This is a genomic window from Pseudonocardia sp. ICBG601 (genome assembly GCF_020496245.1).
Genome location: NZ_JAHLJA010000148.1, coordinates 511497 through 566956, shown reverse-complemented (window position 1 = coordinate 566956; position 55460 = coordinate 511497). Strand labels below are relative to the sequence as shown.

Genomic DNA, 55460 nt, shown 5'->3' with positions numbered 1-55460 from the left:
CGCAGCGTGAGGCGCTCGTGGCGGGTCGGGTCGTCGAGCTCGACGTACCAGCTCTCGTCGAGCAGCTGTGCGACCTGCGACCACCGTCCCCGGTCGGTCAGCAGGTAGTTGCCCTCGGTGAGCACGAGCGGGACGTCGTGCGGCACCGGGATCGCGGACCCGATCGACTCGTCGTGCGCGCGGTCGAAGTCGGGGGCGTGCACCACGTCCTCGTCGTGCGCGCGCAGCCGGTGCAGCAGCGCGAGGTAGCCCCCGACGTCGAAGGTGTCGGGGGCGCCCTTGCGGTCGCGCCGGTCCCAGGCCCGCAGGGTCGCGTTGGACAGGTGGAACCCGTCCATCGGCACGAGCGCGCACAGCTGCGGGCCGAGGGCCGCGGCGACGGCCCGGGCCAGGGTGGTCTTGCCCGCGCCGGGCGGTCCGGTGACGCCGAGGACCGCGCGTCCGCCCGGCGCCGCGAGGGCACGGGCCCGGTCGACGAGCGCCGCGACGGTCAGCGCGACGGCGTCCATCTCACGCCGTGGTGGCCAGGCGGACCGGACGCAGCGACGGCAGCCGCGCCCCGGCCCCGGTCCGGCCCCGCTCGACGTCGAACGGCGACAGCCGGAAACGGCGGGTCCGCAGCTGGTACTCCGCGGTGTTGGCCGGCCACATGACGACGTTGACACCCTCGTCGTTCTGGTAGTAGCTCGCGCAGCCGCCGGTCTCGTAGACGGTGCGGGCCGAGCGGCGGCGGATCCGCCGCGTCCAGCGCTCCTCGACGGCGGGTTTCACGTCGAGCGCGCGGATGCCCTCGGCCGCCATCCGGCACACGGCGTCGGCGACGTAGCGGGCCTGGGCCTCGGAGAACAGCAGCGTCGAGCTGGCCCCGCTGGTCGCGTTCGGACCCTGCATGAGGAACAGGTTCGGGAAGCCGGGGTAGCTCATCCCCAGGTAGGCGCGCGGGTAGGCGCCCCAGTGGTCGTGCAGCGACCGGCCGTGGGCGTCGTGGATGCGGCGCGCGATCGGGGCGGTCGCGCCGACCTCGAACCCGGTGGTCAGCACGATCGCGTCGACCTCGGCGCGGCTGCCGTCGCCGGAGACGACGGTCCGCCCCTCGACCCGGGCGAGCCCACCGGTGTGCAGCGTCGTGTTCGGCGCGCTCATCGCGGGCAGGTAGTCGTTCGAGACCAGCGGCCGCTTGCAGGCGTAGTCGAAGTCGGGGGTGAGCCGCGCGCGCAGCTGCGGGTCGGGCGTCTGGGCGGCGAGGTGCCTGCGGCCGACCCGGGTGAGCGCCTCGCGCAGCAGCCGCGAGCGCCGGGTGGCGGCGAGCAGCTCGGCGCCGACGTAGATGACGTCGAACTGCATCCGGCACAGCAGCGGGTTCGCCGCCAGCGTGCGACGGGTGCGCTCGCCGACGGGCCGCTCGGGCTTGGGCAGGATCCAGGCCGGGGTGCGCTGGAGGACGTGCAGCTCGGTGACGCGCGGCTGCAGCTCGGGGACGAGCTGGATCGCCGTCGCCCCCGTCCCGACGACCGCGACGCGCGAGCCGGTGAGGTCGGTGTCGTGGTCCCAGCGGGCCGAGTGGAACACCGGGCCGGGGAACTCGGCGAGGCCCTCGACGTCGGGCAGCTTCGGGTCCGCGACCAGCCCGGCCGCGCTGACCAGCACGTCCGCGGTGAACTCCCCGGACGGCGTCGCGATCCGCCAGCGGGCGTCCGCGGCGTCCCAGCGGGCGGAGAGCACGTCGGCGTCGAAGCGGACGTGGTCGAGCAGGCCGGTCGAGCGAGCCAGGCGCCGTGCGTAGTCCTGCACCTCGTGGCCGGGCGCGTAGAGGTCGCTCCAGTCCGGGTTGGTCATGGCACGCAGCTGGTACAGCGGCGACGGCGTGTCGACGCCGACCCCCGGGTAGGTGTTGTCGCGCCACACCCCGCCGACGTCGTCGGCCCGCTCCAGCAGGACGAAGTCGTGCACACCCCGCCGCAGCAGGGCCAGGCCCACGGCGAGTCCGGTGAACCCCGCACCCACGACGGCGACCCTCGAATGACGGGGCGACGGGCCGCTCGGCACGTCGGAGGTGCCGGGGGAAGCGGGATCGACCGGCCGCTGGATCGGCAGCGCCTCGGACGTCATGGTCTCGACGGTAAAGGCTTCATGGTGCACCGGCACGCGAGAGCGGCCCGTCTCACGAGGTCGCCGGACACCCCTGTCGCACGGGTCACACCCGACCCGTCGGTAACCGTCGCGCCTGCACCGGTCGGGTGCGGACGCACTACGCTCCCCGCGTGCCCTCCGTCATGATCACGGGCGCGTCGTCGGGGATCGGGGCCGCGTTCGCCGATCGGCTCGCCGCCGACGGCCGCGACCTCGTGCTCGTGGCGCGCGACGCCGACCGCCTCCAGGCCGCCGCGCAGCGCTACCGCGACCTCGGCGTCGCCGTCGAGGTGCTGCCCGCCGACCTGTCGGACCCGGACCAGCGGGCCCGGGTCGTGCGCCGCCTCGCCGACCCCGACGTCGCGCCGGTCGACCTGCTCGTCAACAACGCCGGGCTCGCGCTGGGCGCCTCGTTCCTGGAGAACGACGCCGCCGACCTGGCCCGCCAGCTGCAGGTCAACGTGGCCGCCGTGCTGGAGCTGACCCGGGCCGCGCTGCCCGGGATGGTCGACCGCGGCACCGGCGCGGTGCTGAACGTCGCCAGCGTCGCGGGCTTCCTGGCCGGGCGCGGCTCCACCTACCCGGCCGACAAGGCGTGGGTCATCTCCTTCACCGAGGGCGTCGCGGCGTCGCTGCAGGGCACCGGGGTGCGAGCGATGGTGCTGTGCCCCGGCTACGTGCGCACCGAGTTCCACGAGCGGGCCGGCATCGACGTCGGCGCCCGCCGCGGCCCGCTGTGGCTGGAGGCCTCCCAGGTCGTCGACGAGGCCCTCACCGACCTCGACCGGGGCCGGGTCGTCTCCGTGCCCTCCAGGCAGTACAAGGCGATCGTGGGGGTGACCGGAGTGCTGCCCCGGAGCCTGCTGCGACGCATCACGGCGACGTTCGACAGGGATCGCACATGAGCTCCGCACACACCGACCGCTCCCGCCTCGCCGCGCTCGTCCGGGAGATCGCCGTCGTCCACGAGCGGGTCACGCTCTCCTCCGGCGCGGAGGCCGACTACTACATCGACCTGCGCCGCGTCACGCTGCACCACGAGGCGTCCCCGCTGATCGGACGGCTGCTGCGCGAGCTCACCGCGGACTGGACCTACCGGTCGGTCGGCGGGCTGACGCTCGGCGCGGACCCGGTCGCGACGGCGGTGCTGCACGCGGCGGCGGCCGAGCCGGACACCGATCCGGTCGACGCCTTCGTCGTCCGCAAGGAGACCAAGAAGCACGGCATGCAGCGGCTCATCGAGGGCCCGGACATCACCGGCCTGCCGGTGCTGGTCGTCGAGGACACCTCCACCACCGGCGGCTCGGTCCTGACCGCGGTCCGGTCGGTGCTCCAGGCCGGCGCCGACGTGGTCGGGGTGTGCACCGTCGTCGACCGCGACACCGGCGCCCGGCAGGCCGTCGAGGCCGAGGGCGTGCCGTACCGCGCGCTGCTGGGGCTGGCGGACCTGCAGCTGGGATGAGCGAGCCCGGGCCCAGCGAGTGGTCGGTCCCCGGCCAGGTCGGGGTCGGCCCGTGGGCCGGGCCGTGGCCGCAGGGCGACCAGTGGGACCCGGAGCTGCTGGAGCAGGGGGACCGGCGCAACGTCGTCGACCGCTACCGCTACTGGCGCCGTGAGGCCGTCGCGGCGGACCTGGCGCGGCGGGCGCACCCGTTCCACGTGGCGATCGAGAACCTCGGCCACGACCACAACATCGGCACGGTGGTGCGCACGGCGAACGCCTTCGGCGTCGCCGGCGTGCACATCGTCGGGCGACGCCGGTGGAACCGTCGCGGCGCGATGGTCACCGACCGCTACCTGCGGCTGCACCACCACGCCGAGGCCGGCGGGCTCGTCGCGTTCGCCCGGGAGCACGGTCTGGCCGTGGTCGCGGTGGACAACATCGCGGGCGCGGTCCGGCTGGAGGCCACGTCGCTGCCGCGGGACTGCGTGCTCGTGTTCGGCGCCGAGGGCCCCGGGCTGTCGCCGGAGCTGTGCGACGCCGCGGACCTGGTCGTGTCGATCGCCCAGTTCGGCTCGACGCGCTCGGTCAACGCCGGGGTGGCCTCGGGGATCGTGATGCACGCATGGATCCGCGAGCACGCGGACCTGTCCGACGCCTGGTGACCAGCACGTTTCCGCCCCGGGCAGGGCGGAGACGTGCCGATCGACGCTCAGTTGCCGTGCCGGGGCGGCATGGCGGGGCGGCCGGTGGTGTGGCGGTACGGCGGCTCCGTGCCGTCCTGCGGGCGGGGGCCGGGGCCGTGCGGCGGCACGGCGCCACCGTGCTGGGGCGCGGCCCCGCCGTGCTGCGGGGCACGACCGGGCTGCGGGGCCTGTCCGGGGCGGGGACGACCGTGCTGCGGCGCCGGGCCGTTCCCGACGGCCGGCATCTGCATGGTGACCGCGGCCGGGTCGTCGTCGGCGGTGTGGCCGGTGACGGTGGCGGCGGCCGCACCGGTCGCGGCACCCGCGACGCCGTCGACCGGGCCGGCGGGGCCCCCGCGCCTGGACGCGGCCCGCGCCCGCAGCACCTCGAACACGATCGGCAGCACCGAGATCAGCACGATCGCGATGAGGATCAGGTCGATGTGCTCACGGACGAACGCGAACTGGCCGAGGAAGTAGCCCAGCACCGTCACGCCCGCCGCCCACGCGACGCCGCCGATCAGCGAGTACGTCAGGTAGCGCTTCGGGTCCATCCGCGCGACGCCCGCGCTCACGGTGATGAAGGTCCGCACGATCGGCACGAAGCGGCCCAGGACGATGGCCCGGTTGCCGTACTTCTCGAAGAACTCGTGGGTCTTCTCGACGTGCTTGGGGTTGAACAGCTTCGACTTCGGCTTGTCGAAGATCGCCGGGCCGGCGCGATAGCCGATGCCGTAGCCGACGGCGTTGCCGGCGAAGGCGGACACCACCAGCACCAGGCAGACCAACCACAGCGGCACGTCGATCGCGCCCTGCGCGACGAACAGGCCCGCGGTGAACAGCAGCGAGTCGCCCGGGAGGAAGAACCCGAGCAGCAGCCCGCACTCCGCGAAGATGATCGCAGCGACGCCCACCAGGGCCCACGGACCCAGGGACTCGATGATCACCGCCGGGTCGAGCCAGTCGGGACCGAGGGCGAGCGTCTGCGTCGCGGCGAGAACCGTCACGTCGAGAAACGGTACCGGCCGGGTGATGTGGATCGACGTGGCCGTCGCTGTGGGGGTGCTGTGAGCGGCTCAGCCGAGGGCGGGCAGCGCACCCGGCAGGAGCACCGACACCAGCGCGAGACCCCCGCCGAGCAGGGCGCCGAGGAGCAGCGCGATCACCGCGGCCCAGACGATCTGGCCGGTCGCCGACCGGGCGGGCTCCGGCGCCGGGGCCTGCTGCGGCCGGCGCTGCGGGGGCGGCCCGGGACGCGGGACCGGCGGCGGGATCCGGCCGGGGACGCGTGGCGGCACGGGGGCCGGGCCCGCCGCGGGACGCGGCGGCATCGGGCGCCCGCGGGCCTGCGCCTGCAGCGCCTCGCCGATCCGGCGGGCGGCGTCGTCGCGGCCGGGCTGCGGCGGCTGGGGGCCGGTCATCGCAGCTCCCCCGGACGCCGGACGGCCTCGGTCCCGGCGCGCTCGGCCATGATCCGGGCGACGGCGTCGAGCGCGCGGCTGGCGGTCGACTTCACCGTACCTCGGCTCATCCCGGCGGCCTCGGAGATCTCGGACTCGGTCAGCCCGCCGTAGTAGCGCAGGACGAGCACCTCGCGCTGGCGCGGCGGGAGCTGGCCCAGCGCGTCGACGACCGACTGGTGCTCGGCCGACAGCATGGCCAGCGACTCCGCGGAGCGGGCGTTCGCCGCGTGCGGCGGCACGTACTCGCGTGCCGTGCGACGGCGCCGCAGCACCGACCGGGACCCGTTCACCACGGCCGCACGCAGGTAGGCGACGGCGGCCGTCTCGTCCCGCAGACCGGTCCAGTGCCGGTGCAGGCCGGTGAACGCCTCCTGCACCACGTCCTCCGCGGTGGCCGGGATGTCCACCAGCAGCATCGCGAGGCGCATGAGCCGCAGGCGGTGGTCGCGGTAGAGATCGGCCAACGTCAGCGGTGTGTCCGGGCCCTGCCGGGCCCCGGAACCACCCGGCCCGTCGACCGGGGCCTGCGCCGTGCCCGGGGCGAACGGGTGCGGCCCGGTGCCCGCGGGCGCCGGTCGGCTGTCGATGGCGCGCAACCGGCCCAGCGTCCGGTCGACGGCGTTCTCGGCGCGCTCCTCCTCCACGCCCACCACACTAGCGACCACCACCGACAGGCTTCGCAGCATTACCCGGTGCAGCGGTCGGCGGCGTCGCCCGCGGTGAGACCAGGCCCATTCCGACGATGGCTCCCCCTTCCCCGCGGGTACGTGATACTCACCCGGAGACAAGGAGCGCTGCGCGGAGCAGCGACCGCCGACGACGAGGAGGCAGGCCCCGTGCCCATCGCCACGCCCGAGATCTACAACCAGATGCTGGACAACGCCAAGAGCGGCGAGTTCGCCTACCCGGCGATCAACGTGACCAGCACCGAGACCCTCAACGCGGCGCTGCGCGGGTTCGCGGAGGCAGGCTCCGACGGCATCGTGCAGGTCTCGACCGGTGGCGCGGAGTTCCTGTCCGGCACCCGGGTCAAGGACATGGTCACCGGCTCGGTCGGCCTCGCCGAGTTCGCGCACGTCGTCGCGGACAAGTACCCGGTCAACATCGCGCTGCACACCGACCACTGCCCCAAGGACAAGCTGGACTCGTTCGTGCGTCCGCTGATCGCGATCAGCCAGGAGCGCGTGGACAAGGGGCAGAACCCGCTGTTCCAGTCGCACATGTGGGACGGCTCCGCGGTCGAGCTCGAGGAGAACCTGAAGATCGCGGCCGAGCTGCTGGAGCAGGCGGCCAAGGCGAAGATCATCCTCGAGGTCGAGATCGGCGTCGTCGGCGGCGAGGAGGACGGTGTCGCGAACGACATCAACGACAAGCTCTACACCGCCCCCGGCGACTACGAGCGCACCGTCGAGGTCCTCGGGTCCGGCGACAAGGGCCGCTACCTGCTGGCCGCGACCTTCGGCAACGTGCACGGCGTCTACAAGCCGGGCAACGTGAAGCTCCGCCCGGAGATCCTCAAGCAGGGCCAGGAGGTGGCCGTGCAGAAGCTGGGCCTCGACCCCGGCGCCAAGCCGTTCGACCTGGTCTTCCACGGCGGGTCCGGCTCGCTGCTCGAGGAGATCCACGAGTCGCTGACCTACGGCGTCGTGAAGATGAACGTCGACACCGACACCCAGTACGCCTTCACCCGGCCGATCGTGTCGCACATGTTCGCCAACTACGACGGCGTGCTCAAGATCGACGGCGAGGTCGGCAACAAGAAGGTCTACGACCCGCGCTCGTACCTGAAGAAGGCCGAGGTCGGGATGAGCGAGCGCGTCATCGAGGCGTGCGAGTCGCTGAAGTCCGCCGGCAGGGCACTGTCCTGATCCGCGGCGCCCGGCCACCCGCTGGCGACGGCGGGTGGCCGGGCGCGAGGATGGCGGCATGAGTCTGCACGGCAACCTGCTCGAGCCCGACGACACGCGCCTCCCGGTCGACCCCGCCGCGGCGGACCTGACCGCGGGGAAGGACCCGTCGGAGGTGGCGGCGGGGTCGCCGTCGTCGTCGATCGCCTGGGCGGTGCTCGCCGAGCGCGCCCTCGACGCCGGGGAGTCCGTCGCCGCCTACGCCTACGCCCGCACCGGCTACCACCGCGGCCTGGACCAGCTGCGTCGCAACGGCTGGAAGGGCTTCGGCCCGGTGCCGTGGTCGCACGAGCCGAACCAGGGCTTCCTGCGGTCGTGCGGGGCGCTGCTGCGCGCCGCCACGGCGATCGGGGAGGCCCCCGAGGTCGAGCGCCTGCGCACGCTGATCAACGACTCGGACCCGGAGGCGCTCGCCGCCCTCGGCGTGTCCTGACGCCGGTGGCCGCGTGGGACCGGGTCCGCTCACGCGGCCGGGCCGGTGCCCGGCGCGTCCGCGCGTCGTGGCTGCCGATCCTGCAGTGCTCCATGGCCGCCGGCCTCGCCCTCTGGGTGGCCGGCGACCTGGTCGGTCATACGCGGCCGTTCTTCGCGCCGATCGCGGCGGTGCTCAGCCTGGGCATGTCGCTGAACTCGCGGCTGCGCCGCACCGCCGAGCTCGTCGTCGGGGTGAGCATCGGTGTCCTGATCGGCGACCTGCTGATCGCGCAGATCGGCGGCGGCCTCTGGCAGCTGGTGCTCGTCGTCGCGCTCGCGCTGGTCATCGCGGTGTTCACCGACGGCGGGACCCTGTTCGTCAACCAGGCCGCGGTGTCCGCGGTGCTGGTGACGACGCTGCTCCCGCCCACCGAGACCGGTGGGATCGACCGCTGCATCGACGCCCTGATCGGCGGCCTCGCCGGGATCCTGGTCGCCGCGGTCATCCCCGCGCACCCGGTCCGGATCGTGCGCCGGGTCGCCCGCCGGGTGCTCGACGACCTCGTCACCGTGCTCACCGAGATCGCGACGGCGCTGCGCGAGGGTGACCGGGAGAGCGCGTCGCGGGCGCTGACCCGGGCCCGCGACACCCAGGCCGTCATCGACGAGCTGCGCACCGCCGTCAGCTCCGCGGGCGAGGTCGTGACGGTCTCGCCGATGCACCGGCCGCGCCGGGCCATGCTGCGCCGCTACCGGACGCTCGCCGAGCGGGCCGACTACGCCCACCGCAACGCCCGGGTGCTCGCCCGGCGCGCGATGACCGCGATCGAGGACGGCGAACCGGTCCCGCCCGGTCTGCCGGACGCCATCACCGAGCTCGCCGTCTCCGTCGAGGCGCTGATCGGGGAGCTCGGGCAGGACGGCGACCGCGAGAAGGCCCGCGGCCCGATCCTGGAGGCCGTGCAGCACGCACCGGTCCTCGCCGACCCCGGTGCGGTCGTCGCCCGGCCGGTCGAGGGGCAGCCCGCCACTGCGCCCGCGGTCTCGGCGCCGGTGCTGGTCGCGCAGGTCCGCTCGATCGCCGTCGACCTGCTGCAGGCGACCGGGATGACCCGCAGCGAGGCGCTGCGTGCGTTGCGCGGGCAGCTCATCGATCCTCACCTGGACTGAACGGGCGGAAGGGCTTCCGTCACGGGCCGGTCACGGAGCAGAATCGGGCCTCGTTCGGCGCCGGGACGTCGGTCCCCCCTGCACGGAGTTGTGGACGTCGCTCACTGATCGGGGTTCACGGTGCAGCTGTTCATCCGCTACGTCCTCGCACCACTCGTCCGGCTCGTGTGGCGGCCCCGCGTGCGCGGCGCGGACCGCATCCCCGCCACCGGGCCGGTGATCCTCGCGGCGAACCACCGCGCGGCCGTCGACACGGCGTTCATCCCGCTCGTCGCCCCGCGCAAGGTCGCCTTCCTCGGCAAGGCCGAGTACTTCACCGGCCGTGGCCTGCGCGGACGCCTGATGGCCGCCTTCCTGGGGGCGCTCGGCTACATCCCGGTCGACCGGTCCAACGCCCGTGCCGGCCTCGCCGCGCTCGCCGCGGGACGCAAGGTCCTGGAGTGCGGCGGTGCGTTCGGCATCTACCCGGAGGGCACCCGCTCCCTCGACGGCAAGCTGCACCGCGGGCACACCGGCGTCGCGTCGCTGGCGCTGTCGACGGGGGCGGTCGTCGTGCCCGTCGGCCTGATCGGGACCGAGCGCGTGCAGCCGATCGGACGGCTGTTCCCGCGCCTGGCCCGGGTCGAGATCCGCTTCGGGCGGCCGCTGGAGTTCAGCCGCTACGAGGGCCTGGAGGGCGCTCCGGCGATCCGGCGCGCGGTCACCGACGAGATCATGGACGCCATCGCGGACCTGTCCGGGCAGACCTATGTGGACAGCTACCACCGGCGCCCGGACGACTCGGCCGCCGCGGCCTGATCGGAACGGGCCCGGGGGTGACGGCGGCGGGCTAGCCTGCTGCCGTCCTGTTGCTGTCCCGGGGGAGCGTCGCCGGTGGTCCGACTCGTTGTCGTCCTGCTGCTCGTGTGCGGGGTGGTCGTGGGGTGTGGGGCTGGGGAGCCGCAGGGGCCGTTTCCGGCTCGGCCGGCGGAGATCGACGTGGCGAACGTCGACCCATGCGTCGCGATGACCCCTGAACTGCGCCAGCGTTTCGGCGTCGAGGGCGACGAGCCCTCGGTCGTCACGCTCGCTGATGGTCCCAGTCGTGTGTGCGGGTGGGGCAACAACGACACCGTCGAGAACTACTCCGTGCAGACGATCCAGACGCCTGCTGTAAGAGTCGCGACCGCGCGAGGCGCCACAATCACCATCATCGATGGGTTCGGAGCTGTCCGGATGGTCGAGAGCAAAGATTCGGCGCCGTTGTGCACGTTGTATCTCGACGCAGCCGAGGTTGCCAGCGTGCGGGTTCAGATCCAGGACTTCGGATATGACGAGCTGACGCGCGGATCGCCGGACGAGGTGTGTGGACGGGCTGAGCTGCTCGCGCAGAGCTACCTGACGAAGGCTCGTCTCCAGTGATCGTGTTCGCAGCTGCGAACGCGAGCAGTCAATCTGACGTCGTAGTCCGCCGGTCGACATAGCCTCGTCGAGATGCGGACGCCTGCCCACGAGCCACGAGGTTCGGCCAGCGATTCACTCATGACCCAGGTGGATGTCGGAAACGTCATGGCTGTTTATCGGCGACTTGACGAGCAGGTTCAAGCAATGAGAACGAGGCGACATGGGGCTCTGAATCTCAAGAACGTTCCTCCGTGCGGAGACGACCCAGTATCGATAGATGCGGTTACCGTCTTCCAGCCGAAAATCGACTCCATTACGAAGACACACGATGACTACGTCGCCGAGGTAGCAGAGGCGCGCGACCGGCTCAAGAGGGCTGCGCAGGAGTACGGACTGATCGAGGACGAGAACGCGGCAACCCTGAAGCCCACCACTCCGCCGTACAACGGCCCGTTGCTCGAGCGTTAGGGATCCGAGGATGCCCCTCCCGCGCTGCTGCAACTACGAAGCGTTCGACATCGCGACCAAGGCGGCCTGGATCATCGGCAAGCCCGGCGCCGAGGCCATGCGGCAGACGTCTGACGGCCTCCGCAAGCTCGTCGACGACATGGCGACCACCAAGCAGACCCTCGACCGCGGCATGGCCGACCTCGGCATCGTGTGACGTGGACAGTTGCCACCGGCGTCCGGACGACTCGGCAGCCGCGGCCTGATCGGAACGGGCCCGGGGGTGGCGACGGCGGGCTAGCCTGCTGCCGTTCTGTTCGTATCCGGGGGAGCGTCGCTGGTGGTCCGACTCGTTCTCATTCTGCTGGTCGTGTGCGGGGTGGTCGTGGGGTGTGGGGCTGCGGAGCGGGAGGGGCCGTTTCCGGCGCGGCCGGCGGAGATCGACGTGGCGAACGTCGACCCCTGTCTCGCGATGACCCCTGAACTGCGCCAGCAGTGGGGAGTCGAAGGGGACGAGCCTTCGACTGTCACGCTCGCGGACGGTCCGAGCCGAGTGTGTGGATGGGGGAACTACGAGACCGTCGACAACTACTCGGTGCAGACGATCCAGACGCCGGCGGCGAAGATCGCGACAGCGAGCGGCGCCGTCATCACCGCTGTCGATGGATTCGGTGCCGTGCGGATGGTCGAGCGCAGAAGTAGCTCTGACCTCTGTGAACTCTACTTGGACGTTGCTGACGCCGCGAGTGTCCGTGTCCAGGTCGATGATTTCGGTGGGGCGAGGCAGGCTGGCAGACCTTCGGATGCCGCCTGCGGTCGGGCCGAGACCTTGGCACGAGCGTTCCTGTCGAGCGCTCGCGAGAACTGACAGATTCGCAGACGTGAACAAGCATGCCCGATCCGAGATCGGTCACGGTTCTTCCTGTCTAGTCTGCGCCGCATGTCGACGTCGGCGCACACGCCTCGGGGATCCGTCAGCGACGCCCTCATGCTGCAGGTCAATGTCGATAACATCATGGTCGTCTATCAGCAGATGGACGACCACCTTCGGCAGATGCAGGCGGGTCGTCGAGTCAGGGGCAACCTTCGGAATGTCCCCGCATGCGCCGACGATCCAGTGTCTCTCGACGCAGTCGTCGTCTTCCAGCCGAAGATCAATAGCCTGGTCGACGTGCACGAGCGTTATGTGGACGAGGTGCGAGACGCGCGTGACCGATTGAAACAAGCGGCGCAGGAGTACGGGCTCATCGAGGACGAGAACGCGGCAACCCTGAAACCCACCACTCCGCCGTACAACGGCCCGCTGCTCGAGCGTTAGGGATCCGAGGATGCCCCTCCCTCGCTGCTACAACTACGAAGCGTTCGACATCGCGACCAAGGCTGCCTGGATCATCGGCAAACCCGGCGCCGAGGCCATGCGGCAGACGTCTGACGGCCTCCGCAAGCTCGTCGACGACATGGCGACCACCAAGCAGACCCTCGACCGCGGCATGGCCGATCTCGGCATCTCGTGGCAGGGCCCCGCCGCCCGGGCCGCCCAGGAGTCCCTCGACCGCACCGCGACCGGCGTCGACGGCACCGCGACCGTCGCCCGGAACGGCGCCGACCGCATGCTCGACCACGGCAGCGCGTTCGAGCGCATGCGCAACCAGGTCCGGTTCATGGACCCGGCCGAGTTCTCCTGGATCCAGCGCGCGGGCGACAACATCAGCGAGGCCTGGCAGTCCCTCCGGGGCAGGGGCGCCGACCACGTCACCATCGCCGAGCACAACCAGATCAACGACGAGGTCGCGAACCGCGCGCTCCAGAAGTACGAGTCCGAGACCTCCGCGATCGACGACCGCTTCACCACCGAGGCGGCCGCCGCGCCCCCGCCCGCGACATCTCCGGGCGCGACGCCGGGTCCCGGCGGTTCGCCGGGACCGCAGCCCGGCATCTCCGTCGCTCCGGGTGGCGGCGGAGTCTCCGGCCCGACACCGGGACCGGCCGGAGTCGGGCTCCCCCCGGTCGGGTCGGCCTCGCAGCCGGGGTCGGCGCCGGCCGGCCCGTCGGGCGGCGGCGGTGCAGGCGGCGGCCCCGGTGGTGGTGTGGGTGGTGGCGCCGGAGGCGGTGGCGGGCCCTCGCCTGTCGTCCCCCTGCCGAGCGGACCGGCGTCCTCGTCGGGCGCCGGTGGAGGCGGTACCGGGGCGCCGGGCTCCCGCGTACCGCCCGCTCCGGACCGCACGCGGACCCCGACCCGGAGCCCGGCCCCGACGTCGGACGCCGCCCGTACCCGCGAGGACCTCGCGCGCCGCTTCGGCGACCAGGTACGTCGGCAGCAGCTCGTCCGCCCCCTCACGGAGACCCGCCCCGGCAGCGGGACCGGGTCGTTCGGAGTCGGAGCCGGATCAGGAGCAGGCCGCGGCGGCGTCGGCTCCCCGTTCGGCGAGTCCCGCGGCACTACGCGGCTGCCGGGCGCGGGGACCGAACCGCACGGACCCGGCGGCCGCGGCGGGGCCGGGACGGCGTGGGGCACCGAGCCCCGCACACCCGGGCCGCGGAGCGGCGGCGCGGCCGAGCCGTGGACCGGCGCCAAGGGGGCGGAGGCTCGCGGCGGGGCCGGCTACGGCCCGATGGCCGGCGGCGTCCCGGGCGGTCGCGGCGAGGGCCGGGACCACCGCAACCGCTACGTCGTCCCCACCGACGAGGTGTTCGACGTCGGGATCACCGCGACCGACGCCGTGCTCGCCCCCGAGGACCCCGGCCGCTGATCAGCCCGGCAGCACCGGCCGCCACGGCTCGGTGTGCCGGTACCAGGCCCACCGCTTGATCTCCCGCGGGTGCGCGACGCCGTCGCGGAGGGGCGTCGCACCCGTTGTCCCGATCTGGATCGCCCGCCCGGTCGTGCCGGTCACCCCGCGGCCCGGCCGCACGTGCACGCCCTCGGGCCCCGCGTCGACGACGAGCATCTTCACGCGGCCGTGCAGCACGCGCGTCGCGTCGCAGTAGGCCTCGCCGTAGAGGTCGGGGATCTCCCCGCGGCCGGCGAGGACGCCGCCGTTGTCGTCGCGCACCAGCGGCATCTCGCGTGCGGTGCCGGACCGGGCGAGGGCGACGGCGTCGTCGAACCGGGTCGGGAGGCCCCAGTTCGCGGCGGCCCGCGACCGCCGGGACACCGGCAGGTAGGCGACCTCGGTCGCGAGCGCGTCCCGGCGGAGCAGCCGGAGGAGCACCGCGGCGAGGTCGGCGTCGTCACCGTGGACGATCAGCCGCGGCACCGGGAGCAGGGCGTCGACCTCCGCCTTCCCGGGGCGCGGACCCACGGTGACCGAACGCACCGCGGGATCGGACACCAGCGACGACGGTGGGCGTTCACGTCGCGCGCCGGGCCGGATACCGTGGAAGGGAAGCCGGTGACGCCGCTGCGGCAGGCAGTCGAGGAGAACCGCTTCGGGATCGGTCGGAACCACTGATCGAGTACCCTCCTCGCCGCGGAAACCGGAAATCACGCCCGGTCCCGCGACCGTGACGAGCGTGTGTGAACTGGAGTCTCTTACATGCCCGCAATCGTGTTGATCGGCGCCCAGTGGGGCGACGAGGGCAAGGGCAAGGCGACCGACCTGCTGGGCGGGCAGTTCGGCTGGGTCGTGCGCTACCAGGGCGGCAACAACGCCGGGCACACCGTCGTCACGCCGGACGGCCGCGACTTCGCGCTGAAGCTCATCCCGTCCGGGATCCTGTCCCCGGGCGTGAAGAACGTGATCGGCAACGGGGTCGTCGTGAACCCCGAGGCGCTGATCGAGGAGAAGGCGGGCCTGGAGCGGCGCGGCGTCGACACCTCCGGCCTGCTGATCTCGGCCGACTCGCACCTGATCATGCCGTACCACGTGGCGATCGACCGCGTCACCGAGCGCTACCTGGGCAAGGCCAAGATCGGCACCACCGGTCGCGGCATCGGCCCGGCCTACCAGGACAAGGTCGCCCGGGTCGGCGTCCGCGCCGCGGACCTGCTCGACGAGAAGATCCTGCACCAGAAGGTCGAGGCCGCCCTCGAGCTGAAGAACCAGGTCCTGGTCAAGGTCTACAACCGGCGCGCGCTGGACTTCAACGAGGTCGTCGACACCGTCCTGGAGCAGTCGAAGGAGTTCGCCGACAAGATCGTCGACACCCGGCTGCTGCTGAACCAGGCCCTGGAGCGCGGCGAGACGCTGCTGCTGGAGGGCTCGCAGGGCACCCTGCTCGACGTCGACCACGGCACCTACCCCTTCGTGACCAGCTCGAACCCGACCGCGGGCGGCGCGTCGGTCGGTTCCGGCATCGGCCCGAACAAGATCACCCGCGTGATCGGGATCCTGAAGGCCTACACGACCCGCGTCGGGTCCGGCCCGTTCCCGACCGAGCTCCTCGACGAGATGGGCGAGTGGCTGCGCAAGACCGGCGGTGAGGTCGGCGTCAACACCGGCCGGAACCGTCGCTGCGGCTGGTTCGACGCCGTCATCGGCCGGTACGCGGTCCGCGTCAACGGCATCACCGACGTCTTCCTGACCAAGCTGGACGTGCTGTCCGGGCTGGAGTCGGTGCCGATCTGCGTGGGCTACGAGGTCGACGGCCACCGCGTCGACGAGATGCCGATGACCCAGACCGGCTTCCACCACGCCGTCCCGGTCTACGAGGAGATGCCCGGCTGGGTCGAGGACCTCTCCGGCGCCCGCACCTGGGAGGACCTGCCCCCCGCCGCGCAGGCCTACGTGCAGCGGATCGAGGAGCTCACCGGCGCGCCGGTGTCCGCGATCGGCGTCGGCCCCGGGCGGGACCAGACGATCACCCGCTGACCGGCTGCGCCGGCGGCGTCACGACGACCGCCGGCGCTCGTCGCGGACCGGTGTCACCAGGATCGCGGCCAGCGGTGCCGCGGCGGCGATCGCGAACGCCGCCGCGTAGCCGGTCGCGCCGACCAGGGCGCCGAGCGCGGCCGGCACCACCGACGCGACGGCGTTCTGGCCGGTGTTCTGCACCCCCAGCGCCCGCCCGGACCACGCCGGCCCGGCGATCTCGGCGGTGCTGGTGAACGCCAGCCCGTTCGGGGCGACCGTCACCACCGCCCCGACGGCGAGCATGGTCACCGCGAGCCACCCGGCGACGGCGTCGCCGAGCGCGAACAGCAGCAGCACCGCGGCCGCGGCGGCCGCGACCTGGCGCATCGGGCGCAGCCGGGACCCGACCCGGTCCGACCAGACCCCGGTCGCGATCCGGCCGACCGCCCCGGCGATCTGCCCACCGGCGACGAACGCGCCCGCCGCCGCCACGTGCCACCCCTGCTCGCGGACCAGGTACTCGGTCGCGAACGACGCCACCGCGAACTGTGAGACCACCAGCAGCGCGCTCGCGCCGTGCACCCGCCACAGCACCGACGTCCCGTAGGGGGAGCGCTCCGGCACGGCCCCCGCGGGCCGCGGGGCCCGGGGCGGGTCCGGCGCCAGCGTCGCGACCAGCACCGACGCGACGACGCACAGCACCGCGGGCAGCAGCAGCGCCCGGAACGGCCCGACGGCCGCGGCCAGGGTCGGCAGCGTCAGCCCGGCCACGGCGACGCCCAGCGGCTGGGACGTCTGCCGGATCCCCATCGCGGTGCCGCGCTCGTGCGCGGCGAACCAGCCCATCACCATCCGGCCGCTGGCGGCGAACACCGACGCCGCGCCCGCGCCGCCCAGGCCGAGCAGCACCAGCAGCAGCGGTCCGGGCCCGATCGGCAGCAGCGCCGCACCCGCGACGGCCGCCGCGCACAATGCGAGCCCGACCGTCATCACCCCGCGTTCGCCGGACCGGTCGGCGGCGGCGCCCCACAGCACCAGGGTGCACAGCAGGCCGACCGTCGGGGCGCCGACGTAGGCGCCGACCTGGGCCAGTGACAGCCCCTCCGTGTCCCGCAGCAGCGGCACCACGAACGGCAGTCCGTAGACGAACGAGCAGGCCGCGGTCTGGGCGAACACCCCGACGGCCAGCACCAGCCAGCGACGGCGGGTACGGGTCACGTCGACGGAGGTCATGTACCCACGCTAAGCATCCGTCCCACGATCCGGCCATTCGTTCCCGGATCGTGGGACAGGGTGCGGTGGGTCAGGAGGCGCAGTTCCCGGTGTCGGCGGGGGACGACGCGCCGCTCGCGGCCACGTTCAGCGCCTGGCCGACCTGCTCGGCCGTCAGCACGAAACCGGTCTCGGTGTCGTCCAGCGCGGCGCCGAACACGACGCCGACCACCCGTCCGTCGGGGGCGATCATCGGGCCGCCGGAGTTGCCGGAGCGCACCACTGCGCGGACGGTGTAGACGTCGCGCAGCACGCTGCCCTGCTCGTAGATGTCCGGGCCGCGCAGCCGGATCCGTTCGCGGATCTTGCCCGGGGTGACCGTGTACGGGCCGTCCAGCGGGTAGCCCAGGATGATCACGTCGTCGCCGACGCGGGCCGGGTCCGGGCTGAACTGCAGCGGCTGCTCCTCGAGGTCGGGCACGTCGAGCACGGCCACGTCGACCTCGGGGTCGTAGTAGACGACCTGGGCGTCGAGCTGGCGGGCCCGTCCGCTGGACGTCGTCACCTCGACCGTGGTGCTCGACGTCCCGGCGACGACGTGGGCGTTGGTCATCACCCGCTGCGGGGCGACGACGAACCCGGTCCCCTCCAGGGCGCGACGGCAGGACGGGGCGCGCCCGCGGACCTTCAGGACCCGGTCGCGGACCTCGGTGACCACCGGGGACTGCGCGAGCGCGGAGTCCGGCGGGCCGACCGCGGCGACCGGCGTCCGCGAGAACGGGCTGACGACGTCGGGGAAGCCGGAGTCGTCGAGGAGCTGGCGCAGCTCGGCGGGGAGCTTGCGCGCCGCGTCCGGCATCACGTCGTCCACACCGGCGAGCACCCGCGAGTCGCGCAGGCCGCTGGTCAGGGTGGAGAAGCTCGTCGAGGACAGCGGCAGCGCGATCAGCCAGGCCGCCACCACCACCGCGATCGCCTGCACGCCGGCGCCCAGCGTCGAGTCGACCTTGAGGGTGCCCTCGCCGCGGATCCGGTCGCGGATGAACCGTCCGAGGTAGACGCCCGTCGCCTCACCGAGCGCGACGAGCAGCACCACCACGCCGATCCCGAGCAGCACCTTCCCCTGCTGGGACTCCACCTGCCCGGCCAGCAACGGGGCGAGCCGCAGCCCGAGCACCGCGCCGGTCAGCACGCCGGCGAACGACAGCAGCGCCACCGCGACCCCGTGCCGCCAGCCGGACGCCGCGGCCAGCAGGGCGAGGATCACGACGACGACGTCGACCCAGCTGATGCTCACCGGTCCACCACGCCGTGGTCGTCCACCCGGACTCCTTCCGGTTCGTGCCGCCGGGCGCGGGCCCAGGCGTCGTCGAGATCGAGGACCCGGCCGGCGTCCCAGGGACGCTCCCAGCCGGACCGTTGCAGCAGCGCGGACAGCAGGCCCGCGGTGAAACCCCAGACCATCAGGCCCGCGGCGTCGAAGGCGGGGCCGGTGTGGCCACTGGGGCCGCGCACGGTGAACCGGTTCGCCGGGTCGGTCAGGACCGCCACCGGGACCCGGACGACCCGGGCGACCTCGGCGGTGTCGACCACCCGCACCGGCGACGGCGACGCCCAGTGCGCCAGCACCGGGCTCACCAGGAACCCGGTGGGCGGGATGAACAGGTCCGGCAGGAGGGTCAGCGGTACGACGCCGGACGGGTCCAGCCCGGTCTCCTCCCGGGCCTCCCGCAGCGCGGCGTGCACCGGGCCGGTGTCGGTCGGGTCGAGCCGTCCACCGGGGAAGGCGACCTGCCCGGCGTGCGAGCGCAGCGTCGCCGCGCGCTCGGTGAGCAGCACGTCCGGCCCGCCGGACTCCCCGTCGGTGAACAGCATCAGCACCGAGGCCCGGCGGGGCTCGCCGCTGTCGGGCTGCAGGCGTCGCCAGCCGAACCAGGCCGGGTCCAGGCCCAGCGCCCCGTCGACGAGCGGGCGCAGCGACGCCGGTGCCGCCGCGGGGTCGGGGTCGGGCACCCGCGGCACGCCCGCCTGCGCGGTCACCGGAACCGCTCCACGGCGGCCGCGACGTCGTCGGCGGTGCGGAACGGGACGGGCGGGTCCACCATCGCGACCCCGCCGTCGGCGCGGGTCACGTAGCTGACCGGGAGCAGCGGCGGGGTGTCCAGCGCGCGGCGCACGGCCCGCTGCGGGTCGGTCACGGCCGGCAGGGTGACCCCCAGCTGCGCGGACAGGGTCAGCGCGGACACCGGGTCGTCCTGCACGTCGACGGTGAGCACCGGCAGTGCGCCGGGGCGCTGCGCGTAGGCCTGCAGCGCGGGCAGCTCGTCGCGGCACGGCACGCACCACGACGCCCAGAAGTTGACCAGCGTCGGCCGCCCGGTCAGGGCCGCGCCCAGGTCGGTACGGCCGTCGGCGCCCAGGCACGGCACGGTGATCCCGGCGAGCGGACCGGCCGGGGTGCTTCCGGACGGGGCGGGGCAGGGTGCCAGCCGGGCCGAGGCCCGCGCGGCGGCCAGCGCCTGCGGGTCCGCGGCGGCGAGGTCGGTCTCGGGCCGGTCCGCCGGGGCGGCGCTCGCCGCGGGACCGGCGCCGCCGCTCCCGCCGGAGGTGGGGCCCGAGGGCCACAGCGCCCAGACCGCGATCGCGACCAGGACGACGACGACCACGGTCGAGACGATCTCGGAGCGGGAGGCGCCTGTCCGGGTCACCGGCCGTCCCCGGGCGGCCCCGCGATCCCCGCGAGTGCGAGCAGGTGGTCCCGCTCCGGGCCCTTGACCAGCGCCGCGGCCTCGCCCGGGTCGGTCGGGCCGAGCCCGAAGGCGGGGCAGTCCGCCGCGAGCGTGCAGGCGCCGCAGGCCGGCTTGCGGGAGTGGCAGACCCGGCGCCCGTGGAAGATCACGTGGTGGGACACGATCGTCCAGTCCCGCCGCGGGACGAGCTCGCCGATCGCGTGCTCGACCTTGACCGGGTCCTCCTCGGTCGTCCAGCCCCAGCGGCGCACCAGGCGTCCGAAGTGGGTGTCGACGGTGATCCCGGGGACGCCGAACGCGTTGCCGAGGATGACGTTCGCGGTCTTGCGTCCGATGCCGGGCAGCTTCACCAGCTCGTCCAGCGTCGACGGCAGCTCCCCGCCGTGCCGCTCGACGACGGCGGCGCCCAGCCCGGTCAGCGACGTCGCCTTGTTCCGGTAGAAGCCGGTGGAGCGGATGAGCTCCTCGAGCTCGGTCCGGTCGGCGCCCGCGTAGTCCGCGGCGGTGGGGTACCGGGCGAACAGGGCGGGGGTGACCTGGTTGACCCGCTCGTCGGTGCACTGCGCGGACAGGATCGTCGCGACGGCGAGGTCCAGCGGGGTGGTGAAGTCCAGCTCGCAGTGCGCGTGCGGATAGGCCTCCGCCAGCGACCGGAGGATGCGGTTGACCCGGCGCGCTCGCCCGATCGGGCTCTCCCCGGCCGCGACGCGTGCGGCCAGACCGGCGGCGGCGCGGGGGGTGGGCCGCGACGCCCGCGACGGCCGTCCGGCGGAGGTGCTCACGTGACCGAGCGTACGGGTGGGCACCGACAGTCGTGTCACGGTGTCGCGCCGTGCACCGCTCGTCGCCGGGCGCGGTCCGGTCCACGCCGGGGGGTGTTCGACCGGCCGGCGCGGCGACGCGTCCGACGAGCGGTGCGCGCGCCCGGCCGGGTGTGCGCCGAACGGGCTACGAGGTCACGGTCGCGTCACGAAGACGCCGACGCGGCCACCCCCGACCGGCCGGGCTGCGAACCCGTACGGGAGGATCGGAGTTGCCATGACTGCCTGGTTGAGCGTTCTCGTCCCGCTGCTCGTGATGTTCTTCGCGCTCGGTATGGAGCGCGTGGAGTCCCGCATGCGGGAGTCCACCGTGCGCCAGGACGAGCTGGACGAGATGCTCGAACAGCCGCGTCCGGACGAGGTCCGTGCCCTGTTCCGGTCCGGCACGGGCCGCGCGCTGGAGCTGTTCCGGCTGCGCAACCGGCGCCGTCGGGGGGCTCGTCGGAGCCAGGTCCCGTCGGCCTGACAAGATCGCGTACGGGTGCGTGACAGCGCCCCGCGACGAATCGGACCCGATCGGATGTCAATCCGATCGGGCCAGTGGTGCGCACGTGTGTGGCGAAGACCTCTACACTGACGCGCCGACGACCCGCCGTGACGACACGGCCGGTGAACGAGGAGCATTGCAGTGGACGAGGTTCTGATCCGGGCAGGGATCTTCCAAGGTGTGGAGCCCCAGGCCGCCGAGGCGCTGGCCGAAGCTCTGGAGACTGCCGAGTTCTCCCGCGGGCAGGTCATCTTCTCCGAAGGTGAGCCCGGTGACCGCCTGTACATCGTGTCGGGCGGGAAGGTGAAGCTCGGCCGGAAGTCCCCCGACGGCCGGGAGAACCTCCTGATGGTGGCCGGCCCGTCGGACATGTTCGGCGAGCTGTCGATCTTCGACCCGGGCCCGCGCACGTCGTCGGCGACCGCGGTCACCGAGGTGCGCTGCTACACCATGGACCGCAGCGCGCTGCGGGAGTGGATCGGCAAGCGTCCGGAGATCGCCGAGCAGCTGCTGCGCGTGCTGGCCCGTCGCCTGCGCCGCACCAACAACATGCTCGCCGACCTGATCTTCACCGACGTGCCGGGCCGTGTGGCGAAGTCGCTGCTGCAGCTCGCGCGCCAGTTCGGCTCCCAGGAGTCGGGTCTGCTGCGGGTCACCCACGACCTCACGCAGGAGGAGATCGCCCAGCTCGTCGGCGCCTCCCGCGAGACCGTGAACAAGGCGCTCGCCGACTTCGCGCACCGTGGCTGGCTGCGACTGGAGGGCAAGAGCGTGCTGATCCTGGAGCCGGAGCGTCTTGCGCGACGCGCGCGCTGAATTCTCTGGTACGGGCGTCCCAGATCATGTGATGCTGGGGCGTGCCCGCCGCTCTCTCCGACTATCGCGCCGCCCTGGGCACCCCCGGGGCGGCCGCGCCGGTCTGTGCCTCCGTCCTCGGTCGGTTCCCGATCGCGATGCACAGTCTCGCCACGCTGCTCTACGTCCGTGAGGTCCACGGCTCCTACGCCGTCGCCGGAGCGGTCTCCGCGGCGCTGCTGGTCGGGACCGCGGTCGGCACGGTCGTGCAGGGGCGGGTGCTGGACCGGCTGGGCCCGACCCGGCCGATGCTGGTGCTCGTCGCGGTCTACCTGCTGTGCGTCACCGGGCTGGTGCTGAGCATCGAGTCCCGGGCGGCGCTGCCGCTCACCGTCGCGGTCGCGGTCGTCACCGGGCTCGCGACGCCGGCGTTCGAGGGGTCGTCGCGGGCGCTGTGGTCGGACCTGACCCCGCCCGGGCCGCGCCGCGAGGCCGCCTACACCTACGAGGCGATCAGCCTCGAGATCTTCTTCATCATGGGTCCCGCGCTGGCCGCGGTGCTGGTGGTGGCGACGCCGTGGCCGGGCACCGCGCTCGTCGTCGCGGCGACCGCGGAGATCGTCGGCACCACCTGGTTCGCGCTCACCGCCGCCGTCCGACGCCGCTCGGCCCGCATCCGTGCCGAGCGCGCCGACGGGTCGCTGCCGGTCGAGGCCGGGCTGCTCGGGGTGTTCCGGCGCCCCGGGCTGCGGACGGTGGCGCTGGCGTCGCTCGGGTTCGGGCTGGTGGCGGGGACCGCCGAGGTCGGCGTGATCGCCGCGACCGCGTTCGCCGGGTCGCCCGCCGCCGGCGGGGTCCTGCTCTCGCTCTGGTCGGTGGTCTCGGTGCTGACCGGGGTGCTCTACGGGATGCGGCCCTGGCCGCGGCCGCTGCACCTGCGGCTGCCGGTCCTGCTGGCCGGCTTCGCCGTCCTGGTGACGGCGATGGGGCTCGTCTCCCCGCTCGGCTCGCTGGTGCTGCTGGCCGTGGTGATGATGGCCGCCGGCGCGCTGATCACCCCGCAGGTCACCGCGCACTCCCTCGGCGTCGAGCAGACCGCTCCGGCCGGGTCGGCGACCGAGGCGTTCAACTGGATGGTGATGGCCGCGGTGCTTGGTGTCTCGGTCGGGCAGGCCCTGTCCGGCGTCATGATCGACCTCGTCGGGCCGGGCGGGTACGCGGCGGGCGGCGCCCTGGGGCTGCTGGTCGCGGGGCTGCTGTGGCTGCGCCGCGGCTCGGTCGCCGACACCGAGCCCCGCGTCGTCGCGGCCGGGAGCCCGGCGTGAGCAGCGCGGGGGAGCTGCGGCGGCTGCGCGACGTCGTCGCCGGCGACATGGCCGGTGCGGACGTCGCGCACGACCTCGGGCACCTCGACCGGGTCGCCGGGCTGTCGGCCCGGCTCGCGGTGCGGGAGGGCCTGGACGGGTTCGTCGCCGCCGTCGCCGCGTACGTGCACGACCACCACCGGGCCGCCGAGACCCGGCTCGGCCGCGTCGTCGCCCCCGCGGAGGTCCGCGACGACGCCCGGGACGCGCTGCGCCGCGGCGGGGTCGCCGAGCGGCTGTGGGACCCGGTGCTCGACGCCGTCGAGGCCACCGGCCGGTACTCGTTCTCCGAGGTGGCGTCGGCGCCCACGGCGGACCGGATTGCGGCCTGCCTGCACGACGCCGACATGCTCGACGCGATGGGCGCCACCGGCATCGCCCGCGCGTTCGCCTACGGCGGGGCGATCGGTGAGCCCCTGTGGGACCCGGCCGCGGGCGTCGCGACCGGCGGCTACCGGTCCGGGCCGACCGGTTCGGTCGTCGCCCACTTCCACGAGAAGCTGCTGCGGCTGCGCGGCGAGCTGCGCACCGCCGCCGGCCGCGAGATGGGCGAGCGGCGGCACGCGGCCCTGGAGGAGTTCCTGCGCCGGTTCCGCGAGGAGTGGGTCGACGCCCACGGCGACGACGACGGCGCCCCGCCCGGGGTCTAGATCGGGTCGAGGATCCGCTTCAGGAACTGCCGGGTGCGGGGCTGTTCCGGCTCGACCAGCACCTGCGACGGCGGACCGGATTCGGCCACCACCCCGCCGTCGACGAAGAGGACCTGGTCGGCGACCTGCTGGGCGAAGCGGATCTCGTGGGTGACGATGACCATCGTCCGGCCCGCCGTCGCCAGGTCCTTGATGACCCGCAGGACGTCGCCGACGAGCTCGGGGTCCAGCGCCGAGGTGGGCTCGTCGAACAGCATCAGCTGCGGGTCGAGGGCCAGCGCGCGGGCGATCCCGACGCGCTGCTGCTGGCCGCCGGAGAGCTGGTACGGGTACTGGTCGGCCTTCTCGGCCAGCCCCACCTGGTCCAGCAGCCGCCGCGCGTCGGCGGTCGCGTCGGCCCGGGGGCGCCGCTGCACGATCACCGGGCCCTCGATGACGTTCTCCAGGACGGTGCGGTGCGGGAACAGGTTGTGCGACTGGAACACCATCGCGGTCCGGGACCGGAACCGGGCCAGGGTGGACCGGTCGACGGGGGCGCCGAAGTCGACCGACAGGTCGCCGATGGTGATCACCCCGGCGTCGGCCCGGTCCAGCGCGTTCAGGGCGCGCAGCACCGTCGTCTTGCCCGAACCGGACGGCCCGATCACCGCGGTGACGGTCCCGGCCGGGACGTCGAACCCGATGTCGCGCAGGACCTCCAGCGTCCCGAAGGACTTCTGCAGGCCCCGGACGGTCAGCAGGTCGCTCATCGCGCCACGTACCTCTCCAGCCGCGTCTCCACCCGTACCTGCACGGACGAGAGGATCAGGCAGACGATCCAGTAGTACACCGCGGCCACGCCGTAGAGGGCGAAGAAGTCGAACGTCGGCGCCGCGGCCAGCTGGGCGACCCGCAGCAGCTCGGTGACCAGGATGGTCGAGGCCAGCGAGGTGTCCTTGACCAGCGAGATCAGCGTGTTCGACAGCGGTGGGACGGCGGTGCGCGCGGCCTGGGGGAGGATCACGCGGCGCAGCGTCGTCGGGTAGCCCATGCCGATGGTCTGCGCGGCCTCCCACTGCCCCTTCGGGATCGACAGGATCGCCGCCCGGATGATCTCGGCCGCGTAGCCACCGACGTTGAGGCTGAACGCGATCACCGCGGACGGGAACGGGTCGATGACCAGCCCGAACTGCGGCAGCGCGTAGAACACGATGAACAGCTGCACCAGCAGCGGCGTGCCGCGCACGACCGAGATGTAGGCGCGGGCCAGCCAGGACAGCGGCCTGATCGAGGAGATCCGGGCCAGCGCCAGCAGCAGGGCCAGGACCAGCCCGATGACGAAGCTGATCGCCGTCAGCGGGATGGTCATCGTGACCGTCGCCTTCAGCATCGGCCACAGGTTGCGGCCGATCAGCTCCCAGGTGGCGGGATCCATCTACTTCCCGCTGACGTCGCTGCCGAAGTACTTCTCGGACAGCTGCTTCAGCGTGCCGTCGGCCCGCAGCTCGGCCAGCGCCCGGTCCACGTCGGGCATCAGGCCGCTGTCCTTGCGGGCGGCGAAGGCCTGCTCGCTGGTGTCCCCGGTGGTGCCGGCGACCTTGACGCCCTTGTCCCCGGTCGACTTCTCGTACTCGCCGACGGCGAGGGTGTCGTTGACGGTCGCGTCGATCCGGCCGTCCTTGAGCAGCTGGACGGCCTGCACGAAGCCCTCGACGGCCTCGACGTTCGCGCCGGCGCCGCGGGCGACCTCGGCCCAGTTGCTGGTCGCGGACTGGGCGGTGGTGCGGCCCCGCAGGTCGGCCAGGCTCCGGATCGCGGTGTCGTCGGCGCGGGTGACGATCACGCCCTCGGACACGGTGTAGGGCGTGGAGAGGTCGTACTTGGCCTTGCGCTCGTCGTTGACGGTGACCTGGTTGGCGACCAGGTCGATCCGCTTCGACTCGAGCGCGGCGAAGATCGAGTCCCACGGGGTCTGGACGAACTCGACCTGCTTGCCCAGCTTGGCGCCGACGGCGCGGGCGACCTCGACGTCGTAGCCGGTCAGCTGGCCGTCGGGGCCCTGGAAGCTGAACGGGCTGTAGGTCCCCTCGGTCCCGACCCGCAGGGTGTCGGAGCTACCGCTGCTGCAGCCGACGAGGGTGGTGAGGGCCAGCAGCGCGGCGGCCAGGGCCAGGATCGTGCGACGCACGGGGTCTCCTTCGGGAGGAACGGGGCGGACGGATGGCGATGCCCCCTCGAGATGCGGGGACCCTAGGCCGGTCGGTCGTGTCGGTTCAACGCCCCGCGCGGGCCCGTTCATCCACGCAGGTGATCCAGCTGTGCGCGCACGGACAGCTCGGCGGCGTCCCAGAGCGAGGTGTCGACGTCGGCGTAGACGACCTCGACGACGTCGCGTGCGGAGGCGTCGGGCCCCAGCCGCTCCAGCGCGGCCCGCACCTGCTCCAGCCGCTGCTCGCGGTGGGCGAGGTAGTGCCGCGCGGTCTCGGCGGCGTCCGGGAGCTCCGGACCGTGCCCGGGGAGGACCGGGGTGCCCGCGGGCAGCTCCGCGATCCGGCGCAGCGAGTCCAGGTAGGGCCCGAGGGTGCCGTCGGGGTGGGCGATGACGGTGGTGCCGCGGCCGAGCACGGTGTCGCCGGAGAGCAGCGCGACGCCGTCGGAGCCGGGGCCGCGCAGCAGCAGCGACACCGAGTCCGAGGTGTGGCCGGGGGTGGTCAGCACCTCCAGCTCGACCCCGCCACCGGCGACGACGGCGCCGTCGACCAGCGGGGTGGTCCCCGACGCCAGCGACGGGTCCGCGGCGAACACGGGCGCCCCGGTCAGCTCGACGAACCGGCCGATCCCGCCGGCGTGGTCGTGGTGGCGGTGGGTCAGGACGACCGCGGCCACCGGCGGGCCGTCGGCCAGCGCCTCCAGGTGCGTGCCGTCGTCCTCACCCGGGTCGACGACGATCCGGTCGTGTGCGTCCGACGCCGCGAGCACCCAGGTGTTGGTGCCCTCCAGGGTCATCGGGCCGGGGTTGTCCTGCAGCAGCACCGATGCCAGCGGGTGCGCGGCGCGCAGGGTGCCGTAGAGCGGGTGGCTCACCGGGTCGTCTCCTCGTAGATCCAGTCGGGGTCGCCGGGCAGCGTGATCGTGACGATCCGTCCCTCGCGCCGCACCTCGGGGGTGATCGGCTCGATGTCGCGCGCCGCGGCGGCGGCCAGCACCTCGCCCGCGCTGTCGTGCCGGTGCAGCTCCTGCAGGGTCCGCAGGGTGGGCGGCATCAGCTTGAGGTCGCCGTCGTCGTAGCCGGACAGGGCCTCGGCCGGGCTCCACCAGCGCGCCTCGACGGCCTCGGTGGTGGCGTCGTCGGCGACCTGGCCGTCCGGCACGCGGGCGACGAGGAACGCGGTGTCGTAGCGCTTCGGGTTGCGCGGCGGGGTGATCCAGCGGGCCCACGGGACCAGCAGGTCCGCGCGCAGCTCCAGGTCGTGCGCCGCGAGCAGCTCCGGCAGCGTGGTCCGGTGGGCGACGAGGTCGTCCCGCCAGGCCGCGGCGGTGTCCAGCGGGCCGGGCTCGGTGCCGGCGGGGGCGGCGAGCAGCACGCCGCACTCCTCGAACGTCTCGCGGACGGCGGCGGTCACCAGCGCGGCGGCCAGGTCCGCGGGCTGGGCCAGCCGGGCGCCGAACCGCGCCGGCTCCGGGCCGCGCCAGCGGGCGGGGTCCGGCTCGTCACCGGCGGAGACCCCGCCGCCGGGGAACACGGTCATGCCGCCGGCGAACGCCATCCCGGCCACCCGCCGCTGCAGGAAGACCTGTAGGTCACCGGTGCCCGGCTCGTCGCGGACCAGCAGGACGGTCGCGGCGGCCCTCGGCTCGACCGGCTGCGCCGCCGGATCATCGCTCATGGCCGCCGACCCTAGGTCATGATCGGGGCCGGTCGGCGGTGAGAATGCCCGCATGCGTATCGGACTGCTCGGCGCCGGACCGTGGGCGCACCAGGTGCACGCCCCCGCCATCGCGGCGCATCCCCGCTGGTCGGCGGCCGGGGTGTGGGCGCGACGGCCGGAGGCGGCCGCCGGGATCGCCGCGGTCTCCGGTGGTCCGGTGCACGCCTCGGTCGAGGACCTGCTCGACGCGTGCGACGCCGTCGCGTTCGCCGTGCCGCCCGCCGTGCAGGCCGAGCTGCTGGAGCGGGTGGTGGCCGCCGGGAAGCACGTCGTGCTGGAGAAGCCGCTGGCCGCGGACCTGCCCGCCGCGGAACGGGCCGCCGCCGCGGTCGCGGCCTCGGGCGTCCGGTCGGCGACGATGCTGACCCTGCGGTTCGACCCGGCGATCCGGGCCTGGCTCGACGCGGTCCCGGCCGGCGCCGGCGGTCCCGGGACGACCGCGACCGCGCGCTGGCTGTCCGGGGCGCTGCTCGGCGGGCCGTTCGCGGCGTCGTCGTGGCGGGCCGAGCACGGGGCGCTGCTCGACGTCGGCCCGCACGTCGTGGACCTGCTCGACGCGGCGCTGGGCCCGGTCGTCGACGTCGACCACGCCCACCGCGACGAGCCCGACCTGTGGCGGATCGGCCTCGTCCACGACGGCGGCGCCCGCAGCTCGGTGGTGCTGTCGCTGCGCGTCCCGGTGGACCCGACGGAGTTCGAGGTGGCGCTGGTCGGCGGGCTCGGGGAGGACGGCCGCGGCCGGTACGTGCTCGACCGTCGCCCGGCCGACGCGGTCGCCTGCTTCGGCGCGCTGCTCGACGACCTTGCCGACGCGATCGGCTCCGGCGCCGACCTGCCGGTGGACGCCGCACGGGCGCTGCACCTGCAGCGGGTGATCGACCGCATCGTGCGCGCGGTCGGCTGATCCCCCGCACCGGCCTCCGGGCCCGGCCGGGCTCAGCCGCGGTCGGTGCGGGCGGTGCCGTTGCGCGGGGTCGGCTCGCCGCCGTTCTCGCGGGCCGCGAGCTCCTCGTGCAGGCGCTGCAGCAGGTCCTGTTCGGTGGGGGTGAGCCGGTCGGCCAGGCCCCCGGCGGGGCGGGGTCGCGGCCGCGGCCTCGGCGCGGGGTCGTCCGCGGGCCCCGTCGTGGGGTCCTGTGCCGGCCCCGGTGCGGGGTGTTCCGTCGACGGTGCGGGGTGCTCCGTTGCGGGTGCGACGACGTCGGCCGGTTCCGTGGGGTCCTCCTCGGTGCCGTCCCACTCGGTGCTGTCCCGCTCCGTGCTGTCCCGCTCGGTGGCGTCCCACTCGTCCGGCTCGTCGTCGGTGAGCAGGAGGTGCCGGGGGCGGCGCTCCCCGTCGGCCGGGGCCGGGGGTGCCGGGGCACGGAGGATCGGGATGCCCGGGGACGGGGTAGGGGCCTCGTCGACGGGGTCGGCCCCGTCGGCCGGGGGCGGGAAGCCGGTCGTCCCGGTTCCGGCCGGTCCGGTGGCCGCGGGGCGGTGGAGTCCGGCCCGGGCGTGCGGAGCCGGTCCGGCGTGGGCCGGGGCGTCCTCCGGGGCCGGTGCGGCTCCGTCGGCCTCGGTCCCGGCGGGGGACGTGCCGGCGTGGGTCCGGTCGGACCCGGGCCCCGGGTGTGCCGGCCCGGAGGTGGGGCGGGCCGGGTCGTCGCCGGTGGTCACGTGGTGGGCGGGATGCGCGGGGCCGTCGCGGCGGTCGTCGACGGTCACGGTGGCGGTCGCGGAGGGGACGACGTGCGGCGTGCCCGGGGCGGTCTCCTCGACGTCGCTCCGGTCGGTCCGCGCCGCGGTCTCCGGCGGCGGGATCTCTCCGGCCCAGGCACCGGAGGCCCAGTCCGCGAGCCAGGACGCCTCGCCGGGTCCCGGTGCCGCGGGCGGTCCGACGGGCGGACGCCCGACGACCGGACCGGGCCCGCCGCCCGCGGGCGCACGGACCTCCCCGGCCCGCCTGCGGAGCGGCACGCCGAGGTCGCGCGGGGCCGCCCGTGGGCCGGTCGGGGCCGGGTCCGCGGGGACGACCGGCGGAACGGACGCGGCCGGGGACACCGCGGCCGCGGGCGGTGACGAGGCGGCGGGGTGTGCAGGGATCCCGGGAGGTGCGGGGGCGACCGGTGGTGGGGGCGGTCCGTCGGAGGGGGCCGACGGCCGCCCGGACGGCGGCGCGGCGGGCCCGACCGGACGCCCCGCCACCGGCCCGCGGCCCGCGGGAGTGGGGTGCGCGCCGTTCGCGTCCGGGTGGTGGCCGTTGCCGGCGGCTCCGGGGTCGGCGACGAACCGGTGCCGGGGGACCTCGCCGACCCCGCTCGGCGGGGTCGGGTCCGGGCTGTGGCCCTCCGGGGGAGAGTCGAACCAGTCGCCCGCGGAGGCCTCCCGCAGCGCCCGGATCGGCGGCGACGGCCGCGGTGCCGGATGCGCCGTGTCCTCCCCCTCGGCGGGTGTCGCGACGCGTCGGGCCGCGGGGCCGCGTGACCCGGCCGGGCCGGGACCGGCTCCGTCGGACGTGCCGGTCCCCGGGACCGGAGCGGCCCCGTCGGACGTGTCGGTGCCCGGACCGGACGTGGCCGGGTCGGAGGCGGCCGTCCCCGGACCGCGAGTGGTCGGGTCGGAGGTGCCGGCCCCCGGGGCGGGAGTGGTCCGGTCGGGGGTGCCGGTGCCCGGACCAGGAGTCGCCCGGTCGGGGGTGCCGGTCTCCGGGGTGGGAGTGGCCGGATCGGCAGTGCCGGTCCTCGGGCCGGGAGCGGCCTCGTCGGAGATGCCGGTCTCCGGGGCCGATCCGGTCGGCTCGGATGCGCTCGCCGGGGAGCCGGTCCCGGTGGTGTCCACGCCCGGGACGTGGCCGGTCCCGCTGGAGGAGGCCTCCGCGGCCGGATCCGGACCCTCCCCGGAGGGGGACGTCTCCTGATCCGGGGCCGGACGTACCTCGCTGTGGGACCGGTCGGCGTCGGAGGCCGTACGTCGTCCGACACGGACCCCGTCCGGTCCCGGGATCGGGTCCGCCCCGGTGTGCGGCGGGCCCGCTTCCGGAGCCGGGTCCGGCCCGGTGCCGGACGTGGCTGCGTCCGGAGTCCGGTCCGGCCGGGCGTCGGGTCCGGCCGCCCCCGGCGACGGGGCTGCCGCGGCGGACCCCTCCGTCCTCGGCTCCGGGTCGGCCCGGCCGGGCCGGTCCTCCGGTTCCGGGGTCTCCGTGGCGGGTCTCCCGGTGAACGGCGCGGGGCGGTCGACGCGGACCGGTGCGGGTGGTGGGTCCGAGGCGGGGATGTCCGTGTCGACCGAGGAGCCGTTGGAGAAGTCGCCGGGGGAGCTGTCGGTGCGGTGCCCGGCCGGTGCGTCCTCGACGGCGTCGGGTCCGGCGGCGGCCGGGATCCCGTCCCGGTCGGGCCGCGGGGCCGGGGGGATCGCCGAGGACGGGAGCCCGACCCGGTCGGAGGGCCGGTCGTCGGGAACCCGGTGGGACGGCGGGCCGGACGTGTCGACGTCCGTAAACCTGTCCCCGGGTTCCACGAGGGGTGACCGGGACGTGTCGGGGGTGGGCCGTGGTGCGTCGCCGGGGAGGGACGCCGACACGTCCTCCCGGGCCGGAGCGGCGGCGGCGTCGGAGACCGGTGCGGCGGGGAGCGGACGCGCGACCTGCCGGGCGGCGCGGTGGTAGCCGGGGTCCGGGCCGTCGTCGCCGACCTCGACCGACACGACCAGTCCGGCCCGGGCCAGCGCCGACTGGGCCTGGTAGGTCAGGACCTCGGGTGCGCCGTGCGGCCCGGTGCGGGCCAGCAGCACCGGCTGCGGCAGCGGGCCGGGGGCGGCGCCGGCGGGCGTCGTGCGCCAGGCCAGCGTCCAGCCCGACTCCGGGACCGGGACGCCGGCGAGCGCGGCCGCGACCGCCTCCGCGGCACCGGGCGGGCCGTCGCCGTCGAACCGGTGCGGACCGGCGGCGACGACCGCGGCGGGCGGCAGGCAGGCGTCGGCGTCGGGCTGCACCCGGCGGGCCGCGGCCTCGGCGACCAGCTCGGAGCGCACCGCGTGCGGCAGCACCGCCCGTCCCGCGACGAGCTCGGCGACCAGCAGCTCCAGCGCGTGCCCCTCCTCGCCGACGGCGACGAGCTCGCGTCCGGTGGCGAGCAGGTCGTCGTCCACCCGGCCGGCCAGTTCCCGCAGCAGGCCGTACGTGGGGTCGGACATGGGGGCCTCCTTCGCGGTCCCGCGTCAGCCGGTGGGGACCGGCTCGCGGCTCCACAACGACGCCGCCGCGGTGCACGCGGCCTCGTGGTACTCGGTCGGGGCGTCGCCGGTGAGGGCCTCGACGCGCGGGACGCGGTCACCGTGGACGCGCAGCAGACGCGCGACCGCGGCGGCGAGCAGGTGCGGCCGCTGCGCGTCACGCACGAGCAGCACGCGGGCGCCGTCCTCCCGTACGGCCAGCAGCAGCGCGGACGCCTCGTCGCGCACGACCGACAGCGCCGACCACGCGGCCAGGTCCGGCTCGCCCGCCGTGAACGCGGGCGGGGCGGGCGGGGTGCCGGGCAGCACCGCCTCGACCAGGCGCCGCGACGGCGCGTCCGGCCCGACGACCTCGGCGAGCAGCGCGCGCTCGTGCCCGGTCAGCCCGATCCGGTGCCGCAGCAGCGTGCGCGGCAGGACCGCGCCCAGCGCCGCGGTGTCCCCGGCGGCCAGCCAGTCGCGCAGCCGCCAGAGCAGCTCGTCGGGGAACCGGCCGGCGAGCCGCAGCAGCAGCTCGTGACCGGCCGGGACCCCGGCGAGCCGATCCATGTCAGCCGCCGACCTCGACCGTCAGCTCCACCTCGACCGGCACGTCCAGCGGCAGCACCGCGACGCCGACGGCCGACCGGGCGTGTGCCCCGGCCTCGCCGAACACCTCGCCGAGCAGGTCCGACGCACCGTTGATCACACCGGGCTGGCCGGAGAACGACGGGTCCGACGCGACGAACCCGACGACCTTCACGACGCCGGTGACGCTGTCGAGGCCGACCAGCCCGTCGATCGCGGCGAGCGCGTTCAGCGTGCAGATCCGGGCCAGGTCGTACGCGTGCTCGGCGGTGACCGTGGCGCCGACCTTGCCGGTCGCGGCGACCTTCCCGTCCACGAACGGGACCTGCCCGGCGGTGAACACGAGGTTCCCGCTGCGCCGGGCCGGGATGTAGGCACCGGCCGGTGCGGCCACCGCGGGCAGGGGCAGCCCCAGCTCCTTCAGCCGGGCGAGTGCGCTCACTGCTGCACCGGCCGCTTGAAGAACGCCACCAGCTGCTCGGCGTTCGCGCCGCTCGTCACCGTGACCAGTTCCCAGCCGTCCTGGCCGAAGTTGTCCAGGATCGCCTTGGTGTTGTGGATCAGCAGGGGGGCGGTCAGGTATTCCCACTTCACGACCGGGGAGCTCATGGGCGGGACTGTAACCCGGGCACCCGACACCGAACCGCCGTGGCGCGACGGATGGCCGTCCCCCTGCGACGGACGCCCACCGCCGGAGCGCGGGACGCACCCCGTCCGTTGTGGGACGCACCTCGCCGACGGGCCGCTGTCGGTGGGCGCTCGTACGCTGGATCCGTGACCACGACCGTCCGGCCCGAGCCCGGAACCCGCCCCGACCCGTGGCCCGACGCGCTCTCCCGCGCGCGGTTCCACGTGGTGTCCGGCAAGGGGGGCACCGGCAAGACCACCGTGGCCGCCGCCCTCGCGCTGGCCCTCGCCGGTGGCGGGAAGCGGGTGCTGCTCGTCGAGGTGGAGGGCCGCCAGGGCATCGCCCAGGTCTTCGACACCGCCCCGCTGCCCTACGAGGAGCGCCGGATCGCCGTCGCGCCCGGCGGGGGCGAGGTGCGGGCGCTGGCCGTCGACGCCGAGGCCGCCCTGCTGGAGTACTTCGAGATGTTCTACCGGCTGGGCGTGGCCGGGCGGACGCTGCGCCGGATGGGCGCGATCGAGTTCGCGACGACGCTCGCCCCCGGCCTGCGCGACGTGCTGCTCACCGGCAAGGCCAAGGAGTGCGTCACCCGCACGGAGGCCGACGGCCTCCCCGCCTACGACGCGGTGGTCCTCGACGCGCCGCCCACCGGCCGTCTCGTGTCGTTCCTCGACGTCACCAAGGCGATGGCCGACCTGGCCAAGGTCGGGCCCATCCACGGGCAGGCCAAGGGCGTCGAGGCGCTCATCCACTCCCCGCTCACCGCGGTGCACCTGGTCACCCTGCTGTCGGACCTGCCGGTCACCGAGACGCTCGACGCCGCCGCCGAGCTCGACGCCGCCGGGATCCCGCTGGGCTCGGTCGTCGTGAACCGGATGCGCGAGCAGTGGCTGCCCGACCGCTCGGTCACCGCCGCCGCGGGCGGGCGGGTCGACGCGACCCGGATCCGCAACGGACTGCAGAGCGCCGGGATCGAGCTGGCCCCCACCGAGATCGACGGCCTGGTCGCCGAGACCGTGGAGCACGCCGTCGCCGTCGAGGGGGAGACCGCCGCGCTGCGCCGCCTGGAGACCGAGCCGACCCCGCCGCTGCCGCGGCTCACGCTGCCCGCCCTGCTCGGCGGGGTGGACCTCGGCTCGCTCTACGAGCTCGCCGAGTCGATGACCGCGCAGGGTGTGCACCTGGAGGCCCGCCGATGACCGCCGACCTGGACGTGGACGCCCTGATCGACGACCCGGGCACCCGGGTCATCGTGTGCTGCGGCTCGGGCGGCGTCGGCAAGACGACCACCTCCGCGGCGCTCGCGGTGCGCGCCGCCGAGCGCGGGCGTCAGGTCGTCGTGCTCACCATCGACCCGGCGCGTCGCCTGGCCCAGGCCCTCGGGGTGAGCGAGCTGTCCAACGACCCGGCCCCGGTCGGGGCGGTCGACGGCGAACTCGCCGCGATGATGCTGGACATGCGTCGCACCTTCGACGAGATGGTGGAGTCGCACGCCCCGCCCGAGCGGGCGCAGAAGATCATCGAGAACCCCTTCTACCAGACGATCTCCTCCTCGTTCTCCGGGACGCAGGAGTACATGGCGATGGAGAAGCTGGGCCAGCTGGCCGGTGCCGGGACGTGGGACCTCGTCGTCGTCGACACGCCGCCGTCGCGCTCGGCGCTGGACTTCCTCGACGCCCCGCAGCGCATGTCCCGCTTCCTCGACGGCCGCATGATCCGGCTGCTCGCCGCGCCCGCCCGGGCCGGCGGCCGCGGGCTGCGCCGGATCGTCGAGGCCGGGTTCGGGCTGTTCGCCAAGGCCGTCGGGTCGATCATCGGCGGGCAGATGCTGCAGGACGCGTCGGCGTTCGTGCAGGCCTTCGACACCCTGTTCGGCGGGTTCGCCGAGCGGGCCGAGAAGACCTACGCGCTGCTGCGCTCGGAGGGGACGGCGTTCCTCGTCGTCGCCGCGCCGGAGCCGGACGCGCTGCGCGAGGCGGCCTACTTCACCGAGCGGCTGTCGTCGGAGGACATGCCGCTGGCCGGGCTCGTGCTGAACCGGACCCACCCGGTGCTCGCGCCGGTCTCCGCGGCGCGTGCGCGGGCCGCGGCCGAGCAGGTCGGTGGGCCGGGGTCGCAGATCGCGGCCGCGGTGCTGCGGCTGCACGCCGACCGCGTCGACCTGCACGAACGGGAAGAGCACCTGCTCACCCGGTTCTCCGCCGCGCACCCCGGGGTGTCGGTGACGCGGGTCCCCGCGCTGGCCGGCGACATCGCCGACCTCGACGGGCTGCGCCGGGTCGGTGCGCTGCTGGCCGGCGAGGCCGAGACCGGCGCCGCGGCGACGGCGGGCTGAGAAGAAAGGGCAAGCATCCGACGCCACGGCCAGACTGCTTGTACTTTAGAGTCTCGCTAAAGACGAAGCCTAGAGGTCGGTGGCGTCGGATGCTCCCCTTTCACCCGGAGTCGGATCTCGTTCAGGATCGGGCGCGACTCCGATCGACGGTGCGAGCCGTGCTGGACAAGCTCTCCTCGGGTCGGCTTCCCGACGATGTGGAGCGTCAGCAGGTCGACCTCAAGGAGGAGGCCGGTCGACGGGGGCGCGGCGGTGTCCTGCTGCCGGGGCAGGAACGGAACACGGCAGCGGCCGAGCATCTTGCCGACGAGGTCGCCTGCTTCGCCAACACGGCCGGAGGCGGCGCGCTCCTCCTCGGGGTGGAGAACAAGTCCGGCGAGCTGCTCGGAACGGCCCTCGACGCGGAGTGGCTCCGGCACGCCATCTACACGCGTGTCGACATCGCGCCGGCTGTGGAAGTCGAGGTCGTCGATGGTGTGCGGCTGCTCGTTCTCTACGTCGCGGGTGCCGACGAACCGGTTGAGGACACCAGCGGTCGATTGCGCTGGCGGGTCGGCCCGCACTGCGCGCCGGTCGATCGCGCCGAATGGTGGCTGCACCGCCAGGGATTCGACAGCATGGCGGTCGCCACGACCCGGAGTCTGGTCGACGTCGGTCCGGGTGCCGTCCTCGCCGTGCGGCGGTACCTCGACCGGGGCGGTCACGCCGATCTGGCCGCGGAACCGACTCCCGATCTCCTGCGCCGGCTCGGAGTGCTGAGGCCTGACGATCGTCTGACACAGGCGGGCGCGCTCCTGCTCTGCCCGTCCGACCGCACCTATCTGTCGGTGTCCGTTCTGGAGGTCGAAGGAGGAGATGTCCTCCTCAGCCCTCCCGACCTCTCCGGGCTCAGCGTCATCGAGCAGCTGGCCCGGGTCGAGGAGCGATTGGAGGCGGTCAACACGGAGATCACGTTGCGGTCGGGGTTCGCCCGTCCCAGCGTGCGACGCCTACCGATGGACGCCATCCGCGAGGCTGTCGTGAACGGACTGGTCCACCGGGACTGGCTGGCACCACAGCCGGTGACGATCACTTGGGTCCAGGCCGATTCGGCCCTGCAAGTCATCAGCCCTGGCGGCTTCACCGGTGGAGTGACGGCTCAGACCGTCCTGACCTCGCGGCATGCACGCCATCCTGCGCTCGCCGACGCGTTCCGCGCGCTCGACCTCGTCGAGAAGCAAGGTCTCGGCGTCGACCGCATGTATCGGGAGATGGTCGTACTCGGTCACCGTCCACCGCTCATCGTCGAGGAGCCCGGGCCGCAGATCCGGCTTCGCCTGGTCGGCGGGCATCCGGTCATCCCGGTCATGGCGTTGACCGGCCGGATCGATCCGACGGTTCGACGCCGCGACGTGCGGGTCGCGCTCGTAGTCGACCACCTGCTGCGACACTCGCTCGCGACCGCCTCCGGCATGGCACCGGTCCTGCAGCGGACCCCGGCAGAGGCGGAGGAGGCGCTGGAGACGGCCGCGGACTGTCGGGTGGACGGGACGCCACTCGTCGAGCGCTACAAGGACGTGTGGGTCCTGTCGCGCGGGGCCGTTGCGGTGGTCGAGCGCTCTGCGGAGGCGGATGAACTCCGTGCTCGAGGGATTCTGACCTACCGACGCCCGGATGACCCCGTGTCCGTGGCGGCCGAGTGGTTCGCCGAGCATGCCCGGATGACATCCGGGGACTACGCGTATCTCACTGGTCTGACCACCAACGGAGCGAGAGCCCAGCTCGAGCGCCTCGTGGCCGACGGTGTGCTCGTCCGCGGCGACGCACGAGGTAGGAACGCGCACTTCGTCCTGGCGTCCCACGCCTGATCAGGGCATCGAGAAGAAGATCATCGGGTTGCGTGAGGTCCCGCGGACGCCGGTGATCCCCAGCTCGGCCCGGACGGCGTCGAGCGCGCGCAGGTTCCGCGGCGCCGCCGCGCGCGAGGAGGTGAACCAGCCGGTGCCGCTGCGCTCCAGGTGCCGCAGCACCTCGGACCCCTCGGTGAACGGGCGCGCCCGGGGCAGGTGGAACACGTCGTGCACGCTGGTCGGGGTGCCCGTCGCGATCCGCCCGAACAGGTGCTCCAGGTACCAGCGGGCGAAGCGGCGTCCGTGGTCGGCGTCGACGAACAGGTAGCCCGTGTCGGCGGGGACCTTCTCGACGGTCTCGCGCAGGTCACCGCGGTGGAACGTCCAGCGCCCGGTCGACAGCTCCTCGGGCACGGTGCCGCACACGTGGTCGACCAGGTCGAACGACTGCAGGTGACCGGACCCGTTGTCGCGCAGCGCGGACAGGATCCAGGTGGTGGACCAGCCGTAGTAGGTGCCGACCTCCACCACCTGCGACGGCCGGTGGTGGCGCAGCAGCAGGTAGGTCAGCTCGGCCTCGACGTCGTCGAGCTGCGGGGTGATCGTGCCGTCGGCGAGGAGCTCCCGCTGCCGGTCGATCACCGTGGCGAGGTCGTCGGCGTGCGTCCGGTAGAGGCCGGCCAGGAACTCGAGCACGCGCCTGACGCTATCGGGTCAGGCGCTCCTGCTGCGTCCGGCGTAGTGGTCGGAGCGCGCGCGCCCGAGCAGCGCGGCCCAGTCGCGCACGTCCGGGCGCCGGCGCAGGAGTGCGCGGCGCTCCCGCTCGGTCATCCCGCCCCACACGCCGAACTCGACCTGGTGGTCCAGGGCGTGTGCCAGGCACTCGGTGCGGACCGGGCAGGACAGGCAGAACTCGCGGGCCTCGCGCTGGTCGGCACCGGTGACGAACAGGTTCTCGGCGTCGGAGGTGCGGCAGCGTGCGGCCGAACGCCAGTTCCAGACCGCGGTGCAGGCGCGGACGACGACGGCGGGGCGCAGGCGGGGCCTGCCGGTGACGGGACGCAGGGTGTCGAGCATCGGGTCGCCTCTCGGGCCGGGGCGGGCCCGGTGGCCCGCGACGTGATGCCTCGATCCTCGGACGCGGAGGGTGCCCGGGTCAGCGCGCAAAACTACGCAACCGGGGACACGAGCCTGACCGTGTCCTGACCTCCCGGCCCGTAGGCTTGCCCCTGTGAGGTTCCCCCGGCGTCTGCTCCGCCCGCTCGGCGTCCTCGCCGGCCTGTGCATCCTGCTCGGTGTGGTCACGGCGGGCATGGCCTTCCCGCTGGTCGGCGGCCTCGGCGTGCTGTCCAACGAGGCGGGTGACAGCGTCACGTCGAGCTCGGCGGACCTGGTCGGCACCCGCCCGCCGCTGACGACGACGCTCACCGACTCCGGCGGCCGCCCGATCGCCTACCTGTTCGACCAGAACCGCACCGAGGTCACGAACGACCAGATCTCGACCGCGATGAAGGGCGCGATGCTGGCGATCGAGGACCGCCGGTTCTACGAGCACGACGGCGTCGACTGGCAGGGCACGCTGCGCGCGGTCGTCGCGAACTCGGCGTCGGGCGACGTCGTCCAGGGTGCCTCGACGATCACCCAGCAGTACGTCAAGAACTACATGCTCTACGTCGACGCGACGAGCGAGGCCGAGCGGCTCAAGGCCACCGAGCAGACCCCGGCCCGCAAGCTCAAGGAGGCGCGGATCGCCCTGCAGCTGGAGCGCCAGCTGTCCAAGGACGAGATCCTCAACCGCTACCTCAACATCGTCTTCCTGGGCAACGGGTCCTACGGCGTCGCCGCCGGGGCGCGCACCTACTTCAACACCACGCCGGACAAGCTGACCGTCCCGCAGGCCGCGATGCTCGCCGGGATGGTCCGCTCGACCACCCAGTTCGACCCGGTGCAGAACCCGCAGACCGCGCTGCAGCGGCGCAACGTCGTCATCGACCAGATGCGCCAGCAGCAGATGATCGACGACGCCCAGGCGAAGCAGGCCATGGCCGCTCCGCTCGGCGTCGCGAACCCGCTGGTCCGCGTGCCGAACGGCTGCAACGGCGCCGGCGACATGGGCTTCTTCTGCAAGTACGTGACGCAGTACCTCACCGAGGCCGGCTTCACCGAGGAGCAGATCCAGCGCGGCGGTTACACCATCCGCACCACCCTGGACCGCCGCGCGATGGAGGAGGTCAAGCGCTCCCTCGACAAGGAGGTGCCGCCGGACACCCCCAACGTCGCGAACGTGATGTCGCTGGTCCAGCCCGGCCAGGACAAGCACCGCGTGCTCGCGATGGGGTCGAGCCGCACGTTCGGCCTGAACGCCGACGCCGAGGAGACCAGCTACGGCCTGCCGTACCAGCCGGTCAACCTCGGTGCCGGGTCCACGTACAAGATCTTCACCGCGGCCACCGCGCTGGAGAAGGGCCTCGGCATCAACTACTCGATGCAGGTGCCGCCCTCGGGCTACGCCTCCCCGATCTACGTCGACGGCAGCGGCCGCCCCGTCCCGGTCGCGAACGCCGGCAACTACCCCGGCCGGATGAGCCTGACCGACGCGCTCGCGCAGTCGCCGAACACCGCGTTCATCAAGCTCGAGGAGTTCACCGGGGTGCCGGACGTGGTCGACATGGCCGTCCGCCTCGGCATGAAGTCCCTGGCCACGACGCCGTTCGTCGACCCGGGCACCGGCAAGCGCACCGACCGCTCGATCGCCGAGGTGATCAAGGACCAGCGGCTCGCGTCGTTCACGCTCGGCGTCACGCCGACGTCGGTGCTGGAGCTGGCCAACGTCGGCGCCACCCTGTTCTCCCAGGGCAAGTGGTGCCCGCCGACGCCGATCGACTCGATCACCGACGCCGAGGGCAAGCCCGTCCCGATCACCGAGGAGCCCTGCCAGCAGGCCGTCGAGCCCGCCCTGGCGAACACCCTCGTCACCGGCCTGAGCAAGGACGACGTCGCCGGCACCTCCGCGGCCGCGGCGAGGGCCGCCGGCTGGACCCGGCCGATGGCGGGCAAGACCGGGACGACCCAGCAGCACAAGTCGGCCGCGTTCATGGGCGCGATCCCGGAGATGGCCGGAGCGGTCATCACCTTCGACAACTCCAACCGTCCGCGACCCCTCTGCGACGGCGGCGGCGCCCCCTTCGCCTGCGGGAACGGCAACATCTTCGGCGGCAAGACCCCGGCCCGGACCTGGTACGGCGCGGTGACCCCGCTGGTGGCGAACACCCCGCCGACGCCGCTGCCCGCGACCGACCCGCGCTACCTCGACGGCGGCGCCGAGTCCCGCATCCCGGACGTCGTCGGCCGGTCGGCCCGCGCCGCCCGCGGCGAGCTGGAGGGTGCCGGCTGGCAGGTCACCACCCGCACCGTCGACAACAACGCCCCGGAGGGGACGGTCGTCGGGCAGGAGCCCCGCGGCGCCGCGCTCCCGGGCGAGCAGGTGACCCTGCAGGTCAGCAGCGGGTCGGTGCCGGCCCCGCCGCCGCCCCCGGGCACCCCGACGCCCGGCCCGGCCCCGGGGCAGGACGGCGGCCCGCCGGCGGACCGCCCGGACGGGAACCGGCCGCCCGACGGCGGGTGACGCTCCGTCCGGCCGGGTCACCCGGCCGGGCGGCACCGCGCGCCATACCCCGTCGGAACGAGGCATCACCGCTGGTCGCGGCCTAGCATGCCGTCATGGCCGTGCGGTGGAGGAGCAGGCGTCCCGCGCCGGCGCCCGCCGACGACGGGCGCTGGGGCGTGGCGCGGCTGGTCGCCGAGCGCGAGGCGGACCGGCTCGCCCGGGAGCGGGTCGCCCCCGCGGAGGCCCCGGACCCCGACCCGCCGGCGGAGGAGGAGCGGCCCGCTGCGCGCGAGCCCGACGTCGACGGCCCCACCCAGCGGACCCTGACCGCGGTTCGGCGCCGCAGGCCCGGCCCCGCCGCCATCCCCACCCCGGACGACGACGCGGGCGACCCGGTCCCCGGCCCCCGCCGCCCGGTGACGCCCACCCCGTCGTCGCCGGTCCCGCCCGAGCCCCGGCGGTCCCCGACCGGCCCGGTGCCCCGGCTGCCCGCCCCGCGCCGCCCCCGCGCGGACGGCGACGAGCCCGTCGGCACGGTCTACCGGCCGCCCGCGGTGTCCGCCCGGCCCCCGGTGGACCTCGACAACGGCCTGCTCGGCTTCTCCCGGCTCACCCGCGGCCGGGTCGGGGCCCGGGTGTTCACGATCGTCTTCGTCCTGATCTACCTGGTGATCCTCGTCCAGACGCTGTCCACCATCGTCTGAGGCAGCGCATCCGCTGTCGGTGGCCCGGTCTAGCCTGAAGATCCGCACGCCGTGCCGGGTGAGGAGGAGGTGAGCCGCGATCACGACCCCGTCGTCGACGTCGCACCGCCTGACGTCGGTCCTCGCGATCCCCGCCTTCCGCAGGCTCTGGTCGGTCACCGCGGTCACCGCGACCGGCGAGTGGCTGGCGCTGCTGGCGCTCACGTCGCTGGCCACCCACCTCACCGCGGGCGCCGGGTTCACCGCGCAGAGCTTCGCGCTCGGGGGCGTCGTCGCGACCAAGCTGGTGCCGTCGCTGCTGTTCGGGCCGCTCGCCGGGGTGCTCGCCGACCGCTTCGACCGGCGCAAGGTCATGGTGACCTGTGACCTCATGAAGTTCGTGCTGCTGCTGTCGATCCCGTTCGTCGGGCAGCTGTGGTGGCTGCTGGTCGTGACCCTGCTCCTCGAGCTGTGCACCATGTTCTGGATCCCGGCGAAGGACGCGGCTGTCCCGAACCTGCTGCGCAGCCCGGCGCAGATGGAGAGCGCGGCGCAGCTGAGCCTGCTGGTGACCTACGGCGTCGCCGTCGTCGGGGGCGCGGGGCTCTTCGCGCTGGTCAGCAAGGTCGGTCCGCTGTTCGGCGCGGACCAGGCGACCACCGTCTACGCGGCGCTGTGTCTCAACGGGTTCGCGTTCCTGGCATCGGCGCTGGTCGTGTACTTCGCCATCCCGGAGATCTCCGGCCGGGCCACCGAGGCCGAGCGCCGGCACGCCCCGCCGTCGATGCTGTTCCTGCTGCGCGACGGCTACACCTTCGTCGTCCGCACCCCGCTCGTGCGCGGGCTGGTCATCGGGATCATCGGCGCGTTCACCGCGGGCGGCGCCGTGATCGCCACGGCCAAGCTCTACGCGTCGAGCCTCGGCGGCGGGGACGCGGCGTACTCGATCCTCTTCGCGTCGGTGTTCGCCGGTCTCGCGGCGGGCATGGCCGCCGGTCCGGTGCTGGCCCGGCAGGTGCCGCACCGGCGCCTGTTCGGCAGCGCGATCATCGGGGCCGGGGTGTCGCTCGTCGTCGTGGCGGTGGCGGTGCACCTGTTCATGGCGATCGCCGCGGTGCTGTTCGTCGGCGCGTTCGCCGGGGTCGCGTTCCTGACCGGTCTCACGATCATCGGCACCGAGGTCGCCGACGGGATCCGCGGCCGGGTCAACGCGTTCGTCCAGTCCCTGGTGCGGCTGGTGCTGCTGGGCGCGATGTCGGTGGTGCCGGTCGTCGTCGGCATCGTGGCGACGCGGACGGTGACCGTGGGCGACACCGCGCTGCTGGTCGACGGCACGCGGTTCGTCCTCGCCGGCGGGGGCGTCCTGGCGGCGGTGGTCGGCGTCGTCGCGCGCCGGCAGATGGCGGAGGAGGGGTAGTCGTGAGCGTGTGGGACGACGTGGTGGGCCAGCCCGCCGCCGTCGCCGAGCTGGACGGGGCGGCGTCGGACCCGACGGCGATGACCCACGCCTGGCTGTTCACCGGCCCGCCCGGCTCCGGCCGGTCGAACGCCGCCCGCGCCTTCGCGGCCGCCCTGCAGTGCCGCTACCACGGCTGCGGCGAGTGCACGGCCTGCCGGACCGTCATGGCGGGCACCCACTCCGACGTCCGCGAGATCGTCCCCGAGGGACTGTCCATCTCGGTCGCCGAGATGCGCTCGCTCGTCCAGCTCGCCGCGCGGAAGCCCGCCACCGGGACCTGGCAGATCGTGATCATCGCCGACGCCGACCGGCTCACCGAGGGCGCGTCGAACGCGCTGCTCAAGGCGGTCGAGGAGCCGGCGCCGGAGACGGTGTTCCTGCTGTGCGCGCCGTCGGACCACCCCGACGACGTGCCCGTCACGATCCGGTCGCGCTGCCGGATGGTGCACCTGCGCAGCCCGGCGCCCGACGCCGTCGCCGGGGTGCTGCGCGACCGCGACGGGATCGACCCCGAGCAGGCCCAGTGGGCCGCGTCGGTGTGCGGCGGCCACGTCGGCCGCGCCCGGCGCCTCGCCCGCGACCCGCAGGCCCGTGCCCGGCGCGAGGAGATCCTCGGCGTGCCGACGAAGCTCCGCCGCCTCGGCGACGCGTTCTTCCACGCCGACGTGCTGATCCGCGCGGCCGAGGCCGAGGCCGACGAGCTGCGGTCCTCCCGCGACGAGTCCGAGCGCGAGGAGCTGGCCGTCGCGATGGGCGCCGGCGGCACGGGCAAGGGTGCCGCGTCGGCGGCCCGCTCGGCGAAGGCGGCCGAGCGGGACCTGGAGAAGCGCCAGAAGAGCCGCGCCACCCGGACCCAGCGGGACGCGCTCGACCGCGCCCTGGTCGACCTCGCCGGCTTCTACCGGGACGCGATCGTCGCCGCGACCGGCGCGACGGTGCCGCTGACCAACCCGGACCGCGACCGCGAGATCCGGGTGGCCGCCGCCGAGTGGGGCCCGGAGTCGAGCCTGCGTCGCCTCGAGGCGGTGCTCGCCTGCCGCGACGCGCTGGAGCAGAACGTGAAGCCGCGGATCGCCGTCGAGGCCATGATGACGGCGCTGCACCGTGGATGACCGGCCGCTGATCCTCACGGCCCTGCTCGACGACGCCACCCAGGCCCGGTTCGACGACCTGCGCGAACGGCACTTCCCGGCCGGGCGCAACCACCTCGCCGCGCACCTGACCCTGTTCCACGCCCTGCCCGGCGACGCCGCCGCCGAGCTCGCCACCGACCTGACCGCCGCGACCGACCGCGCCCCGATGACCGCCCGGGTCACCGGCCTGCGGCTGCTCGGCCGCGGCGTCGCCTTCACCCTCGACTGCCCCGACCTGTCGACCCTGCGCCGCGGCGTCGCCGACCGGTGGCGGTCCCGCCTCACCCGGCAGGACGCCGGGAAGACCGACCTGCACGTGACCGTCCAGAACAAGGTCACCCCGGCCACGGCCCGGGCGCTGCACGACGACCTGGCCGCCGGGTTCGCCCCGTGGGACGCCGGCGTCCCCGGCCTGGCGCTGTGGCGCTACGACGGTGGGCCGTGGGAGCCGGGCCCGCGTTTCCCGTTCACCCGCTGAGCTCCACCCGCGTCGCCAGCACCACCTGGTCGCCGGTGCGGTCCGGGGCCGCGCGCAGCTCCGGTGGCCGCGGCACGAAGCCCGGCACCCCGGTCAGCCCCGGCGAGAGGTCCGCGACGGCCACGCCCAGCGGCCCCGGCCCCGTCACCAGCTCGACGACGGCACCCGCGGCCGGCACCGCGTGCAGCCGGATCTCGGTCAGCCCGTCCGCCGGCGCGGCCGACACGGCAGGCCGTCCGTCGGGGGTCACCGTCGCCGCGGTGACGGCCCGGTCCGGTCGCAGCGTGATCCCCGGCGCCCCGCGCGGGCTCGTCACACGCAGCACCGCCCGGTCCGCGGTGCGGCTCAGGACCTCCACCCGCGGGCCCGGTACGGCCAGCGGCTGAGCCGGCCCGGTGCGGACCTCGTCCGGGCCCGGCCAGGCCGGCACCTCCTGTGCCGGGGTGTCCAGGTAGCGGGCGGTCCAGGCCGCGGGGACGGTCTGGTTGCTGACCCAGCGGGCACCCTCGTCGTCCTGCAGGAACGACAGGTGCGAGGCCTGCGGCCGTTCCGCCGACGGGCCGTTCACCGCCGCCCCCACCCCGGCGAGGACGACCGCGGCCAGCGCCGCCGCGACGGGCACCGGCCACACGCGACCGGGCGGACCCCCGACCGTCGCGCGCTGCATTCCCTCCGGGACGAGGACGACGGTGAGGGCCGCGGCGGTGAGCACCAGCGCCCCGGCCGGGACGCCGTCGGACACCCCGGACAGCACGAACAGGTCCCAGCCCAGCGGCACCAGCAGCGCCGCCGCCGGGACCGCGCCCAGCGTGGCGGCCGCCGTCGCGACGACCGGGCGCCCCCGCAGCACGAGCGCGACGGTGAGCCCGGCGCCCGCGGCGGCCGCGGGCCACGCGAACAGGTACGACGCGCCCGGCACCGTGCCCGCGGTGACCAGGCCCAGCACCGCGAGCACCAGCACCCCCGCCGCGGCCGCGCCGGCGGCGCCCGCCCAGCGGCGCACCGCGAGCCACCACAGCGCCGTCACCGCGACGGCCAGCGCCACCGCGGCCGCCTGCACCGGGACCGGGCGGTGCAGGAACGGGCCGGTGTCCGCCCACACCGGATGCACCGCCAGGAGCGCCCGCCACAGTCCCACCGACGCGGACACCGCGGCGACGACCGCCACGACCAGCAGCGCGGCAGCGCCCAGGACGCGCGGCACCGTCGTCGCCCCGCGCCGGCGTGCGACCAGCACCGCGGCGACGACCGCGACCGCCCCGAGCGCCGCCACCGGCCACACCAGCCACGACGGGTACACGACGGTCGTCCCGGCGAACCGGAAGTACGTCGCGTCGTCCTGCGGCAGGGCGCCGGACACCGCCGGATCGAGCGGGGCGAGATCCTGGTCCCCCAGGGCGCGCGCCAGGCCGAGCGCGGCCTCGCCGTGGCCCTGCACGCTCGCCGCGCTCAGGTTCTCCGGGGCGTCGCCCGTCGTGTGGTACTGCACCGGCTGCTCGACGAATGCGACGTCCACACCGGGGCGGCCGGCGTCGAGGACCCGGGTGAGGTCGGTGTCGTTGGGCAGCAGCCGGAACGCCTCCACCAGCGACGAGTCGCCCGTCGGGTGCGGTACGGCGTCGGCGAACACCCGGGCCAGCCCGGCGTTGCCCGGGGAGGTCCGGAACATCAGCGACGGCCCGGACACCCCGCGCGCCTCGAAGTTCACGGTGACCGCCGGGCGCGCGGACGGGACGAGCTCGTCGCGCACCCAGGCCTGCATCCCGAGCAGACCGACCTCCTCGGCGTCGGTGACCAGCACGAGGAGGTCGTTGCGCAGCGGCGGGCCCTCCCGCAGCGCGCGCACCGCCTCCAGGATCGCCGCGACCGACGCCATGTCGTCCGCGGCGCCCGGCCCGCTCGCGACCGAGTCGTAGTGCGCGGACAGCACGACCGCCCCGGTCGGGTCGGTGCCGGGCAGGGTGGCGACGACGTTGTCGACCGGCGCCGCGACCATCCTGCTGTCGGCCCCGCCGACGCCGGTCGAGGAATGCAGCCGCGTGGTCAGCCCGGCCGCGGTCAGCCGGGCGGCGATCGCGTCCCGGGCAGCGACGGCGGCCGGGCTCCCGCCCGGGCGCGGGCCGTCGACCAGGTCGTCCACCGTGCGCATCGCCCGGTCCGCGCTGAACACGCCCGGGTCGGCGTCGGCCGGGACGGGATGTGGTGCGCGTCCGTCCAGCCACGTCGCCGCACTCACCAGGAGCAGGGCCAGGACCGCCAACAGCCGCATCGTCACGGGGGTGATCCTGCCTCCGGACGGCGCAGCGGGCGTCCGACTTCCGGATGATCCCGGGGCAGGGACGCGGTCGGGCACTGCGCGGAGCCGTGCCGGTCGGGGGAGCCGGTGGGGGGTGCTCCGGGGGCGCGGAGGGCGCCGCTACACTGGTTTCGCACCACGCCGCCTTAGCTCAGTCGGTTAGAGCGACGCACTCGTAATGCGTAGGTCTGGGGTTCGACTCCCCAAGGCGGCTCCGCAGGTCAGGGGCCTTATCCGGGCCTCTGACACCCCCTCTGAATCCGGTCCGTGGCCTCCCGGTCGCTCTAGCTTCGGGGAGTGCCTCCCTCCAAGCGCCCACGCCCACGTCGGCGGGGCACCATCTCCTGGCTCCCGAGCGGCTCCGCCCGGGTCAAGGTGTACGGCGGGGTCGACCACCTCACCGGGCAGAAGATGTGGCTGCGGGAGACGGTCCCCGCCCGCGGGACGGACGCCGAGACCGCGGCCGAGGCCGAGAAGGTCCTGACCCGGCTGCTCAACCAGGTCGACGAACGCCGTAGCCCGCGCACCGAGGTCACGGTGAACCAGCTCATCGACCGCTGGCTGGACGTCATCGACGTCGAGCGGAAGACCCGCACCGGGTACGTCAGCAAGATCGAGAAGCACATCCGGCCGACGATCGGTCGCCTCCAGGTCGGCCGGGTCACGGCCGAGACTCTGGACACCCTCTACGCCCGGATGCGCCGTTGCCGGGACCACTGCGGCGGTAGGTCGTACGTCCAGCACCGGACGACGCGTGAGCACGCCTGCGACGAACATTCTCCTCGCCGGCGGTGCGAGAAGGACGTCACCGGGAACCCGAACGCGGACTGTCGGTGGTGCGACCGGGCCTGTGGAGCGCACGTGTGCGTCCCGCTCGCCGCCGGGAGCATCCGCGTCGTCCACGCGATTCTCAGCGGCGCGTTCCAACGCGCAATCCGCTGGGGCTGGATCGCCGTCAGATGCCGTCACCTACACAGCGGCGGTGGTGTTTCCACAGCGTCTGCCACGGCCCGAACTCGACCGGGACGTCGCACCAGGCCAGTCCGCACCGGAACCGGTAGATGATCCCCTCGACCACCCGACGATGGTCAGCGAACGGGCGCCCCGCCATCCCGTCCGACGAGGACAACAACGGCCCGACCCTGGCCCACTGGGCATCGGTCAGGACCGCACGACGCGACACCTGACGATCATCGCGCAGCCCCGACCGACCAGGTTAGGAGACACGCCCTCGCCGACACGGATCAACCACAGTCAGGGCAGTCCCTTCCTCTGCAAGGCGGGGTCAGGAGTGAGGTCTGCGGTCTCCATCGTCTCTGTCAAGAGTGTGTTTCCGATCGGATCGGCATCCCTCCGCGCCAAGCGTTCCACAGCTCCGCGTAGCGACCGCCCGCGGCGACGAGCTCGTCGTGCGTCCCGTCCTCGACGATCCGGCCGCGCTCCAGGACGACGATGCGGTCGCAGGCCGCCGCCTGTGACAGCCGGTGGGCGACGACCAGGCCGGTGCGCCCGCTCAGTGCGGCGTCCGCAGCGCGGTCGAGCCGCTCGGCGTGGGTGGACCCCGCCTCGGCCGTGGCCTCGTCGAGGATCGCCAGGTCGGGAGCGGCGAGCACGACCCGCGCGAGCGCGATCATCTGGACCTCGGCCGGCCTCAGCTCCCGCCCGCGGGAACCGACCTCGGTGTCCAGGCCGTCGGGCAGCCGGTCGACGAGCGCCCGTGCGCCGGTGGTCTCGAGCGCGTTCCGGATGCGGTCGTCGGTGGCGTCCGGGGCGGCCAGTGTGAGGTTGTCGCGCAGCGTCCCGGAGAACACGTGCGATTCCTGGGTGATCAGCGCGCTGCGCCCGGGGCGGGTGACGGTCCCGGTCACCGGGTCGTGGATGCCCGCGACGATCCCGGCGAGCGTCGTCTTCCCGGCCCCCGACGCCCCGACCACGGCCACCCGCTCGCCCGGCCGCACCGTCAGGTCGACGCCGTCGAGCACCACCGGGGAGTCCGCGGCGTAGCGGAAGCCGACCCGCTCGACCCGGACCGACCCGCCGACCGTCCCGGTCCCCGCCCGGTCCGGACCCGGAACCGGAACGGTGCCGACGCCGACCATCCGGCCGAGCGAGGCGAGGACGGACTGCATCCGGTCCAGCGCCAGCAGGAAGCCGTAGACCGGCCCGAACAGGCGCAGGAACATCAGCGATGCGGCGGTGGCCGCGCCGATGGTGGACTGCCCGTCGGAGATCAGGACGAACCCGACGAGCAGGATCGCGGCCAGGCCGAGGAACTCCGCGAGGCCCAGCCGGGCGCCGAACATGTTCTGCACGGTCCGCGCGCGCAGCGTGTGCCCGGAGACGCCCCACGAGGCGTCCTGCAGGCGGCGGTGCCTGCGGTCGGCGAGACCGAAGCCGAGCACGGTCGCGAACCCGCGCTGGGACTCCACGATCTGCTGGGCACGCCCGCTCATCGCGGCCCGCTCGGCCCGGTAGACCGCCGGAGCGGTGCGCAGGTACCAGCGCACCGTCACCACGTACACCGGCAGGGTCACGAGCAGCGCCGCCCCGTAACGCCAGTCCAGGGTGGACACCCCGGCGACGGTGACGACGATGGTGAACGCCGCCGTGGTGACGGCCGGGATGATCAGCGGCGCGGCGTCGGCGATCTCGGCGACGTCGTCGCTGGAGCGGGACACGAGATCCCCGGTCCCGGCGCGTTCGGTCACCGCCTGGGGCAGGGACAGCCCGCGCTCGACGAGCTCCTCGCGCAGCCCGGCGAGCACGGCGTGGTAGCAGCGGCCCGCCAGGGCGACCGTCGCGCCGGTCCCGACCGAGCCCGCGGCCGTCGTGACGATCATCGCCGCGGCCGTCCACGCCAGCGTGCCGAGCGTCGCCGTACCGGCCTGCACCCGGTCGACGAGGGCGCCGACGACCAGCGGTGTGACGAGGGTCGTCGCGGTGCTCAGCACGCCGAGGACCACCACACCGACCAGCCGCAGGCGGTACGGCCGGGTGAGCCGTCCGACCTCCCGGCGGACCGTCGCGGCGTCGGCGACGGGGAACGCCCCGCTCACCGGGAGAACCCGTCGGCCCCGACGGCCCCGGTCACCCCGACCGGCTCCGGCCGCAGGTCGACGACCCGGTCGCAGACCCCGAGCAGCGTGGGCGACGCCGCGATCACGATCGTGATCCGGTCCCGGCGCCGCTCGCGCAGACCTCGCGCGATCCGGCCCTCCGTCACCGGATCGACCGCGGTCGTCGGGTCCTGCAGCAGGAGCACCGGCGCGTCCCGGGTCAGCGCACGGGCCAGTGCGACGCGTTGGGCCTGCCCGCCGGAGAGCCGGTTGCCCAGCTCGCCGACCTCGACGGCGCCCTCCGGCCCGCCCGCGAAGTCGTCGCAGGCCGCTGCCCGCAGGGCCGCGGCGCGGGTCGACGCGGACGATCCGGGGACGTCCAGGTTGTCGGCGACCGTGCCGCTGAACAGCGTCGCTCGATGGGGAGCGACGAGTACGTGCTCCCGGTACGCCGCACGGCCGATCAGCTCGGCCGGCACCCCGCCGATCGTCACCGCGACCCCGGGCCCCGGATCCTTGTCGTCATCGGTGCCGTGGGGGTCGAGCGCGGCCGCGGTGACGGCCGCCGCGGTGCGGTCGTCGGCGAGCACCCCGACCAGCTCGCCGGGCCCGGTCCGCACCACACCGCGCCCGGGCACCGTCACCTCGACCGCCGCTCCCGCAGCCGGGACGGGCCGGTTCGTGCGCTCGTCGTGCGCCGAGGCGTCGCCCGCGGCCGTCAGCGCGTCGAGGACGCGACCGCTCGACGCGAGCCCGGCGACCCAGCCGGGCACCGCGTTGCGTGAGATGAAGAACAGCTGCGGCAGCAGCGCCTGGGCCAGCCCGACCGCCGCGATGAGCCCGCCGACCGACAGCACGCCCTGCACGGCGAACAGCCCGGCGAGCGACGCGACGACCGCGACGTAGACGCCGCTCACCGCTCCGCTGCTGCCGATGAAGCGGCCGAGCAGGCCCTGGTTGCGATGCGCCCCGCGCAGGGTCTCGGCGCTCGCCTCGCGGTAGCGGCGGGTCGCCTCGGCCTCGGCGCGCACACCCTTGATCACCCGGTAGCCGTGCACCAGGTCGGTCGCCCGGCCGACCGTCCCCGCCAGCAGGTTCTGGTAGATGCGGCTGTCGCGGGTGAAGCGGCCGCTGACCACGCCGGTCAGCCACAGCGCCACCACCGCCCCCACGATCGCCACCACCCCGAGCAGCGGGTGCACGAACAGCAGGGCGACCGCGATGAAGCCGATCGCCAGGATCTCGGCCAGGGCGAACACCCCGAGCCCGACGACGGCCGTCCGTTGCACGTCGTTCGTCATCAGCGAGACCACCCCGCCGTCGACCTGCACCCCGGAGGGCCGCTCGGGGTGCAGCACCGCCCGGGACAGGGTCTCGCGCAGCCGCAGCTGCGCGAGCTGCGCGGCGTGGACCATCAGCTGCTGACCGAACCGGGAGCACGTGGTGATCACCAGGAAGTCGGCCGCGAGGACGGCCGTCCAGAACAGCAGCTGCGACGGATCGCCGGGCGCCAGTGCCCGGTCGATCGCGACGCCGACGATCACCGGCACCAGCGACTGACCCACCATCAGCAGGGTCGCGCACACCAGACCCGGGATCGTCAGGCGCTTCACCGAGAAGATCACCCGCAGCAGGAACCGCCGCGGGGTGTCACCGGGCCCGACCTCGTAGGGCCGCGCCGGGGGTGTGTCCGGCGCGGCCTGCCAGAACACCGGCAACCGCCGGGTCAGCGGGCCGCGCCCGAGACCAGTGGGGTCCACGCTCAACCCTGCATGCCCTTCAGGGCCTTCTCGACCTGGTCCAGCAGGAAGGTCGCGTCGGTGTAGCCGGTGACCTGCGGCTTGAACGCCCCGACCCGGTTCGCCTTCACCGACGGCAGGTCCTTATAGAGCTGCGTCTGCTGCAGCGACGTCACGAACGGGCTCACCCGGCCCTGCAGGTCGGATCCGAGGAACAGCGTGTCGGCGTCGCCGGCGACCGATCCGATCCGCTCGAACGAGACCTGGGCGAGCCCGTTCGTCTCGCGGGCGGCCACGGCGTCGGCCTGCGCCGAGTACCGGAACCCGAGATCGGTCAGGATCCGGCCGCTACCCGAGGCCGCGGAGAACACCGCGGCGTTGTTCTCCTGGAAACCGGCCACGATCGCGACGGTCCGGCCGGCGATCCGGGGCGCATAGGTCTGCTTGATCTGCTGCACGCGCGCGGCGAAGTCGGCCGCGAGCCGGTCGTTCTCGGCGCTCCGGCCGAGCACGTCGCCGAGCTGCTTCGACCGGTCCTGCCAGCTGGTCGCGTTCGCCCCGCCCGCCGAGAGCCGGACCACGTAGGTGGGCGCGATCGTCCGGAGCCTGCCGATCACCTGCTCGTTGGTGTAGGAGGTCGCGACGATCAGGTCCGGTGACTGCGCCGCGATCTGCTCCAGCTCCGGTTCGCCCTCTCGCGAGGTCACCACCGGAACGCCCGCCAGCCGGTCGGCGTACGCCGAGGTCACCAGGGGCGGTTGCCACGCGGCGGCGCCGACCGGGGTCACGCCGAGATCGAGCAGACCCATCATCGGCGAGAAGAACGTGGCGACGACCCGCTCCGGCCGTACCGGGACGGCGACCTGCGTTCCGAAGTCGTCGGTCACCACCCGCGTCTCGCCGGAGCCGTTCTGCGCCTCGCCTCCGCCGCTCCCGCACCCGGCAAGCAGCATCGCGCACGCGGCCAGGACCCCCGTCAGGAGCCGGATTCCGTTGTGCCTCATGTCCGTCCTGCCGTCCTCTCGGGAGCGCCGGTCGCGCCGTCGCGACCGGGGTGGGCGGTGACCACCAGCGGGCCACCGTTGAGCGGGTCCTCGACGATCACCGCGTCGACGCCGAACACCTCGGCGAGCAGCGGTCCGGTCAGAACGTCCACCGGCTTGCCCTCGGCGACGATCCGGCCCTCCGACATCACGATCAGGTGCCCGGCGTAGCGGGCCGCGTGGTTGATGTCGTGCAGGACCGCGACGACGGTCCGGCCGGCGGTCCGGTTGAGCTCGGCGAACAGCTCCATCAGGGCCAGCTGGTGGGAGATGTCCAGGAACGTGGTCGGCTCGTCCAGCAGCAGCACCGGGCTCTCCTGGGCCAGCACCATCGCCACCCAGGCCCGCTGGCGCTGGCCGCCGGAGAGCTCGTCGACGTCGCGGTCGGCGAGCTCGGTCATCCGCGTCGCGGCCAGCGCCTCGCGCACGCTGCGCTCGTCGGCCGGGCTCCAGCGGGACAGGATCGACTGGTGCGGGTAGCGGCCGCGGCGCACCAGGTCGAACACGGTGATCCCGGGCGGCGCGATCGCCGACTGCGGGAGCAGGCCGAGCCGGGTCGCGACGTCACGGGCGCGCATCCGGTGGATGTCCCGCCCGTCGAGCAGCACCGTGCCCTCGGCCGGGGTCAGTAGTCGCGACAGCGACCGGAGCAGCGTCGACTTGCCGCAGGCGTTCGGCCCGATGATGACGGTGAACTCCCCGTGGGGGATGTCGACCGAGAGGTCCCGGCCGACGACCCGGCGGTCGTAGGCCATCGTGAGGTCGACCGCGCGTAGCGCGGCGTGCTCGGGTACCGGGTCGCTCACAACGCGGCCTTCCTGTTCTCCCGGACGATCAGCGTGATCAGGTACAGGCCGCCGCCGACCAGCGTCACCACGCCCACCGGATACGACTGGCCGGGCACCAGGTGCTGTGCGGCCAGGTCCGCGGCGGCGAGCAGCAGCGCCCCGGCGCACGCGGCCGGGACCAGCGCGTTCCCCGAGCTGCCGGCCAGCCGTCGCCCGATGTGCGGGGCGGCGAGCGCGACGAACTGGATCGGGCCGGCGGCGGCGGTGACCAGGGCGACCAGGAGCACGCCGGCGCCGATTGCGTACAGCCGGGTGCGGCGGGGCCCGCCGCCGAGCGCCGAGCTGGTGTCCTCACCCATGTCGAACAGGTCCAGCCTCGCTCCCAGCAGCACGACGGCCAGTGCCATCGCGATCCCGCCCAGCACCAGAGCCCAGCCGACGAAGGCGAAGTCGGTGCCGTTGAGCGTCCCGGCGTTCCACAGGCCGGCGGCGAGCGCGTCGTCGAGGTCGGCGACCAGCACCAGCCAGCGCTCCGTGCTGACGAGCATCGCGTTCAGCGCGATCCCGGCGATCACCAGCCGGAACCCGGCCGCCCCGCCCCCGCGGGAGAGCAGCACCATCGCCGCCGCGACCGCGAACCCGCCGACCAGCGCACCCCCGGCCACCACCGCGAAGCCGGAACCGACGAGCACGATGGCCGCGGTGCCGGCCAGCGAGGACCCCGCGGTGAACCCGATGATGTCCGGGCTGCCCAGCGGGTTGCGGGTGATCGTCTGGAACAGCGCGCCGGCCACCCCGAGCATCGCGCCGAACACGACGGCGGCCACGGCGCGGGGCAGCCGCCACTCGACGACGAACAGCTCGACCCGTCCCGGGGCCTGCCCGGCCAGCGCGCTCAGCACCTCGGCCGGCGAGAAGACGATCTGCCCGAGGCTCAGCGCGAGGCCGGTCACGACGACGGTCAGCAGCACCAGCGTGGCGCAGACGAGCGCGGAGCGGACCGTCATCCGTCCCGAGACCGCCGGGCCGACCCGCACTGCCACGACCCGGCTCCGGACCTCGGACAGGACGCTCACTGCGTGTTCACCCGCTTGTCCCGGATCAGCCAGAGCAGGACCGGGGCGCCGACGAACGCGGTCACGACCCCGACCGGGACCTCCTGGCCGGGGACCAGTACCCGCGCGGCCGTGTCCGTCGCCACGAGCAGGCACGGCGCCGCGAGCACGGACAGCGGGACGATCCGGGTCTGCTCGTTGCCGACCAGCAGGCGCACCGCGTGCGGGACCATCAGCCCGACAAACGCGATCGGCCCGGCGACCGCCGTCCCCGCGCCCACCAGCAGGGCCACCGCGAGCACCGTGCCCAGCCGGGCCCGGCGGACGTCCACCCCCAGCGACCGGGCCACGTCCTCGCCCATCGCGATCGCGTTCAGCGGCTTGGCGAGGACCACCGCGACCACCAGACCGACGACGACGGACGGTGAGACTGCCAGCAGGTCGCCCACCTCGCGGCCGGCCACCGAGCCGACCGCCCAGGACCGGAAGCGGTCGAACGTGGCCGGGTCACCGAGCCGGATCGTCGTGGTGATCCCGCCGAGGACCGCGGCCAGCGCGACGCCGGCCAGCGTCATCCGCACCGGCGTCGCCGGTCCGCGGCCGGTGGCGGCCAGCAGCAGCACGCCGAACGTGGCGAGCACCGCGCCCAGCAGCGCGGGCCACACGAGGAACGTCACGGAGGTTCCCAGCCCGAGCCAGATCGCCACGACGACCGCGAGCCCCGCCCCGGCGTT

General features: G+C 74.4%; 57 protein-coding genes and 1 tRNA gene (2 of these 58 cut by a window edge). 28 read left to right on the top strand and 30 right to left on the bottom strand.

Annotated features, from left to right (window positions below):
- Together KPL57_RS31855 and KPL57_RS31850 are read right to left on the bottom strand one after the other, a co-directional pair.
- A protein-coding gene (locus KPL57_RS31855; protein ID WP_226354345.1) for a nucleoside/nucleotide kinase family protein crosses the window boundary here: on the bottom strand, nucleotides 1-509 show its 5' portion. 133 nt of this gene lie to the left of the window's left edge; the window shows 509 of its 642 coding nt (coding positions 1-509); the start codon lies at nucleotides 507-509; its stop codon lies beyond the left edge, outside the window.
- 1 nt (nucleotide 510) lies between these two features.
- Nucleotides 511-2109 (bottom strand): NAD(P)/FAD-dependent oxidoreductase, encoded by a 1599-nt coding sequence (locus KPL57_RS31850; RefSeq protein ID WP_226354344.1) that lies wholly within the window; start codon nucleotides 2107-2109, stop codon nucleotides 511-513.
- Nucleotides 2110-2261: 152 nt separating this feature from the next.
- Between KPL57_RS31850 and KPL57_RS31845 the strand changes: the two genes are divergently transcribed.
- Genes KPL57_RS31845 through KPL57_RS31835 form a run of 3 tightly spaced genes read left to right on the top strand, consistent with a single transcriptional unit; the run spans nucleotide 2262 to nucleotide 4236 of the window.
- Nucleotides 2262-3035 (top strand): SDR family oxidoreductase, encoded by a 774-nt coding sequence (locus KPL57_RS31845; protein ID WP_226354343.1) that lies wholly within the window; start codon nucleotides 2262-2264, stop codon nucleotides 3033-3035.
- Nucleotides 3032-3592, top strand: a complete 561-nt coding sequence (gene pyrE, locus KPL57_RS31840; RefSeq protein WP_226354342.1) for an orotate phosphoribosyltransferase — start codon at nucleotides 3032-3034, stop codon at nucleotides 3590-3592. The genes KPL57_RS31845 and pyrE overlap by 4 nt, the downstream gene beginning before the upstream one ends.
- Nucleotides 3589-4236, top strand: a complete 648-nt coding sequence (locus KPL57_RS31835; protein ID WP_226354341.1) for an RNA methyltransferase — start codon at nucleotides 3589-3591, stop codon at nucleotides 4234-4236. Before pyrE ends, KPL57_RS31835 begins: the two co-directional genes overlap by 4 nt.
- 47 nt (nucleotides 4237-4283) lie before the next feature.
- On the opposite strand, the gene KPL57_RS70465 is transcribed toward KPL57_RS31835, so the two are convergent.
- The 3 genes from KPL57_RS70465 to KPL57_RS31820 all read right to left on the bottom strand — a co-directional run bounded on the left by KPL57_RS70465 (nucleotide 4284) and on the right by KPL57_RS31820 (nucleotide 6364).
- The gene (locus tag KPL57_RS70465; protein ID WP_308253059.1) at nucleotides 4284-5264 is read right to left on the bottom strand and encodes a VTT domain-containing protein; all 981 of its coding nucleotides are present in this window, start codon (nucleotides 5262-5264) and stop codon (nucleotides 4284-4286) included.
- A 69-nt stretch (nucleotides 5265-5333) separates the two neighbouring features.
- Nucleotides 5334-5678, bottom strand: coding sequence for a hypothetical protein (locus tag KPL57_RS31825; protein WP_226354340.1), 345 nt, complete (start codon nucleotides 5676-5678; stop codon nucleotides 5334-5336).
- Nucleotides 5675-6364 (bottom strand): RNA polymerase sigma factor, encoded by a 690-nt coding sequence (locus tag KPL57_RS31820; protein WP_226356608.1) that lies wholly within the window; start codon nucleotides 6362-6364, stop codon nucleotides 5675-5677. Before KPL57_RS31820 ends, KPL57_RS31825 begins: the two co-directional genes overlap by 4 nt.
- A 192-nt stretch (nucleotides 6365-6556) precedes the next feature.
- Between KPL57_RS31820 and fbaA the strand changes: the two genes are divergently transcribed.
- The 10 genes from fbaA to KPL57_RS31770 all read left to right on the top strand — a co-directional run bounded on the left by fbaA (nucleotide 6557) and on the right by KPL57_RS31770 (nucleotide 13791).
- Nucleotides 6557-7588, top strand: a complete 1032-nt coding sequence (gene fbaA, locus KPL57_RS31815; RefSeq protein ID WP_226354339.1) for a class II fructose-bisphosphate aldolase — start codon at nucleotides 6557-6559, stop codon at nucleotides 7586-7588.
- Between the two features lie 58 nt (nucleotides 7589-7646).
- Nucleotides 7647-8060: a DUF3151 domain-containing protein gene (locus KPL57_RS31810; RefSeq protein WP_073576038.1), complete on the top strand. Its 414-nt coding sequence runs from the start codon at nucleotides 7647-7649 to the stop codon at nucleotides 8058-8060.
- Nucleotides 8061-8065: 5 nt separating this feature from the next.
- Nucleotides 8066-9211, top strand: a complete 1146-nt coding sequence (locus KPL57_RS31805) for an aromatic acid exporter family protein (protein WP_226354338.1) — start codon at nucleotides 8066-8068, stop codon at nucleotides 9209-9211.
- A 120-nt stretch (nucleotides 9212-9331) separates the two neighbouring features.
- On the top strand, nucleotides 9332-10009 hold the full coding sequence (locus KPL57_RS31800; RefSeq protein WP_226354337.1) for a 1-acyl-sn-glycerol-3-phosphate acyltransferase: 678 nt from the start codon (nucleotides 9332-9334) through the stop codon (nucleotides 10007-10009).
- Nucleotides 10010-10084: 75 nt separating this feature from the next.
- Entirely contained in the window at nucleotides 10085-10612 is a 528-nt protein-coding gene (locus KPL57_RS31795; protein WP_308253058.1) for a DUF3558 family protein, read from the top strand.
- Nucleotides 10613-10732: 120 nt separating this feature from the next.
- Nucleotides 10733-11062, top strand: a complete 330-nt coding sequence (locus KPL57_RS31790) for a hypothetical protein (protein WP_226354336.1) — start codon at nucleotides 10733-10735, stop codon at nucleotides 11060-11062.
- Between the two features lie 10 nt (nucleotides 11063-11072).
- On the top strand, nucleotides 11073-11258 hold the full coding sequence (locus KPL57_RS31785; protein WP_226354335.1) for a hypothetical protein: 186 nt from the start codon (nucleotides 11073-11075) through the stop codon (nucleotides 11256-11258).
- A gap of 123 nt (nucleotides 11259-11381) precedes the next feature.
- Nucleotides 11382-11909: a DUF3558 family protein gene (locus tag KPL57_RS31780; protein WP_226354334.1), complete on the top strand. Its 528-nt coding sequence runs from the start codon at nucleotides 11382-11384 to the stop codon at nucleotides 11907-11909.
- A 72-nt stretch (nucleotides 11910-11981) separates the two neighbouring features.
- Nucleotides 11982-12359: a hypothetical protein gene (locus KPL57_RS31775; protein ID WP_226354333.1), complete on the top strand. Its 378-nt coding sequence runs from the start codon at nucleotides 11982-11984 to the stop codon at nucleotides 12357-12359.
- 10 nt (nucleotides 12360-12369) lie between these two features.
- On the top strand, nucleotides 12370-13791 hold the full coding sequence (locus tag KPL57_RS31770) for a WXG100 family type VII secretion target (protein ID WP_226354332.1): 1422 nt from the start codon (nucleotides 12370-12372) through the stop codon (nucleotides 13789-13791).
- Here KPL57_RS31770 and KPL57_RS31765 read toward each other — a convergent pair whose 3' ends face one another.
- Entirely contained in the window at nucleotides 13792-14373 is a 582-nt protein-coding gene (locus KPL57_RS31765; protein WP_226354331.1) for a hypothetical protein, read from the bottom strand.
- Nucleotides 14374-14577: 204 nt separating this feature from the next.
- On the opposite strand from KPL57_RS31765, the gene KPL57_RS31760 reads away from it, so the two are divergent.
- The gene (locus tag KPL57_RS31760) at nucleotides 14578-15852 is read left to right on the top strand and encodes an adenylosuccinate synthase (protein WP_226354330.1); all 1275 of its coding nucleotides are present in this window, start codon (nucleotides 14578-14580) and stop codon (nucleotides 15850-15852) included.
- A gap of 18 nt (nucleotides 15853-15870) precedes the next feature.
- Here the strand turns inward: KPL57_RS31760 and KPL57_RS31755 are convergent, their stop codons facing one another.
- From KPL57_RS31755 to nth, 5 genes are all read right to left on the bottom strand, one after another.
- A complete protein-coding gene (locus KPL57_RS31755) occupies nucleotides 15871-17067 on the bottom strand; it encodes an MFS transporter (protein WP_226354329.1) in 1197 nt (398 codons plus the stop codon).
- 70 nt (nucleotides 17068-17137) lie between these two features.
- Complete coding sequence (locus tag KPL57_RS31750; RefSeq protein ID WP_226356606.1) at nucleotides 17138-18337, bottom strand: MarP family serine protease; 1200 nt, start codon at nucleotides 18335-18337, stop codon at nucleotides 17138-17140.
- A gap of 2 nt (nucleotides 18338-18339) precedes the next feature.
- Nucleotides 18340-19086, bottom strand: coding sequence for a CoA pyrophosphatase (locus KPL57_RS31745; RefSeq protein WP_374203815.1), 747 nt, complete (start codon nucleotides 19084-19086; stop codon nucleotides 18340-18342).
- Entirely contained in the window at nucleotides 19083-19754 is a 672-nt protein-coding gene (locus KPL57_RS31740; RefSeq protein WP_226354328.1) for a TlpA disulfide reductase family protein, read from the bottom strand. Before KPL57_RS31740 ends, KPL57_RS31745 begins: the two co-directional genes overlap by 4 nt.
- Complete coding sequence (nth, locus tag KPL57_RS31735) at nucleotides 19751-20482, bottom strand: endonuclease III (RefSeq protein ID WP_374203858.1); 732 nt, start codon at nucleotides 20480-20482, stop codon at nucleotides 19751-19753. The genes KPL57_RS31740 and nth overlap by 4 nt, the downstream gene beginning before the upstream one ends.
- A gap of 352 nt (nucleotides 20483-20834) precedes the next feature.
- Here nth and KPL57_RS31730 point away from each other — a divergent pair, with 352 nt between their 5' ends.
- The 4 genes from KPL57_RS31730 to KPL57_RS31715 all read left to right on the top strand — a co-directional run bounded on the left by KPL57_RS31730 (nucleotide 20835) and on the right by KPL57_RS31715 (nucleotide 23913).
- Nucleotides 20835-21083, top strand: a complete 249-nt coding sequence (locus KPL57_RS31730; protein WP_043282623.1) for a hypothetical protein — start codon at nucleotides 20835-20837, stop codon at nucleotides 21081-21083.
- A gap of 162 nt (nucleotides 21084-21245) precedes the next feature.
- Nucleotides 21246-21920 carry a Crp/Fnr family transcriptional regulator gene (locus KPL57_RS31725; protein WP_020628211.1) on the top strand — a complete coding sequence of 225 codons (675 nt, stop codon included), beginning with the start codon at nucleotides 21246-21248 and terminating at the stop codon, nucleotides 21918-21920.
- Between the two features lie 41 nt (nucleotides 21921-21961).
- Nucleotides 21962-23224 (top strand): MFS transporter, encoded by a 1263-nt coding sequence (locus KPL57_RS31720; RefSeq protein ID WP_226354326.1) that lies wholly within the window; start codon nucleotides 21962-21964, stop codon nucleotides 23222-23224.
- The gene (locus KPL57_RS31715) at nucleotides 23221-23913 is read left to right on the top strand and encodes an HD domain-containing protein (RefSeq protein ID WP_226354325.1); all 693 of its coding nucleotides are present in this window, start codon (nucleotides 23221-23223) and stop codon (nucleotides 23911-23913) included. Before KPL57_RS31720 ends, KPL57_RS31715 begins: the two co-directional genes overlap by 4 nt.
- Here the strand turns inward: KPL57_RS31715 and KPL57_RS31710 are convergent.
- The 5 genes from KPL57_RS31710 to KPL57_RS31690 all read right to left on the bottom strand — a co-directional run bounded on the left by KPL57_RS31710 (nucleotide 23910) and on the right by KPL57_RS31690 (nucleotide 27779).
- A complete protein-coding gene (locus KPL57_RS31710) occupies nucleotides 23910-24662 on the bottom strand; it encodes an amino acid ABC transporter ATP-binding protein (RefSeq protein WP_308253057.1) in 753 nt (250 codons plus the stop codon). The genes KPL57_RS31715 and KPL57_RS31710 overlap by 4 nt on opposite strands.
- Nucleotides 24659-25327 carry an amino acid ABC transporter permease gene (locus KPL57_RS31705; protein ID WP_226354324.1) on the bottom strand — a complete coding sequence of 223 codons (669 nt, stop codon included), beginning with the start codon at nucleotides 25325-25327 and terminating at the stop codon, nucleotides 24659-24661. Before KPL57_RS31705 ends, KPL57_RS31710 begins: the two co-directional genes overlap by 4 nt.
- Nucleotides 25328-26080 carry an amino acid ABC transporter substrate-binding protein gene (locus KPL57_RS31700; RefSeq protein WP_226354323.1) on the bottom strand — a complete coding sequence of 251 codons (753 nt, stop codon included), beginning with the start codon at nucleotides 26078-26080 and terminating at the stop codon, nucleotides 25328-25330.
- 107 nt (nucleotides 26081-26187) lie between these two features.
- A complete protein-coding gene (locus KPL57_RS31695; RefSeq protein ID WP_226354322.1) occupies nucleotides 26188-26976 on the bottom strand; it encodes an MBL fold metallo-hydrolase in 789 nt (262 codons plus the stop codon).
- The gene (locus KPL57_RS31690; protein ID WP_226354321.1) at nucleotides 26973-27779 is read right to left on the bottom strand and encodes an NUDIX hydrolase; all 807 of its coding nucleotides are present in this window, start codon (nucleotides 27777-27779) and stop codon (nucleotides 26973-26975) included. Before KPL57_RS31690 ends, KPL57_RS31695 begins: the two co-directional genes overlap by 4 nt.
- Nucleotides 27780-27831: 52 nt before the next feature.
- Between KPL57_RS31690 and KPL57_RS31685 the strand changes: the two genes are divergently transcribed.
- Entirely contained in the window at nucleotides 27832-28725 is an 894-nt protein-coding gene (locus KPL57_RS31685) for a Gfo/Idh/MocA family protein (protein ID WP_226354320.1), read from the top strand.
- 32 nt (nucleotides 28726-28757) lie between these two features.
- Here KPL57_RS31685 and KPL57_RS67565 read toward each other — a convergent pair whose 3' ends face one another.
- From KPL57_RS67565 to KPL57_RS31665, 4 genes are read right to left on the bottom strand one after another with little or no spacing between them, the layout of a single operon-like run.
- Nucleotides 28758-31991 carry a hypothetical protein gene (locus KPL57_RS67565; RefSeq protein WP_264198694.1) on the bottom strand — a complete coding sequence of 1078 codons (3234 nt, stop codon included), beginning with the start codon at nucleotides 31989-31991 and terminating at the stop codon, nucleotides 28758-28760.
- A 24-nt stretch (nucleotides 31992-32015) separates the two neighbouring features.
- On the bottom strand, nucleotides 32016-32579 hold the full coding sequence (locus KPL57_RS31675; protein ID WP_226354319.1) for a hypothetical protein: 564 nt from the start codon (nucleotides 32577-32579) through the stop codon (nucleotides 32016-32018).
- A 1-nt stretch (nucleotide 32580) separates the two neighbouring features.
- On the bottom strand, nucleotides 32581-33039 hold the full coding sequence (locus tag KPL57_RS31670) for a RidA family protein (RefSeq protein WP_226354318.1): 459 nt from the start codon (nucleotides 33037-33039) through the stop codon (nucleotides 32581-32583).
- On the bottom strand, nucleotides 33036-33206 hold the full coding sequence (locus KPL57_RS31665) for a DUF4177 domain-containing protein (RefSeq protein ID WP_139282840.1): 171 nt from the start codon (nucleotides 33204-33206) through the stop codon (nucleotides 33036-33038). The genes KPL57_RS31670 and KPL57_RS31665 overlap by 4 nt, the downstream gene beginning before the upstream one ends.
- 165 nt (nucleotides 33207-33371) lie before the next feature.
- Here KPL57_RS31665 and KPL57_RS31660 point away from each other — a divergent pair, with 165 nt between their 5' ends.
- From KPL57_RS31660 to KPL57_RS31650, 3 genes are all read left to right on the top strand, one after another.
- Complete coding sequence (locus KPL57_RS31660) at nucleotides 33372-34424, top strand: ArsA-related P-loop ATPase (protein WP_226354317.1); 1053 nt, start codon at nucleotides 33372-33374, stop codon at nucleotides 34422-34424.
- Nucleotides 34421-35560, top strand: coding sequence for an ArsA family ATPase (locus KPL57_RS31655; RefSeq protein WP_226354316.1), 1140 nt, complete (start codon nucleotides 34421-34423; stop codon nucleotides 35558-35560). Before KPL57_RS31660 ends, KPL57_RS31655 begins: the two co-directional genes overlap by 4 nt.
- A gap of 158 nt (nucleotides 35561-35718) precedes the next feature.
- Complete coding sequence (locus KPL57_RS31650) at nucleotides 35719-37407, top strand: DUF5635 domain-containing protein (RefSeq protein WP_226354315.1); 1689 nt, start codon at nucleotides 35719-35721, stop codon at nucleotides 37405-37407.
- On the opposite strand, the gene KPL57_RS31645 is transcribed toward KPL57_RS31650, so the two are convergent.
- Nucleotides 37408-38085: a class I SAM-dependent methyltransferase gene (locus tag KPL57_RS31645; protein WP_226354314.1), complete on the bottom strand. Its 678-nt coding sequence runs from the start codon at nucleotides 38083-38085 to the stop codon at nucleotides 37408-37410.
- Nucleotides 38086-38103: 18 nt separating this feature from the next.
- Complete coding sequence (locus KPL57_RS31640; protein WP_226354313.1) at nucleotides 38104-38466, bottom strand: WhiB family transcriptional regulator; 363 nt, start codon at nucleotides 38464-38466, stop codon at nucleotides 38104-38106.
- A 154-nt stretch (nucleotides 38467-38620) separates the two neighbouring features.
- Between KPL57_RS31640 and KPL57_RS31635 the strand changes: the two genes are divergently transcribed.
- The 5 genes from KPL57_RS31635 (at nucleotide 38621) to KPL57_RS31615 (ending at nucleotide 44749) form a co-directional block, all read left to right on the top strand.
- On the top strand, nucleotides 38621-41014 hold the full coding sequence (locus KPL57_RS31635) for a penicillin-binding protein (protein WP_226354312.1): 2394 nt from the start codon (nucleotides 38621-38623) through the stop codon (nucleotides 41012-41014).
- A gap of 95 nt (nucleotides 41015-41109) precedes the next feature.
- On the top strand, nucleotides 41110-41700 hold the full coding sequence (locus tag KPL57_RS31630; protein ID WP_226354311.1) for a hypothetical protein: 591 nt from the start codon (nucleotides 41110-41112) through the stop codon (nucleotides 41698-41700).
- Nucleotides 41701-41779: 79 nt separating this feature from the next.
- Nucleotides 41780-43096, top strand: a complete 1317-nt coding sequence (locus tag KPL57_RS31625; protein WP_308253102.1) for an MFS transporter — start codon at nucleotides 41780-41782, stop codon at nucleotides 43094-43096.
- Nucleotides 43097-43098: 2 nt separating this feature from the next.
- Nucleotides 43099-44250, top strand: a complete 1152-nt coding sequence (locus KPL57_RS31620; RefSeq protein WP_226354310.1) for a DNA polymerase III subunit delta' — start codon at nucleotides 43099-43101, stop codon at nucleotides 44248-44250.
- Entirely contained in the window at nucleotides 44243-44749 is a 507-nt protein-coding gene (locus tag KPL57_RS31615; RefSeq protein ID WP_226354309.1) for a 2'-5' RNA ligase family protein, read from the top strand. The genes KPL57_RS31620 and KPL57_RS31615 overlap by 8 nt, the downstream gene beginning before the upstream one ends.
- Here the strand turns inward: KPL57_RS31615 and KPL57_RS67560 are convergent.
- A complete protein-coding gene (locus KPL57_RS67560) occupies nucleotides 44739-47018 on the bottom strand; it encodes a M20/M25/M40 family metallo-hydrolase (RefSeq protein WP_264198854.1) in 2280 nt (759 codons plus the stop codon). The two genes, KPL57_RS31615 and KPL57_RS67560, sit on opposite strands and share 11 nt — an antisense overlap.
- A gap of 167 nt (nucleotides 47019-47185) precedes the next feature.
- Here KPL57_RS67560 and KPL57_RS31605 point away from each other — a divergent pair.
- Nucleotides 47186-47259 (top strand) — tRNA-Thr (locus KPL57_RS31605).
- 741 nt (nucleotides 47260-48000) lie between these two features.
- Here the strand turns inward: KPL57_RS31605 and KPL57_RS72875 are convergent.
- The 7 genes from KPL57_RS72875 to KPL57_RS31565 form a co-directional block, all read right to left on the bottom strand.
- On the bottom strand, nucleotides 48001-48156 hold the full coding sequence (locus KPL57_RS72875) for a transposase (protein ID WP_374203857.1): 156 nt from the start codon (nucleotides 48154-48156) through the stop codon (nucleotides 48001-48003).
- 208 nt (nucleotides 48157-48364) lie between these two features.
- The gene (locus KPL57_RS31590) at nucleotides 48365-50101 is read right to left on the bottom strand and encodes an ABC transporter ATP-binding protein (RefSeq protein WP_226354307.1); all 1737 of its coding nucleotides are present in this window, start codon (nucleotides 50099-50101) and stop codon (nucleotides 48365-48367) included.
- On the bottom strand, nucleotides 50098-51861 hold the full coding sequence (locus KPL57_RS31585) for an ABC transporter ATP-binding protein (RefSeq protein WP_226354306.1): 1764 nt from the start codon (nucleotides 51859-51861) through the stop codon (nucleotides 50098-50100). Before KPL57_RS31585 ends, KPL57_RS31590 begins: the two co-directional genes overlap by 4 nt.
- Nucleotides 51862-51863: 2 nt before the next feature.
- A complete protein-coding gene (locus KPL57_RS31580) occupies nucleotides 51864-52844 on the bottom strand; it encodes an ABC transporter substrate-binding protein (RefSeq protein WP_226354305.1) in 981 nt (326 codons plus the stop codon).
- Nucleotides 52841-53638 carry an ABC transporter ATP-binding protein gene (locus tag KPL57_RS31575; protein WP_226356602.1) on the bottom strand — a complete coding sequence of 266 codons (798 nt, stop codon included), beginning with the start codon at nucleotides 53636-53638 and terminating at the stop codon, nucleotides 52841-52843. Before KPL57_RS31575 ends, KPL57_RS31580 begins: the two co-directional genes overlap by 4 nt.
- A 47-nt stretch (nucleotides 53639-53685) precedes the next feature.
- Nucleotides 53686-54747 carry an iron chelate uptake ABC transporter family permease subunit gene (locus KPL57_RS31570; RefSeq protein ID WP_226354304.1) on the bottom strand — a complete coding sequence of 354 codons (1062 nt, stop codon included), beginning with the start codon at nucleotides 54745-54747 and terminating at the stop codon, nucleotides 53686-53688.
- Nucleotides 54744-55460, bottom strand: the 3' portion of a protein-coding gene (locus KPL57_RS31565; RefSeq protein ID WP_226354303.1) for an iron ABC transporter permease. Its footprint extends 333 nt past the window's final position; only the last 717 of its 1050 coding nucleotides appear in the window; the start codon falls outside the window, past its right edge; the stop codon is at nucleotides 54744-54746. The genes KPL57_RS31570 and KPL57_RS31565 overlap by 4 nt, the downstream gene beginning before the upstream one ends.

Excerpts from the sequence above, each read along its gene's own strand:
- KPL57_RS31850 (WP_226354344.1), bottom strand. The coding sequence starts at position 2,109 with ATGACGTCCGAGGCGCTGCCGATCCAGCGGCCGGTCGATCCCGCTTCC.
- pyrE (WP_226354342.1), top strand. The coding sequence starts at position 3,032 with ATGAGCTCCGCACACACCGACCGCTCCCGCCTCGCCGCGCTCGTCCGG.
- KPL57_RS31835 (WP_226354341.1), top strand. The coding sequence starts at position 3,589 with ATGAGCGAGCCCGGGCCCAGCGAGTGGTCGGTCCCCGGCCAGGTCGGG.
- KPL57_RS31825 (WP_226354340.1), bottom strand. The coding sequence starts at position 5,678 with ATGACCGGCCCCCAGCCGCCGCAGCCCGGCCGCGACGACGCCGCCCGC.
- KPL57_RS31810 (WP_073576038.1), top strand. The coding sequence starts at position 7,647 with ATGAGTCTGCACGGCAACCTGCTCGAGCCCGACGACACGCGCCTCCCG.
- KPL57_RS31790 (WP_226354336.1), top strand. The coding sequence starts at position 10,733 with ATGACCCAGGTGGATGTCGGAAACGTCATGGCTGTTTATCGGCGACTT.
- KPL57_RS31785 (WP_226354335.1), top strand. The coding sequence starts at position 11,073 with ATGCCCCTCCCGCGCTGCTGCAACTACGAAGCGTTCGACATCGCGACC.
- KPL57_RS31775 (WP_226354333.1), top strand. The coding sequence starts at position 11,982 with ATGTCGACGTCGGCGCACACGCCTCGGGGATCCGTCAGCGACGCCCTC.
- KPL57_RS31770 (WP_226354332.1), top strand. The coding sequence starts at position 12,370 with ATGCCCCTCCCTCGCTGCTACAACTACGAAGCGTTCGACATCGCGACC.
- KPL57_RS31760 (WP_226354330.1), top strand. The coding sequence starts at position 14,578 with ATGCCCGCAATCGTGTTGATCGGCGCCCAGTGGGGCGACGAGGGCAAG.
- KPL57_RS31755 (WP_226354329.1), bottom strand. The coding sequence starts at position 17,067 with ATGACCTCCGTCGACGTGACCCGTACCCGCCGTCGCTGGCTGGTGCTG.
- KPL57_RS31730 (WP_043282623.1), top strand. The coding sequence starts at position 20,835 with ATGACTGCCTGGTTGAGCGTTCTCGTCCCGCTGCTCGTGATGTTCTTC.
- KPL57_RS31710 (WP_308253057.1), bottom strand. The coding sequence starts at position 24,662 with ATGAGCGACCTGCTGACCGTCCGGGGCCTGCAGAAGTCCTTCGGGACG.
- KPL57_RS31705 (WP_226354324.1), bottom strand. The coding sequence starts at position 25,327 with ATGGATCCCGCCACCTGGGAGCTGATCGGCCGCAACCTGTGGCCGATG.
- KPL57_RS31690 (WP_226354321.1), bottom strand. The coding sequence starts at position 27,779 with ATGAGCGATGATCCGGCGGCGCAGCCGGTCGAGCCGAGGGCCGCCGCG.
- KPL57_RS31685 (WP_226354320.1), top strand. The coding sequence starts at position 27,832 with ATGCGTATCGGACTGCTCGGCGCCGGACCGTGGGCGCACCAGGTGCAC.
- KPL57_RS67565 (WP_264198694.1), bottom strand. The coding sequence starts at position 31,991 with ATGTCCGACCCCACGTACGGCCTGCTGCGGGAACTGGCCGGCCGGGTG.
- KPL57_RS31675 (WP_226354319.1), bottom strand. The coding sequence starts at position 32,579 with ATGGATCGGCTCGCCGGGGTCCCGGCCGGTCACGAGCTGCTGCTGCGG.
- KPL57_RS31665 (WP_139282840.1), bottom strand. The coding sequence starts at position 33,206 with ATGAGCTCCCCGGTCGTGAAGTGGGAATACCTGACCGCCCCCCTGCTG.
- KPL57_RS31655 (WP_226354316.1), top strand. The coding sequence starts at position 34,421 with ATGACCGCCGACCTGGACGTGGACGCCCTGATCGACGACCCGGGCACC.
- KPL57_RS31640 (WP_226354313.1), bottom strand. The coding sequence starts at position 38,466 with ATGCTCGACACCCTGCGTCCCGTCACCGGCAGGCCCCGCCTGCGCCCC.
- KPL57_RS31630 (WP_226354311.1), top strand. The coding sequence starts at position 41,110 with ATGGCCGTGCGGTGGAGGAGCAGGCGTCCCGCGCCGGCGCCCGCCGAC.
- KPL57_RS67560 (WP_264198854.1), bottom strand. The coding sequence starts at position 47,018 with ATGCGGCTGTTGGCGGTCCTGGCCCTGCTCCTGGTGAGTGCGGCGACG.
- KPL57_RS72875 (WP_374203857.1), bottom strand. The coding sequence starts at position 48,156 with ATGGCGGGGCGCCCGTTCGCTGACCATCGTCGGGTGGTCGAGGGGATC.
- KPL57_RS31580 (WP_226354305.1), bottom strand. The coding sequence starts at position 52,844 with ATGAGGCACAACGGAATCCGGCTCCTGACGGGGGTCCTGGCCGCGTGC.
- KPL57_RS31575 (WP_226356602.1), bottom strand. The coding sequence starts at position 53,638 with ATGGCCTACGACCGCCGGGTCGTCGGCCGGGACCTCTCGGTCGACATC.